Consider the following 57671-nt stretch of genomic DNA (forward strand, 5'->3'; position numbering starts at 1 on the left):
TAAAGGAAAAAGAACAAAAAGCCTAAAAGGAAATAGGCAGATTCCTGTTGAATTTTGAACAGGAATCTGCCTATTTTTGTTGGAGAAACAAGCAAGAATTTAAAAACGTAAGTTTTTCAGTGCCCTCGTTTTCTGCCGGGGATGTTTTTTACACTTCAATAATAATAGGGACAATCATCGGACGCCTTTTTGTTTGAGCGTACAAAAACTTCCCAACCGTTTCTTTTAAGTTTTGCTTCATCACTTTCCATTGGGTCACTTCAGCTTCCTGCAATCGTTGAATCGTACTTGCCGCAATCTGGTTTACTTCATTCAATAAATCTTCTGACTGGCGGGCATACACAAACCCGCGTGAAATCGTATCAGGTCCTGAGACAATTTTGTTTTCCGCTTTGCTTAAAGTAATCACAATCACAAGCATGCCGTCCTCGGAAAGCTGTTTGCGGTCGCGCAGTACAATATCGCCAACATCCCCAATCCCAAGACCATCCACAAAAATGTTTCCAGCCGGAATTCTCCGTGTCTGACGTGCTTCAGACTGGTTGATATCTACAACATCCCCGTTGTTTACCACAAAAATGTTCTCCCGCTGGACACCGACAGACTCAGCCAGCAGCCGGTGCTGCTGCAGCATTCTGAATTCGCCATGAATCGGGATAAAGTACTTCGGCTTCATCAAGGTCAGCATAAGCTTCAGTTCTTCCTGACAGCCATGGCCGGATACGTGCATCCCTGTCGCCGCTCCTGATCCATAAATAACATGAGCGCCAAGACGGAACAAGTTATCAATAATGCGTGCGACATTTCGTTCATTTCCCGGAATTGGTGATGAAGACAAGATGACTGTGTCTCCCGGGTAGATTTCCACCTGCCGGTATTTTGAATTGGATAGTCGGGACAAAGCTGCCATCGGCTCTCCCTGGCTTCCCGTACAAAGGATTGCTACGTTTTCTGGATCCAAGTCGTGGATTTCCTCTACATCAATGAGCATATCATCCGGAATATCTAAATAGCCAAGGTCAATGGCGACCGACACGACATTCACCATACTCCGCCCTAACAGTGCAAGCTTGCGGTTTGTTTTCCTTGCTGCATCCACTACCTGCTGCACACGATGAACATTAGAAGCAAATGTGGCAATAAACACTTTTCCCTGTGCTTTACTGAATGCTTCTTCAATATGCCGTCCAACATGCTTTTCAGACGGCGTAAACCCCGGCCGCTCTGCGTTCGTGCTCTCTGATAAAAGAACAAGCACCCCGTTTTGACCAAGCCCCGCCATTTTATGAATATCCGGATACTGATCATTGACCGGCGTCAAATCAAACTTAAAGTCCCCCGTATGTACGACCGTTCCTTCCGGCGTGTGAAACGCAGCGCCCAAGCAGTCCGGGATACTATGGTTTGTTTTAAAAAAGGTCAGACGGATGGTTCCAAGTTCAATGGTTGAATCAGAATGAATCGGTGTCAGCTTGGTATCGCCGAGCAGCCCGTGCTCCTTCAGCTTAATTTCGATCAAGCCGATTGTCAGGCGTGTCGCATAAATGGGCACATTCAGCTGTTTCAAAAAATACGGGATGCCCCCGATGTGATCTTCGTGTCCATGCGTTACCACGAGCCCTCGAATTTTCTCTTCATTTTCGCGTAAATACGTAATATCCGGAATAATTAAATCAATGCCTAATAAACTTTCGTCCGGGAACTTCGAGCCGCAGTCGATCAAAACAATATCATCCGCATACTGAACGGCATACATGTTTTTCCCAATTTCATTTACACCGCCCAAGGCAAAGATGGATAATGTATTTTCCTGTGCATTCATCATGTCTTCCTCCCCAATGAACTCATTATCCAAATTGTGCCCCGTTTGAACGCTTTTATGCCCTTCTTTAGGAAGAGGATTTTAACCCAAAAAAGCGGCGCTTCAAAAGAAGCGCCGCTTTTTTCTGGTTAAACGATTTTTCGGCCATGCTGCGCCAGCGCAAAATAAATGCCGTGCTGCAGTGTTTGAAAGCAATCAAATCGAGACAAGTTGATTGTTGACTGTGAAATAACCATGCCGAGTTCCGGGGAAATACCAACAAGAATTGTCTCAGTCCCAATCAAGGAAGCGGCAGAGCCAATTTTCTCAATCAAGCTGACGGTATGGCCGCTGATGTCTTTATCGAGTCCTGTTAAATCCAGGACAAGATAGTTTGCTTTATGGGCTGGAAGGTTGTTGAGCGTTTTGACAACAAGCTCTTCTGAGCGGTCTTCATCATATTTGCCAATAAGCGGTACGACCACGATTCCTTCCAGAACAGGAATAATCGGCGAGGACAGCTGTCTGACCAATTCTTTCAGCTCTTTTGTTTTTTCTTCGACAATGGTTTCCAGCCGAAGAATTTCCTCCGCTTCTTTTTTACGAGCCAGCTCGTGAATATTATTGGAGATGGTTACGTCTGATGGAAAATATTTAATAATGCTGTGCTCATGCCCATCCAGCTGGTCCTGCACGACTTCATACCAGATGTTTTCTCCAAACAACCCTGTAAAAATACCGGCATAATGAGCAGGAAGATAGTTGCCGCCCTGCCTTTTTGCCTGTGCTTTGTTGATTTTGTATTCCCAGCTGTCTTTTATAAAAGCGGTCAACGTTTTTGCTTCAAAGTCCAAATCCTGGATCGTCGTTCGTCCCCAGCCCGCCGATGCGTACGTGTTGGTAATCAACTCTGCTGCCTGTGCCGCATTCACATCTTTTATTTTTTCAAAATACTGCCCTACAACCAGTCCCTGCCGAAAGCCTGTTGTTTCAAACACAAGGTTTGATGCTTCTTCGCCGGAAATTTCTTCAATGGTATCAAAAAATGTTCTCATCGCGGAAGAAATCCAAAACAGGACAGCATCTTCTCTTTCAAATATAAACCTGCCTTTTTCCAAATCCCACTCAAATTCAAGCCCGCCAATTGTAATATGTGAATTCGCTGCCATCTATGATGCCCCTTTATAGTAAGTACGTGTTTTTTTATACAGTAATCCCATTATAGTTTTTGTCCAAGAGCGTGTCCAATTTCGAATCTTTTTCTGTTATAAAAGCGCATTCAAAGTTGTTTGTGCCTTTTTTTCCATGTTAAAATTCCGATATCCAAACAAAAGTAATGATTTTAATTTAAACGCAGAAGGGACAAAAATATGCTTGTTCAACCTAAAATAGAAACAACCAGCTTGTTCGAATCTATCCCAAATGCCCATGTATTTTATCTTTTCCAGGAAATTGATGCTTATATTGACCATGCTGCAGCTTATATTTTAACGAGTATTCAGCTTGGAAAACGCACGCTTGTTATTGAAAATGAGCGTTTTCGCCGGCTGATTGAAGCCCGCCTGCAGCCTCTTTTATCCGCCAGCCAAATGAATGACATTCTTTTTCAAAATAACTTCGAATTTTTTTCTATTATCTTCAATCCGAAAGATCCATCCCAGCATCATTTTTTTAATGAAAAGCATAAAGAACATATTTATCATTATGCCGAGAGAATCTGGTCCCATATAGAATGGAACAAACAAACCGGCTTCTCTGCTCAGCTGGAAGAATTTGAACGAAAAGCGGACGCGCTTTTAAAAGAAGCGGGCATCTCATGCGTATGTGCCTATGACCAGGAAAGCTTGACCGGCCTTCAAAAGCAGGCACTTTTTCTCTTTCACGATTTTAAGCTGACAGACCAAGGCGAACTGATTCGTTTCCCTGCTTAAAAAGAAGTCTTAAATACGGGTGTGTTCCTTCTTTATTATTTGTGCTTTCGTTGCCATCAGCACATATCTCCGGGATCGAGCAAATTGAATGACCATCCCTTTGTTTTTACCTTTTACATAAAATGGCTAAACCATTTCCCTGATTTTCAGTTCTTTCGTTCTTTTTGATTAGCCGTGCTGTGGAAAAATGAATGTGGTTTCAAACCTGCCGAAGGATTTCATATTATTGTTGTTTATCCGTCTTCACAGGCTTCAAGGAAAGTTGAGCACCGCTTTGCCCTGAAACGCATGTGCAAGATAGCAATAGTATGCTAACCTGCCAACCGCCTTATATAGATAATACCCTTCATTTTTTAACATAATTTAACAGGTGATCCCATATCTATAATAACATCTTTTGACCCGGATAATAAGGCTTATTTTATACAGCATTACAAAATCAGAAAAGCAGGGAATGCGGCCAATTGACCTCTTCCCTGCTTTTTATGTTTTGTTTTGTTATCTTAATTCTAATACTGCTACCGCCTCGACATGGACCGTCTGCGGGAACATATCCACTGGCTGCACTTCACGTGTTTTAAAGCCGCCGTCTTCAAGTACGCGAAGATCCCGTGCGAGTGTACCCGGGTTACAAGACACGTACACGACCCGATTCGGCTTCATTTTTAAAATTGTGTCAAGAAGTGCCTCGTCGCAGCCTTTACGCGGCGGGTCTACAACGATCACATCCGGCTTGATGCCCTGCTTGTACCAAGCTGGGATGACTTCCTCTGCTTTTCCCGCTTCAAAATGAGCGTTTGTAATGCCGTTAAGCTCTGCATTTTGCTTGGCGTCTTCAATGGCCTGCGGTACAATTTCAACCCCGTACACTTGCTTTGCTTTTTGCGCAAGAAACAGGGAGATCGTGCCGATACCGCAATAAGCATCGATCACGGTTTCCTCACCAGCCAATCCGGCATACTCAAGTGCTTTATTGTAAAGCACTTCTGTTTGAACCGGATTGACTTGATAAAATGACCGGGCGGAAATGGCAAATCGAATGCCGCCGATCGTATCATAGATTACATCTTCTCCAAACAGCGTCCGCGTTGTGGAACCGAAAATAACGTTTGTTTTATCCGGATTCACATTTTGTACAATCGATGTAATATCTGGAACAGCCTGGCGAATCCCCTTTATAATGGCCTCCTGGTTCGGCAGCTCACTGGTGCGTGTGATCAGCACAGCCATTTTTTCGCCGGTTTGATAGCCGATTCGCGCCATTACGTGGCGGAGCACACCTTTATGGCGGCCTTCATCATAAGGCATAACCCCGTTCGCCGCACAAACATCTTTTACTTTTTGAATGATTGCGTCACTTTCTGTATGCTGGATCAAGCATTCTGTCATATCAATAATGTCATGCGAACGCTTTTTATAGAAACCGGCGACAATCTGCCCTTCAGGCGACAGACCAACCGGCACCTGCGCTTTGTTCCGGTAGCGCCACGGATCCTCCAAGCCGAGCACCGGATGTACCGGCACGTCCGGAAGCTTAGCGATCCGGTCAATCACATTGCGTACCTGGTTGTATTTCATATCCAGCTGCCCTGCATAGGATAAGTGCTGCATCTGGCAGCCGCCGCACTCATCGTAGACCGGACAAGGCGGCTCCACCCGCTCTTTTGATGCTTGATCAAGCCGGACCAGCTTGGCAAACCCGTACCCCTTATTTAATTTGGTTACTTGAATTTCTCCTGTTTCTCCCGGCAGAACACCTTCTATAAATAATGGATAGCCGTCAATTTTGGCTACTCCTTTTCCTTCATGCGTCAAATCAGCCACCGTTACATGAACGGTATCGCCTTTTTGAACCGGAGCTTGAATCTTTGCCACAATTACTCTCCTCTTTCTATTTGAAAAATGATTTCCGCTCAGCCGAAATCCATTTTTCCATTTCTTTTTCCCTTACAGAACGATTCACTAAAATATCATGCCAAACGTAGTTTTTCAGTAAACAAAGCTTGTCTGGTGTACACACCAAGTCCATTGACTGGCTGCCCTGCTTGAAAACGATACCCTTCATCTTACAACGATGTGCCGCTTTCTTCAAGAGCGTTTCAAGCATTTCATACATTTCTCTTCACATGGACGGAATCACTTTCCGCTCTTCTTTATTCTGCTGACTGCGGCAGCAGTTTATACAGTCTTTAAAAGAGACTATGGCAGCGGATCCACCTATTGAAAATGAATGGTTCTGCCCGCGACAGCTATTTTGATAAACGTTTTTTATGATGTTTCAGCGCATTGGACGGATTAAAATGTGCGATTTAAAAAGGCACCTCGTATGAACAGCTTTTGTTTGTTATCGTGACAGTCTCCTCCATCGGTAAAAATGTTTATCACTTTGTCCGTTCACTTTTTATAATCTGCTCGTATTCGTCACTCCATATGGAAAATGATGGAATAATAGTGCGGCAAATACTTTATCAGGGGGTTTTACGTATGAAAGCTTTACGTTGGTATGAAGCAAACGATATCCGTGTTGAAACCATTGATGAACCGGTAACGGCGCCTGGAAAAGTAAAGATTCAAGTAGAATGGACAGGTATTTGTGGCAGTGATTTGCATGAATATGCAGCAGGGCCTATTTTTGTACCGGTGAAAGAGCCGCATTACGTTAGCCAGGATAGGGCACCGATTGTAACGGGGCATGAGTTTTCCGGCAGGGTGATCGAAGTAGGTACAGGCGTCACACGTGTTCAGCCGGGCGATCCGGTTGTGGTGGAGCCTATTCTTTCCTGCGGTGAATGTGCAGCGTGTAAAAAAGGAAAATACAACTTGTGTAAACACCTCGGCTTTCATGGATTGTCTGGAGGAGGAGGCGGGTTTGCTGAATATACAGTGGTAGATGAACATATGGTACATAAAATGCCGGACGGCCTTTCTTTCGAGCAGGGCGCACTCGTTGAACCGGCGGCGGTCGCTCTTCATGCGGTCCGCCTGAGCAAATTAAAAGCGGGTGATAAAGCGGCGGTTTTCGGCGCGGGTCCTATGGGTCTGCTTGTGATTGAAGCGCTCCGGGCAGCAGATGCATCCGAAATTTATGGCGTTGAGCTTTCTCCTGAACGGGCAGCAAAAGCAAGAGAGCTGGGAGCGCGCGTTGTAATTAACCCGAAAGAGGAAAATGTCGTAGAGCGCCTTCAGGAGCTGACAAACGGCGGCGTAGATGTGGCATTTGAAGTTACCGATGTGCCGGTTGTTCTCCAGCAGGCGATTGACGCTACAATATTTGAAGGAGAAACCGTCATTGTTTCTATTTGGGAATCCGAGGCGTCTGTGCAGCCAAATAATGTTGTGCTGCAGGAAAGGACTGTAAAAGGCATTATTGCCTATCGTGATATTTTCCCGGCCGTTATGGAGCTTATGCAGCAAGGCTATTTTCAGGCGGAAAAGCTTGTAACAAAACGCATTTCGCTTGATGATATGGTAACAGAAGGGTTTAAAGCACTGGTGAAGGAAAAAAATCATATAAAAATTTTAGTTAAATCCCAGTCTGTATGATTAAAAAAGAACATCCTCCCTGGATGTTCTTTTTTTGTTTAGAACCGGCGGAAAGTGGAATAGTAATCCATATAAGGAGTGATTGAAAATGAGTTCACTAAAAGATCAAATTGCCTCGATTATCGACAACAACCTTGTGGGGACGATGGCGACTATTCATGATAACAAGCCGCGTTCACGCTATATGACATTTTTTAATGACAATTTAACACTGTACACGGCCACAAGCAAAGACACTCATAAAACAGAAGATATCGAGCAGAATCCATATACGCATATTCTGCTTGGCTATAACGGCGAGGGAATCGGCGACGAATATGTCGAAATCGAAGGAAAAGTGACCGAGTTCGACGATGAAAGCTTAAAGAAAAAAGTATGGAATGAACATTTAGAGTCATGGTTTGACGGGCCGGAGGATCCGAAGTTATTGATTTTAAAGGTTACCCCTGAGCAAATTCGGCTCATGAATAAAAAAGGACAGCCGCCGCAAACGCTGGAGCTGTAACAGAAATCAAAAGCACCGCCTTAAAAGGCGGTGCTTTTTGGTTGTAGACAAAGTAAGAAGCAGGCTGATTGAAAACGTCTGACTTTCCAGGAACGCCGCCGGCTGGGAAGCGGAGTGACCTTTTGGAGGTCATGAGCACTCACAGCCGGCAAGTGACGACGAAAGCGGGCGTTTGCCAACAGCCTGAGGGGGTGCTTTTTATCGGGCAGATGCTACAACCTCTTCATATGAGCCGATTGCTTGAATACTGCCATTTTTCAACCGAATCACTTGATCGGCACGGCGGATTGTATTCAGCCGGTGGGCGATGACAAAGCTGGTCCGTCCTTTCATCAAGCGGCCGAGCGCTTCCTGAATATGCAATTCAGTGATTGTATCGATATTGCTTGTTGCTTCATCTAAAATCAGCAAAGCCGGATCAGCTAAAATCGCCCGGGCAATCGCCAGAAGCTGACGCTGCCCCTGGCTGATGCCTGATCCATCCTGCTTGAGCATGGAATCGTATCCGTTCGGCATCCGTTCAATAAACGAATGGGCATTGGCCTGCCTGGCGGCTTCTATGACTTCTTCATCTGGCGCACCCAGCCGCCCATAGCGGATATTTTCCATCACTGTTCCTTCAAAAAGTACCGTATCCTGCAGCACAAATCCCATTTGGCTGCGCAGTGCTGCTCCGGAAATATCGCGGCTGTCTATACCGTCAAACAAAATTTTGCCCCCATCCGGCTCATAAAACCGGACAAGCAAATTCATAATCGTCGTTTTGCCTGAACCAGTCGGGCCGATCAAAGCGATCATCTCTCCTGGTAAAGCGTGGAATGAAACATGAGATAATGTTTTTTTTCCTTCTTCATAAGAAAAAGAGACATCATCAAACACGACTTCCCCTGACAGAAGCGGTTCCTGGCCTTTTTTGCTGTCAACCGCTTCATCCGTATCCATAATATCAAATACCCGTTCCGCTCCGGCGACCGCTGACAGCATTGTGTTGTATTGATTGGCCAGATCATTGAGGGGGCGCGTGAACTGGCGGGCGTATTCTGTAAAGATCACAATAGTACCGACCGTTGCCTGCCCGCTCAGCGCTAGAACACCGCCGACAAGAGCAATCACAGCGAAACCAGCGTTATTCAGCACATTCATTAATTTCGGAATAAAGCCCGAATAAGCCTGTGCCAAATAACCGGCTTCACGCAGACGCTCATTTTTTTCCATAAATTCTTCAATGATGTCTTCTTCCCGCGAAAACATTTTGACGATATGCCGGCTCGAAATCGCTTCTTCAATAAACCCGTTTAAATCGCCAAGGTGGCGCTGCTGCTCCTTAAACCTCGGACCAGTGCGGCTTGTGATCCATTTCATTCCCCCAAACATCAGCGGGATAATGAGCAAAGTCACAGCGGTTAAAAGCGGGCTTAAATAAAGCATCACGACGATGGAGCCGGTAAGTGTCAACAGCCCCGATGCCACTTGAATAATGGAGCTGTTCAATGTACTGCTGATATTATCGATGTCATTGGTGACACGGCTCATCAACTCGCCGTGGCGGCGCTTATCGAAAAAAGAAATCGGCAGTGTGTGGAAATGGCGGAATAAATCGTCACGAAGCTCGTAGACGGTTCGTTGGGCAATTTCCGCCATCCAATAGTTTTGCAGAAAGCTGACGGCTGAATAATTGACATATACCAGTACCAGGCCGGCGAGCAGCAGAAGCAGTCCGCGTTCATTCCCCGATGCGATATAATCATCGATCGCCTTTCCGATTAAAAAAGGGCCGGCCAGGGCTAATGCGGAGCCCAGCGCCACCATTACCATCGTCAGCATCAGTTTTCCTTTTCTTTTCAGCAAATAGCGGCCAATCCGCTTCAGCGTCTTAGACATGTTGCTGATCTGCGGCTTGGCTTCCCTGTTATTGCCCGGATGCTTCATGAATTCCACCTCCTCTGCCCTGCGACTCCAGAAGGCGTCTGTACAAGCCATTTGCCTGTGCCAGTTCCCTGTGTGTGCCGGAAGCGGCAATTCGACCGTCTTCCATTATAAAAATACAATCCGCTTGTTCAGCAGTTGAAATTTTTTGCGTTACAATCACTACGGTGCATGGCTGGGCAGTGATTGCCTCAATAAGTGCGGCTTCCGTTTTCACATCCAACGCGCTCGTACTGTCATCCAACAGTAAAATATCCGGCTGCCGGACGAGCGCCCTTGCGATGGACAGCCGCTGCTTCTGTCCTCCTGAGAGCGTAACGCCTTTTTGCCCGATCACCGTATGGTATCCGTCCGGCAATGAAACGATCGTTTCATGAATTTGCGCTTTTTGAGCGGCTTCTATTACTTCTTCATCGGTCGCATTTTTTTTGCCCCAGCGAATATTATCGATAATCGATCCGGTAAACAAATGAGATTCCTGCGGGACAAAGCCAATATGGCGCCGAAGCAGGCCGACATCCATCCGGCTTATATCACGGCCGCCGATGGCGACATGCCCTTTCTCCGGCTTATACAAACGCGGAATCAAAGAAAGCAGTGCCGACTTGCCAGAGCCGGTTTCCCCCAAAACAGCCGCCATGCTGCCGCTCTTAATATTCATGGAGAGCGAATGAAGCACGGGCGTTTTACCGCCCGGGTATGTAAAGGTAATTTCTTCTAACGAGAGATCTCCTTCTGCTGGATAAGTCTCTGTTACAGCCGGATGCTGCTCCTCTTCCACCATTAATACTTCATTGATCCGGGCAGCAGAGGCTCTGCCGCGGGCAAACGCAAGTGTAATAAACGTAAGGATTGATAGTGAAATAATAATCCGTGCCGCGTAGTTGATCACAGCCACAATTTCACCTGTGGTCGCTGTGCCGCTTTGCAGCTCGGCAAAGCCGAACCATAGGATAAATAAAAGACCGCCATTCATCACGAGCATCAAAATCGGCACAATACTTTCAAATGTGCGGATGACGCCGATCGTATTTTCCATGAGTGCTTTGCCGGCCCGTTCAAACCGCGCCGTTTCATGTCCGCTGCGGACAAATGCCCGGATCAGCCGGATGCCCGTCAAGTTTTCACGCATTACGCTGTTTACACGGTCGAGCTTAAGCTGCACACGTTGGAACATGCCCGCTCCCTTTCGCATCATAAACAGCATAAAGACGGTCATGACCGGCACCGTTATAAGCAGCACCGACGCTAGCTTAAAATGAACGAACAGCGCCATCACTGTGCCAAAGAGAATCATCAGCGGTGCACGCAGCATAATGCGCAGACTCATAAAAACAGCGTTTTGCAGCTGGGTCACATCGTTTGTCATCCTTGTAATTAATGTGGACGTATCAAAGTGGCCGTACTGCCCGAACGAAAAAAACTGCACTTTCTCGATCAGTTTCTTTCGAATATCGAACCCGTAGTTTTGGCCAATCCGCGCAGCAATAAATGAATTGGTAATTCCAGCAGCGAATGAAAACAGCGACAGCCCGACCATGATACTGCCCCAAAATAAAATCGTGTTCATCTCTCCAGCCGCGATGCCGTCATCGATCATCTTCGCCATTAAAACCGGCAGTACGAGTTCCACCGCGAGCTCAAGCAGCATCAGTCCCCAGGCAGCAGCCATCCGCAGACGGTACGGCTTTAATAACACCCAAACATGATTCATCCCCATTCCTTCTTCCACTTCTTTGTTATCTTTAGTGTAGCAAACATAAAAAAAAATCGCTTCTTTCAAGAAGCGTCCGGTATGCTTGTCCGCTCAAAGAGCAGAAGGCATTCTCCAGCCTGTTTCATTTACCAGCTGAAGAAGTGACTTACCATTTTGGTTTGATAAACGTTCTTTTCACCATCAGCTCCATATCCAGGCATTGAATGGCGCTGATTCCTTCTATGCAGACGGTTACGCACACATTTGTCCGCTCTAAAAAAGAAAGCTCATGAAAGCAGACTGCTGTACCGCAGTACACATCTAACGGTTGAAGCAGTGATAGTGTCACTGTTTTTTCTTTTCATCGAGATGTTCGATGCGGAAGTACCTGGGCAATGGACTTCGAATATTGGACCATAACAGGGTAAGTAAAGCGGACGGGAATGACAATATCCTGGACAGGTATTCCGCTCTTTACAAGAAAAAACGCCAGGGTGTACGGCTGATGCGCAAAATGTTTACGCGTTTCTTCTTTGGTATGACCTATTTTCAATTTGGCATGGTCATTCGCCATGCATTGAACAAAAAGACACGGCTTTTCATGCGGATGATCTGGAAAATTTAAAAAAGCCTGCCGGCATCGAACGAAGCGATGCCGGCAGGCGGGCGGGCAGTTTATAGCTGAGGAAACTGTTCTGTCTCCCTTTTACTTTTTTGTACAAAATAATAAACAATCACACCAGCGAGCACGTATACCGCACACGCAGCGTAAAGCATCTTAAAGCCGAGGCCAGATGCCACAACCCCCATCACAAAGGACCCAAAGCCGATGCCGAGATCAAAAAGAGATAAAAATGTCGCTGTCGCCAGCGCTTTTTTCTCAGGCCGCGCTTTCGATATGGCAATCGTTTGAAAGCCAGGGAATAAGGTGCCCCAGCCAAGCCCGATCACCCCTGCTGCAATCAGAAAAAGACCGGCTCCGCCAGCCTGGCTCAGCAAAAGCAGGCCCACGGCGAATACAACAATCGACGGATAGACGATGGCATTGGCACCATAACGGTCAAACCAGCGGCCGGTAAACGGACGGGACAGTACAATAACAACCGCATACACAACAAAAAAGAAGCCCGATACGGCACCAATGTGCAGCTCTTCGGCGTAAACCGAAACGAAGGATAAAATAGCTGAATAAACAATAGCGAAGAAAGTACCGGTCAGCGCAATCGGCAGAGCAGACTTTTCAATTAAATTACCCGGGGACAGATCCAGCTTAAACTGTGCAGCAGGCTTGCGGCTGCCCGCTTTCTCATTTTTCAATGATAAGCCGATCACCAGCGCAATCAAGGCAACTGCTGCACACACGATAAAGCCCGCTTGAATGCTCCATTTGTTCATAATGGCAAGTCCCGCAAACGGACCGATCGCCATAGCCAGGTTCATGGACATCACATAGTAGCCCATTCCCTCACCCCGGCGTGAATTCGGGATAATATCCGCTACGACAGCTCCGGCTGCGGTAGTCGCCATCCCAAAGCCAATGCCGTGGAAGAATCGAAGCACAAGAAGCGCTGTAAGGCCATTTGTGAACGGGTATAAAACCGATGCTGCAAAAAAGATCACAAGTGACGCAATCAATACTTTTTTCTTGCCGAAATGCTCGACCCATTGTCCAGAAACGAACCGGATCAAAATCGCTGAAATTAAAAAGACAGTTGTGGCCAGGCCTGCTTCACTTTCCGTGCTGTTCAATTCGTTTAATACATAAACGGGCAGCGTGACAAGCAGAAAATAAAACGTCATAAATAAGAAAAAGTTCGTTAATGAGATGCTGATAAAATCTTTTGTCCATAGAGCTGGTTTATTCATGCAAATCCCCTTTCATTTTTCTAAGCCAATCATGAAGTGCCAGCTGCACAAGCATACGTTGTTCCCGCGGCACCTGCTCAAGCAGACGGTCATTCATCGTTAAAATGGCCTTCTCCCATTCCGGATACGCCTCGTGCGCTTTGTCCGTTAAGTGAATCACTTTTACCCGTTTGTCTTCGCCCGGCACCTGCTGTACATATCCCTGCCTGGCAAGACGCTGAATCGTCCTGGTCATCGGTGGTGCTTCAACTGCCAGGTATTCGCATAGCGCCGACTGCGGCATGGCTCCTTTTGTTTTCAGTACAAATAAAACCGCCCACTGTGCACTGTACAGACCGAACGGATGCAGCGTTTCATTCACTTGTTTAGTCAGCGTGCGAGATAGCTGATGAATCGTATGAAATAGCTCATGTGTTTCCATTCCATCCTCCAATTGATTACTTAGGTAACTAAATTATAACATGATTCTTCGTCACACGAAATACTTTCTATAAAAAAAGCTGCTTCGGTATCACCGAAGCAGCCCATATTAATAAATGCGGTCCTGTGGACGAAGCTTTTCGATTGGTGCAAAAACATCAAGATGGCGGTATAAATTTTCAAAATCAGCCGGAATCTCGCCGCCAAGCTCCCCGTCAAGATTAATCAGCAACGGTTCCGATGATTGAACACGAATCCGGCTTGCTTTTGTATAAATAACATGAGGGTCATTTAAATGATCTCCCCGAAGGGCAAGGCTTGCAATTCGGATAAATTCAGCCAGGTTGGTTTTCTTTAAGATAATCAGCGTAAATAAACCATCGTTAACAGATGAATCCGGCGCCAGCTTTTCAAAACCGCCGACTGAATTCGTCAGCCCGATTAAAAAAAGAAGCGATTCTCCTTCAAACACTTCACCATCATATTCAATTCTAATATCTGTCGGCTTGATCGAAGGCAGCATCTCGATGCCTTTTAAATAATAAGCAAGCTGGCCGAGCATCGTCTTCAACTTGCTTGGCACTTCATACGTAAGCTCTGTTAAACGGCCGCCCCCTGCAATATTAATGAAATAGCGCTCATTCATGCGCCCGACGTCCACCGGAATGGTTTCACCGGCTGTGATTACATCAATGGCTCCTTGAATATCACGTGGAATATGCAAGGCCCGGGCGAAGTCATTGGTCGTGCCCATTGGAATCACGCCGAATTTCGGACGATGCTCCTGTCCGGCCAGGCCATTCACTACTTCATTTAACGTTCCATCGCCGCCCGCTGCAATGACAACATCGAATTTCCGTTCCGTGGCGATTCGTGCTGCTTCGGTCGCATCTCCTTCTCCCGTTGTTGCATGCGCGGAAGTTTCATATCCGGCTTTTTCAAGCTTTTCGAGCGCTTCCGGCAAATGCTTGCGGAACAATTCGCGCCCAGAGGTTGGATTGTAAATAATTCGTGCTCGTTTCGTCATCTTTATCCCAGTCTTTCTGCTATTAATATAATCGTTCCGCAAGCGTTGTTTTTATGCTGCGGTATATTTCCTGCCAGATCGATTCGTCCGTGCGGTAGGTTTCTGTTAATGCCTGGATCATGTCACGGCTCTTTTTCTCGAAATCTTCATGGTCACGCGGCGGCAGTGATGAACGGTACTGTGTGACCATTTCCTGCACGGCTGGAGCACGCGGTCCCCATACGGCCTGCTCCGCTCCTTCTTCGTTTATAAAAATAAAAATAGGAATTGCCCGTGATGTTCCATTTGTTAAATACTGGTCCATCAGCTCCAGATTTTCATCGCGGTGCAGCATACGGACTTCCATCTTTGCTGCTTTTGCCATGGCAAGCAGAATCGGAACGTTCACCATAGCGTCCCCGCACCAGTCTTCTGTGAGGACAATGACACGCCAATTGGCTTCGCTTACTTTATCAATAAGAGAAGCTTCTTCGCTCGATAAGTGAAAATTTTTTAATACATAAAGAAGATTTTCTTTATGCTCCGACATATTGTTTATATAGTCCTCAGGTGTCAGTCCTTTTTCAAACCATTCCTGCAGATTCATTTTTCGTTCCTCCGTTACGGATTTTCAAAACATCCTATCCTCCATTATGCACAAAAACGGCCGATTTGACAAAATCGGTTGATTTCAAGGAGGCACAATTCTATAATGAAGAAGAATGAATTAATAAATATTAATAATTATAAATAAAAATACAAAGGAGTTTTTCCATGAAAGCATCAGTCATCGGCGCTTCCGGCTACGGAGGAATTGAACTTATACGCCTTTTATCCAATCATCCGCATTTTGAGCTGCACGCTGTTTATTCATCCAGCAAAGACGGCGTTCCTGTTACAGAAGAGTATCCTCATCTTGCCGAGATTTGCCCGCTTCCCTTAACGAAAATTGATACAGAAGCGATCAAACAGGAGTCAGACGTTGTATTTTTAGCGGTTCCTTCCGGCGCAGCCGCTGCCCTTGCCCCCCAGCTTGCCGGCGGACAGGCCAAAGTCGTCGATTTATCCGGAGACCTTCGCTTAAAAGAAACAGAAGATTATAAAAAGTGGTATAAAAAAGACCCGGCTCCAAAAGAATTTGTCGCCGATGCCGTGTACGGGCTGACAGAATGGAACCGCGAAAACATTAAGTCGGCATCCGTTCTATCCAATCCGGGCTGTTATCCGACAGCAACGCTTTTAGGGCTTGCTCCCGCTGTACAAAGCGGTGTAATTGATATGAAAAATATTATTATTGATGCCAAATCCGGTGTATCGGGTGCTGGACGCGGCTTGTCTCCGATCGTTCATTTCGCGGAGATGAATGATAACTTCCGCATTTATAAAGTAAATGAGCATCAGCACATTCCGGAAATTGAGCAGCAGCTTTCCTGGTGGAGCGAATCAGCCGCCCCCATTATGTTTTCTACACATCTTCTGCCAGTATCCCGTGGAATTATGGCAACGATGTATGCACCGCTCACACGCGATATGACAACAGAAGAAGCGCATGCTCTTTACGCTGATACCTACAAAAACGATCCATTTGTCCGTGTCCGCCCCATGAAACAGTTCCCTGGCATTAAAGAAGTAGCCGGTTCAAACTTCTGTGATATTTCGGTTGATGTGGATACACGCACGAACCGTCTTGTAATCGTGTCTGTTATCGATAACCTTGTAAAAGGTGCAGCGGGACAAGCCGTTCAAAATGCAAATATTATGTTTGGATTCGAAGAAACATCGGGGCTTAAAGGCTTTCCGATGTACCCATAAGAGGAGGAGACCGATGAAAACAGTAGTCGTAAAATGCGGCGGCAGTGTGTTAAAAGAATTGTCACAAAGCTTTTTTGACAGTATGAACGCGCTGATCGCCGATGGATACAAAATTGTGTTTGTTCACGGCGGCGGCCCGGAAATTAACGCTATGCTCGAGAAAATGAACGTAAAAAGCGAGTTTAAAAACGGCCTGCGCGTTACGTCAGAGGAAGTGCTTCAGGCAGCGGAGCTTGTTCTTTCCGGAAGCATGAACCGGAAACTGGTCCGTATGCTTGAAGCACAAGGTATTCCGGCTATCGGTGTACAGTCAAGCGACCAGGGGATTCTTCAGGCCGACTTTATTAACCAGGAAGAACTCGGGTTTGTCGGCGACGTAATAGCTGTTAACAAAGAAGTGCTCCAGCTGTTCCTTGAAGCCGGCCTCCTTCCCGTTCTGACACCGATTGCGAAAGGTCCAGACGGAACGGTGCTGAATGTGAATGCAGACCATGCAGCAGGCGCGGCTGCTTACGCTCTTGAGGCAGACCACCTTCTTATGGTGACAGACGTGCCCGGTGTTTTAAAAGATGGCGAACTGATTCCATCTCTCACTGCTTCCCAAACAAACGAACTTATTGATTCCGGTGTAATCAGCGGCGGGATGATCCCAAAAGTTCATACCGCCTTGAAAGCACTCGAAAGCTGCGGACATGTTCATATTGTCTCTGGCAAAAAACCGTTCTACGAAAATGAAACGTGGCATGGCACTTTATTTCAAAAGGAGGAAACAGTATGAGTCATTTATTTCCTACATATGCAAGATGGGATGTTACACCCGTCAAAGCAAAAGGCTCTTATTTAACAGCAAAAGACGGCAAGGAATATTTAGACTTTACATCCGGCATCAGCGTATGCAACCTTGGCCACGCACCGGACAATGTCAAAACAGCAGTTGAAGAGCAGCTGAACCAGTTTTGGCATACGTCAAATTTGTTTCAAATTGATCTGCAGGAAGAAGTAGCGAAGCAGCTGGCAGATGCGTCAGGGCTCGATCTTGTGTTTTTCGGAAACAGCGGCGCTGAAGCAAATGAAGCAGCCATTAAGCTTGCCCGCAAATCAACTGGCCGTACAAAAGTGATTACATTCGTTGATTCATTCCATGGCCGCACTTTTGCCACGATGGCAGCGACCGGCCAGGACAAAATTAAAACCGGCTTCGGTCCCATGCTCGAATCATTTGAGTATGTCACCATGAATGATCTTGATTCCTTGACAGCTGCCCTTGATGACAATACCGCAGCCATTATGTTTGAAGTGATTCAAGGTGAAGGCGGTATTAATGAAGGAAATGCAGAATTTCTAAAGAAAGCCGAAGAACTGGCTCATCAAAATGGCTCTCTTGTTATTATTGATGAAATCCAGACAGGCATCGGCCGTACCGGAAAGCCATTTGCTTTTCAGCATATCGGCTTGAATCCGGATATTATTTCGGTTGCAAAAGGAATTGCGAGCGGCTTCCCTCTCGGTGCGATTATCGGTAAAGCGTCCCTTGCCGAAGCGTTTTCTGCGGGTTCACACGGCTCGACATTCGGCGGCAACCCGGTGGCTCTTGCAGCGGCCAAAGAAACATTGAACACCATCTTTGACGAATCCTTTTTGGCCGACGTAACCCAAAAAGGTGAACTGATTCACTCGCTGCTCGAAGAAGCACTAAAAGAGCAGCCTATCTTTAAAAAGCTGAAAGGGCGCGGCTTAATGGTAGGTATTGAGCTGAATGAAGAAGCGGGGCCGTTTTTAGCCAAAGCGCGTGAACAAAACCTGCTTATTTTAACAGCCGGTACTCACGTAATCCGCCTTCTACCGCCCCTTACCGTAACAGAGGATGAAATTCAAACAGCTGTGAACGTGATCACCAATATTTTAACCAATTAAAAAAAGCAGTCTCCATTCGGAGACCGCTTTTTTTTACAATACTTTTCGAAATGCCGGCTGATTTTGCGCTGTTTCTTCAATAAATGCAGCAGCTTCTTCTACAATGCGGCCGGCATCATAATCCATGGTGGCTACATGGTAAGAATTTCGCAGAGTGACGATTTTCTTTTGTTTGGATGAAATCGCCTGGTAAATAAACGATGTGTTTTCCGGCGGCACGACGTGATCTACTGCTGATTTGATGCAAAGCGCCGGCACGCGGACACGGTGCAGTACGCTCGGCACCTCCTTCATGAGCTTTTGCAGCTCGCGCACAGAAGCAACAGGTGCTTCTTCGTACGTGATTTCATGGACGCCGTCTTTTTTAATATCAGGCGCTCCTTCTGGAATAAAACGAGGAGCCGGATCATACTGCAAGTAATCGAGTGACGGCAGTGTAAGAGCTGCATTAATCGTAATAATGCCTTCAATGTCCTGATGAGCGGCTGCAAATTTAAGTGTCAGTGTGCCGCCCATGGACTGCCCCATTAAGAAAATACGCTTGCCGCGCTTTTTCAAAAAGCGGTAGGCGTTTGAATAGCTGTTATACCAGTCGTCATGTGTGCATGTTTCCATTTCTTCCTGGTGCGTGCCGTGGCCTTTCAATCTTGGAGCAACAACCGAAAATCCTTTTTGGTTTAATGCTTTGGCTACCTCCCGGACACTTTGCGGCGTACCAATAAATCCATGGGAAAGAACAATACCAATTTCATTTCCTTCTAAATAAAATGACTCAGCACCTGGGATTACAGTATATTCTCTGCTCATTATCCGGCCCTCCGTTTTAATTCCGATTATTTTTATAAGATATATACACTTTAACGGATTTTATCCGACAAGTCAAGTTGGAATTAACATAAAAAGAAAACCGTTCGATTGAAAAGACGGTGCTATTACATATAAAAATGGCGCGATTAGAGTTCAATCGCGCCATCCTGTCTGATTATTTATTATCTTTTTTGAATTTCTTCTACAAGCAGCTTATTGATCGCCTGCGGATTCGCCTGGCCTTTGGAGGCTTTCATAATTTGTCCAACAAGGAAGCCGATCGCTTTTTTCTTGCCTTCTTTAAAGTCGGCAATAGACTGCGGGTTCGCATCTAAAGCGTCGTTTACGAATTTTAAAAGCGCTGATTCGTCAGAAATTTGCACAAGGCCTTTTTCTTTTACGATCGCTTCGGCATCGCCGCCGTTTTCAATAATTTCTTTAAATACGGTTTTAGCGATTTTAGAAGAGATGGTTCCTTCTTCAAGCAATTTAATCATACCAGCAAGGTTCTCTGGTGTCAGCTTTGTTTGAGCGAGCTCTTTGTTCTCTGCGTTCAAGTACGCCGGCACTTCACCCATCATCCAGTTAGAAGCAAGCTTTGCTGCAGCACCGGCTGCTACCGTTGCTTCAAAGAAATCGGCAATGTCTTTTGACATCGTCAAAATTTTCGCGTCATGCGCCGGCAGTCCAAGCTCTTCCATGTAACGTTTTTTGCGTGCATCTGGAAGTTCTGGAATTGATGCGCGGACACGCTCTTTCCATTCGTCATCAATGTAAACAGGAAGCAGATCTGGTTCCGGGAAATAACGGTAGTCATCTGATCCTTCTTTTACGCGCATCAAAATGGTTTTGCCTGTTGATTCATCAAAACGGCGTGTTTCCTGCTCCACTTTTCCGCCTGAAGATACAACTTCTGCCTGGCGTTTTTCTTCATACTCAAGCCCTTTACGCACAAAGTTAAAAGAGTTTAGGTTTTTCAATTCTGTTCTTGTCCCAAATTCTTCCTGTCCAAATGGGCGGATCGAAATGTTCGCGTCACAGCGAAGAGATCCCTCTTCCATTTTACAGTCGGATACTTCTGTATATTGAATAATCGCTTTTAATTTCTCTAAAAATGCATAGGCTTCTTCGGGCGTACGAATATCTGGTTCGGATACAATTTCTACAAGCGGTGTTCCCTGGCGGTTATAATCGCAAAGAGAATGCTTGCCGGCATGCGTCAGCTTGCCTGCATCTTCTTCTAAATGAAGACGAGTGATGCCGATCCGTTTTGTTTCACCGTTCACTTCGATTTCTACCCATCCGTGTTCGCCGATCGGTTTATCATTTTGTGATATTTGGTACGCTTTCGGGTTGTCTGGATAGAAATAATTTTTCCGATCCCAAATGGATTCCTCAGCGATTTCGCAATTGATGGCCATGGCTGCTTTCATTGCGAATTCAACCGCTTTGTCATTCATTACTGGCAAAACGCCCGGATATCCGAGGTCAATCACCGTTGTATTCGTATTTGGCTCCGCGCCGAAATGGGCCGGGGCTGACGAAAAGATTTTCGAGTTAGTTTTTAATTCAACGTGGACTTCAAGTCCAATCACCGTTTCAAATTGCACAGGTGGTCCCCTCCTTTACAGCTTTGGCTTTTCTTTATGGAAATCAGTTGCCTGCTCGTACGCATGCGCAACACGGTATACGTTCTTTTCATCAAAATGACGTCCAATAATCTGAAGACCAAGCGGCAAGCCGTTTTCTGCGAATCCGCATGGAACAGAAATACCCGGTACGCCGGCAAGGTTTACTGGAATCGTTAAAATATCATTTGCATACATTGTTAACGGATCATCAATAATTTCACCGATTTTAAACGCTGGTGTTGGCGTTGTCGGGCCAATAATGACATCGTAGTTTTCAAGCACATCTTCAAAATCTTTTTTAATAAGCGTGCGAACCTGCTGTGCTTTTTTATAGTACGCATCGTAGTAGCCTGAGCTTAGCGCAAATGTACCAAGCATGATACGGCGTTTTACTTCGTCGCCGAATCCTTCTGCACGTGTTTTTTTGTATAAATCGATTAAGTTTTCTGCGCCTTCTGCACGGTAGCCGTAGCGGATACCGTCAAAACGGGCCAGGTTGGATGACGCTTCAGATGACGCGAGCAGGTAGTACGTGGCCACGCCGTATTTTGAATGCGGAAGAGATACTTCTTCCCACGTAGCACCAAGCCCTTCCAATACTTTCAGCGCCGCAAGAACAGACTGTCTTACTTCTTCTGAAACACCTTCTCCAAGGTATTCTTTCGGTACAGCAATGCGCAAGCCTTTAATGTCGCCTGTTAATCCGGCAGCAAAGCTTTCGGTCGGCACATTCGCCGAAGTTGAATCGTACGGATCAACGCCAGCAAGCGCTTCTAAAAGATGTGCATTGTCTTCTACGTTGCGTGTAATAGGCCCAATCTGGTCAAGAGACGATGCAAAAGCAATCAAACCAAAGCGGGATACGCGTCCGTATGTAGGTTTCATGCCGACTACGCCGCAGAAAGAAGCCGGCTGGCGAATCGATCCGCCTGTATCTGAGCCAAGTGAAAACGGTACTTCGCCTGCTGCAACAGCCGCAGCAGAGCCGCCTGATGAACCGCCTGGCACGTGAGCTAAATTCCATGGGTTACGTGTTTTTTGGAAGCTTGAGTTTTCCGTTGATGAGCCCATCGCAAATTCGTCCATGTTTAGCTTGCCGACTGTAATTGTTCCGGCTTCACGAAGCTTATTTACCACGGTTGCATCATAAATCGGGTCAAAGTTGTGAAGGATTTGGCTGGCAGCAGTCGTGCGGAGTCCTTTTGTAACGATATTATCTTTTATGCCAATCGGAATCCCTGATAAAATACCGGTTTTTCCTGCACCTTGTGCTTCTTCCGCCTGCTTGCGGGCACGCTCTTCATCTAATGCAAGAAATGCTTTTACATCTCCGTCTACAGCGGCGATGCGTTTGAATGATTCATCCACAAGATCCGGAATCGATACTTCTTTTTTGTCGATCATCGATTGAATCTCGGTTAATTTGTGATCAAATAATGACACGGTCTCTCCTCCTTACTCGATAATAGACGGAACCCGAATTTGGCCGTCCTGCTGATCCGGTGCATTTTTCAATACTTCTTCCCGGTCTAGTCCTGGTGCCGATTCGTCTTTCCGCAATACATTCTTCATATTTAAAACGTGTGATGTCGGCTGCACGTTTGATGTATCTAGTTCATTCAGCTGCTCGGCAAATGTAATGATCGCATCGAGCTGTTCTGTAAATGTATGCACTTCTTCGTCCGTAATCGCAAGGCGCGCCAAATGGGCCACGTGCCGGACTTGTTCTTCTGAAATTCGCGTCAATGGAATCCACCTCCGTAAAAAATTTGTACGCTAATAATTGCACAAAGTCTATTTTACCATGATTTCAGCCCGCGTGAACAAAAAGAAGAACCGCCCTCCAAAATGAAGGCGGTTCTTATCTATTTTGCATCCCCCAATGCAAGACAAATCCCTTTGTTCGTGGCTGATCAGTTTGTTTGAAATTGTTCTTCTTCTGTTGACCCTTTCAATGCCGTTGTAGAAGACTGTCCTCCTGTTACCGTCATCGACACGGCATCAAAATAGCCAGTCCCTACTTCACGCTGGTGCCGGGTTGCTGTGTATCCATCTTTTTCCGCTGCAAATTCCGCCTGCTGAAGTTCCGAGTAAGCACCCATTCCCCGGTCTTTATATCCGCTCGCAAGCTGGAACATGCTGTAATTCAACGTATGGAAGCCAGCAAGTGTAACAAACTGGAATTTGTAACCCATCTTTGCAAGTTCCACTTGGTATTTCTCAATGGTTTCATCGTCAAGTTTCGCTTTCCAGTTAAAGGAAGGCGAGCAGTTGTACGCAAGCAATTTATCCGGGAATTTTTCATGAATCGCATCCGCAAAGCGCTGTGCATCCTCCAGATTCGGTTCCGATGTCTCGCACCAGATCATATCTGCATATGGCGCATAGGCAAGACCGCGTGCAATGGCTTGATCAAGGCCCGCTTTCGTCCGGAAAAAGCCTTCAGATGTGCGTTCACCTGTAATAAACGGAGCATCAGCCGGATCGATGTCACTTGTGATCAGGTCCGCTGCATCTGCATCTGTACGTGCGATTAAAACCGTTGGCGTCCCCATTACATCTGCTGCAAGGCGCGCCGCAATCAAGTTTCGTACAGCCGTTTGTGTCGGCAGGAGTACTTTCCCCCCGAGATGCCCGCATTTTTTCTCAGAAGAAAGCTGATCCTCAAAGTGAACACCTGCTGCACCCGCTTCAATCATCCCTTTCATCAATTCAAATACATTAAGCTGTCCCCCAAAGCCAGCTTCAGCATCGGCTACAATTGGAGCGAAATAATCAGTGGAATGATCACCTTCCATATGCGCGATCTGGTCAGCACGCTGAAGCGCCTGGTTGATTCGTTTTACCACATTCGGCACGCTGTTTACCGGATACAAGCTTTGATCGGGATACATATGGCCTGAAAGATTGGCATCGGCAGCGACTTGCCAGCCGCTTAAATAAATCGCTTTCAAACCTGCTTTCACCTGCTGTACAGCTTGGTTTCCTGTCAGGGCACCGAGTGCATTCACGAAGCCTTCTCCTGTTACCAGACTCCACAGTTTGTCAGCGCCGCGCTGAGCCAATGTATGCTCGATATCGATGGAGCCGCGAAGCTTGATCACTTCTTCTGCCGAATAAGGCCGTTCAATCCCTTTCCATCTAGCATCGTTTTTCCATGATTGTTGAAGCTGATTCACCCGTGCTTGATCCGTATTCCCCATTTTAAAACATCCCCTTTGTTATAAAACAGATTGTTTAATACAATTTGTATTATATAACAGAATATTTTTCTTGCCAACCCATTTTTTAAAAAATTCAAAAAATAAAGCTGGAAGAATAAATTCTTCCAGCTTTTCATTTTATAAAAGAAGCAATAAGCTGAGCGCCATAACCGCCATCCCGGAGACAATCCCATAAATGGCGAGATGTGTCTGGTCGTACTTTTGGGCAGCCGGCAGCAGTTCATCAAGTGAAATAAATACCATGATACCGGCAACACCAGCGAAAATCATGCCAAACATCGTATCCGTTAAATAAGGCATTAAAACGATCCAGGCTACAAGCGCTCCTACCGGCTCTGAGAGGCCCGACAAAAAGGACCATTTAAACGCTTTTTTGCGGCTTCCTGTGGCAAAGTAAAGAGGTACAGCCACTGCAATGCCTTCTGGAATATTATGAATGGCAACTGCCACTGCAATCGCGATACCAAGAGCTGGATCCTGAATGGCCGATGCAAAAGTTGCAATGCCCTCTGGAAAATTGTGAATGGCAATGGCGATCGCGGTGAAAATCCCCATTTTTTTGAGCTTGGCGTATTCATCCTGCTCCGGCTCTTCATGAAATTCTTCTACTGTTTTCGTCTCGTGCGGATTTCCGGTTGACGGAATAAACTTGTCGATCAAGGCGATGACCACAATGCCGGCAAAAAAGCCGATGACGGTCAGCCAATAGCCCGTTTTCTCACCGTGCTCTAAAACAAGCGCATCTTTCGCTTTTACAAAAATTTCAATCATCGAGACATAAATCATCACACCCGCTGAAAACCCAAGCGCCCAGGCGAGAAACTTTGTATTTGTACGCGATGTGAAAAAAGCCAGCGCACTGCCAATACCTGTTGCGAGACCAGCAAATAATGTTAAACCGATGGCCAGCAGTACATTCTCATCCATTTGCGCCCTCCTCCATCTTTTTTTTATTAGTGTATGCCATATGTTGCTCATGTGCAACTTTTTTTGTTGAGGCAAATAAAAAAACCTGATCTCACCCAGCTGGATGAAATCAGGTTCTTCCTTATTCGTAAATATGAACGTATGGTTCTTTCGCGTTTGCTTCCTTCACAATAAGCGCTTCCGGGCCGCCTGTTGACGTAATACTTACTTCAACCGGAATGTATGCCGGAAAATGCTCCATCACAAGGCCGGTTACATACTGCGTAAAGCCAATCGCTTCCGCTTTTCCGTAAAACTGAATTGGAATCTCAATTTTCAAGCTTGTCAGCTCTTCCCCGCTGTAAAGTCCGCGTCCAATTACACCGTTTGTGCCGTCAAAATAAGATTCAATATCCTGCTTAAAGTTAGCGAAATACGTAGAGTCTTCCCGGTGGTCTTCTTCTGCAGAGCTGGATGGGAACAATACGTATTTTTCATTGATCGCTTTCCAGTCGGATATATCCGCATCACCTGCATCAAGATGGGTATAAGCAATAAAATTCCCTGCTGTTACCGAGTTTTGCGGCGCCTGCTTAAATAAAGCAATCGTGATCGGAATGTTTTTTGTTTTGTCCATCGCACGAAGGCGCGAAGCTACTTCTGCAGCAATTTTCTTGCCTTCTCTTTCAACCGTTTCGTCATCCATTTTAAATTCGTACTGTGCGCCGTATTCTTCCTTTTGATAATAATGAACGGAATTAAGCGCAAGCCCGATCACCATGCCGTCCAGCTGCAAAGAGTTATCCTCTTTTTTCGTTAAATAGTCCTGCTCCATAATATGAGCCAAGTAAATCGGTGCTCTTTCGTTTCTTTCATCAACGGACCCTTCCCCTGTATCTATTGGATTCAGCCCAAGATTCTCTTTTGCTTTCAGCTCGTTTTCTTTCAACTGTGCATCTGTATACTTTCTGCTCAGCCAGGACCGGATCACATCTTCATCCAGCACCTGTCCCTCCTGAAAGAAAAATTGCTCTGGAGAAAAATTCTCCTGTGCAATCCGCATTAAGCCCGTTTCAAATTCAGCAATATCATAGCGTGTGTTTAAATTGGAAACGACAAGGCCACGCGCTTTACCCGGTTCAAACGGTACGATCGTGCGGTAATAACTGTCTGAGATTTGGTAGGTTGGAATAACAGATGTTTTTTCCTCTCCATCTCCCTGTGTTACTTCATCATTGTTTTGCAGCGCCGGCGCGCATCCACCCATAAGCAGCATGGCGGATACTGCCGCCAGGACCCATTTCTTTTTCAAAAAAGCCACCTCTTATTTTGTAAGTTCATCCATAAACCGTTGTTCATCCCAAACTTCAATGCTGAGCTTTTCCGCTTTTTCAAGCTTCGAACCCGCTTCCTCTCCCGCAATCACAAGATCTGTTTTTTTACTGACACTGCCGGTGACGTTCCCGCCGAGCGCTTCAATTCGTTCCTTGGCTTCATTACGCGTAAGCTGGATCAGCTTTCCTGTCAGCACAACCGTCTTGCCGGCAAAAGGAGATTCTCCTTCTGCAACTGCCGGGCGAATCGGTCCATCATAGGACATATTGACGCCTGCTGCTTTCAGCTTTTCAATCAGCTCGGCTACTTCCGGCTGCTGGAAGTACGTCACAACTGCATCCGCCATCTTGCCGCCAATTTCATGAATAGCCGTCAATTCTTCTTCTGTCACTTCTCTTAAGCGGTCCATTGTGCCAAACTCCATCGCCAGTATTCTTGCTGCTTTTGCGCCGACATGACGGATGCCAAGACCGAACAAAAGCCGTTCTAGCGAGTTGTTTTTGGACGCTTCAATAGCGGATAACAAATTGTCTACCGATTTTTCTCCCATTCGCTCAAGCTTCAGCAAATCCTCCCGTTGAAGCGTATATAAATCTGCTACATCTTTAATCAGTTCTTCACGGTACAGCTGTGCAATTACTTTTTCGCCGAGCCCTTCAATATTCATCGCATTACGCGACACAAAGTGCGTCAGACCCTCGCGGATTTGAGCCGGGCACTGCGGGTTTATACAGCGAAGCGCCACTTCTTCTTCCAGGCGGACCAGTTCACTGCCGCAATCCGGACACACTTCCGGCATGCGGAATTCTTTTTCTTCACCAGTGCGGCGGTCGGCCAGTACACTGACCACTTCCGGAATAATATCGCCGGCTTTTTTCACCACAACCATATCACCGATCCGGATGTCTTTTTCACGGATTAAATCTTCATTATGAAGTGAAGCACGGCTGACGGTTGTGCCTGCAACACGAACCGGCTGTAAAATGGCCGTTGGCGTAACCACTCCTGTGCGTCCTACACTCAGCTCAATGTCTACAAGCTTTGTGATAACCTCTTCTGCCGGAAATTTAAAAGCAGTGGCCCAGCGCGGGCTTTTCGCTGTAAATCCAAGCTCGTCCTGCTGGTCAAGCGAATTCACCTTAATGACGATTCCATCAATTTCATACGGCAGCTTCGCCCGCTTCTCAGACTGCTCCTCGACATAGGTGAGCACATCTTCAATCGTTTGGCATACGCGTCGCTCTTTATTCGTTTTAAAACCAAGCGTATCAAGCAGATCCAGCCCTTCGCTATGCGTGCTGATTCCAAGCGGTCCCGGGTTCGCAATGCCGTACAAGAAGATATCAAGGTTCCGCGAAGCGGCAATGCGAGGGTCCAGCTGGCGAAGAGACCCTGCTGCTGCATTCCGCGGATTGGCAAACGGCTCTTCCCCTTTTTCGTCGCGAATCGCATTTAAGGCGATAAATGACTGCTTTGGCATAAAAGCTTCGCCGCGCACTTCCATTGTAAGCGGCTCGGACAGCCGAAGTGGAATGGAGTGAATCGTTTTTAAGTTTGCTGTAATGTCTTCTCCTGTTGTTCCATCACCGCGTGTAGCGCCCTGCACAAACATTCCATTCTCGTATTTAAGCGCAACAGCAAGCCCGTCAATCTTCAGTTCGCATACGTAAGAGTAATCGGCGTGGCCGACAAGCTGATGGACGCGGCGGTCAAAATCCCGCAGGTCTTCTTCGTTAAAGGCATTGCCAAGACTAAGCATCGGCGTATCGTGGCGCACTTTTTGAAAAGCATCCAGAACCGCTCCGCCGACACGCTGCGTCGGTGAGTCCGGTGTTTGCAGCTGTGGAAATTGCGCTTCAATGTCATTCAGCTCTTTTAACAGCCGGTCGTATTCTGAATCTGGCACCGAAGGCTGATCCATTACATAATATTCATAGCTGTATTTATTCAGCGTGTCATGCAGTTCCTTCACACGCTGTTCGGCTGTTTTTATATCCATATACAATCTCCTTTTCCGGTGTTCACATCACTTGGGTTACAAAGGCGCTGCCGCAGGACGCGGCGTGTGCGGCCTTCGATTCTTTAAACCGGTTTTTATATCTTTTCAATCGGTGCGAATTGTGCAAGAAGCCGCTTAATGCCGGTTGGACTCGGAAACGCAATGTCCAGCTCTGTGCTGTCGCCGTTTCCTTTTACCGCCACAACGGTTCCTGTTCCCCATTTTTTATGCGCCGCTTTATCGCCAACCCTCCACTCCAGCCCTGCCGCCGCACTTGTTTGCGGGCGTGTTACAGCCGGACGTGTTTTTTGGCCAAACGGCATCGCTTTTCGCGGCTGTCGTTTCGGATTCTCTGATTCAAGCAGATCCTCTGGAATTTCGCTGATAAAGCGCGATACAGGATTCATGTTTGTTTTTCCGTATAGTGTCCGCATTTCTGCATTGGTCATATACAGCTCTTCTTCCGCACGGGTAATCCCGACATACGCAAGACGGCGTTCTTCTTCCATTTCCTCGTCATCCATAAGCGAGCGGCTGTGAGGAAAGACGCCTTCCTCCAGCCCAATCAGGAATACAACGGGGAATTCAAGCCCTTTCGCGGAATGAAGCGTCATAAGGACGACGGATTCTGCCGGCCCTTCTTCTTTGCCGAGCTGGTCGATATCCGCAACAAGCGCCAGATCTGTTAAAAAAGCAATAAGCGTTTTGTCTTCGTTTGATTCTTCAAAAGACTTTGTGACAGATAAAAACTCTTCGATATTTTCAATCCGCGTCTGCGCTTCAATTGTTTTTTCCGCTGCAAGCATGTCCACGTACCCGGTCCGGTCAATCACTTCTTCTACAAGCTCGGAGACAGATAAGTATTCCTGCTGCTGCGTATAAGCATGAATCAGATCACGAAAATCAGCTGCTGCATTCGCCGCTTTACCGCTTAAACCAATAAAATCGACTTCTGCAAGAGCTCTAAACATGGAAATGTCGTTTTCCTGCGCGTAGCGGGCAATTTTATCAAGTGACGTGGAACCGAGGCCCCTCTTCGGCACATTAATGACACGCGACAAGCTGATATCATCATCCGGGTTTGCAATCAAGCGCAAATACGCGAGCAGGTCTTTAATTTCCTTCCGATCATAGAATTTAATACCGCCGACGATCGTATAGTCAATGTTTGACTTCATCAGTGTTTCCTCAATCAAACGCGACTGGGCATTTGTGCGGTACAAAACAGCAAAATCAGACGGCTTTCTTCCCGTGGCGGAAAGCTCTTTTATTTTACCGGCCACAAATTCAGCTTCTGTCCGTTCGCTGTCAGCCCGGAAATAAGCGATTTTTTTCCCATCCACATTTTCAGTCCAAAGCTTTTTCGGCTTTCGGTTGGAATTGTTTTCAATCACTTCATTCGCTGCCTGTAGAATCCGTCCTGTTGACCGGTAGTTTTGTTCAAGAATAATCGCTTTTGCATGCGGATAATCTTTTTCGAAAGATAAAATATTCGCAATATCCGCACCGCGCCAGCGATAAATGCTCTGATCACTGTCGCCGACTACGCACAAATTTTGAAAACGGCTCGCCAGCTGCTTCACAAGGGTGTACTGCGATTTATTCGTATCCTGATACTCATCCACGTGAATATACTGAAATTTGCGCTGATAAAACTCCAATACTTCCGGCACCCGCTCAAACAGGCGGATCGTCAGCATAATCAAATCGTCAAAATCAAGCGCATTGTTTTTCTTTAAGCGCTTTTCATATTCCGTGTACACATCAGACGTGACTTTATCCATATAGCCGCCCTGCTGGCGCGCAAACGCCGCCGCATCCACTAAAATGTTTTTAGACGAGCTGATCGCGCCAAGCAGCGCCCGCGGATCAAACTTTTTCGGATCAATGTTTAAATCTTTTAAAATGCTTTTAATGACCGAAAGCTGATCTGCTGTATCTAAAATCGTAAAATTCCGGCTGTAGCCAATCCGGTCAATATCCCGGCGCAAAATGCGCACACACATGGAGTGGAATGTCGACATCCAGATTTCTTCAGCTGCACCGCCGAGCAGCGCACCAATCCGGTCTTTCATTTCGCGCGCCGCTTTATTGGTAAACGTAAGCGCCAAAATGTTATAGGGATTGATTTCTTTTTCAACAATTAAATAGGCAATCCGGTGTGTCAGCACCCGGGTTTTGCCTGAGCCCGCTCCAGCCATAATCAGGAGCGGCCCTTCTGTTGTTTTAACGGCTTCCTGCTGCTGTGGATTCAAGCCGTTTAATAATCGATCTGTTAAAAATTGCATCCTGCCACCACCATTTAGAACATTTGTTCTTTATTATACACTATTTTTGAACCGCCGCGACGGTTTTTAATGCTTCTTCCGGCTTTTCATAAACCGCATTTCCGACAACGACTACATCCGCATACTGCCCGATTTCTTTCGCCTGCTGGGCTGTTTGAATACCGCCTCCGTAGAAAAACACGGTTTCGGTTCCTTTTAATACATCGGCCGCTTGCTGCACGGCTTCAACGTCACCATACGTGCCGCTGTATTCCAAATAAAAAACAGGCAGCTTCCATAAGTGGCCGGCCAGACGTGCATACGCAATGACATCCTCGGTATCCGGCTTCTCGGAAACACCAGTCAGTTTCGCTGCCTTGCAGTCCGGGTTCGCAATACAATAGCCCTCTACAATCAATTCACCCGGGTCCATTAAATCGCCGTATTCTTTCATCGCTTCCACGTGCAGGCCGGTAATCCATTCGGCCCGGTTCGTATTTAAAACGGTTGGAATCAAATACAAATCAAAGCCCGGCGTTACGATCTCAAGTGACGATACTTCCAGCACGCACGGAAGCGGAAAGCGGCGCACCCGTACCATTAAGTCCAGTACATTATCCAGCGTAACGCCATCTGAACCGCCTACTACAATAGCATCCGTTCCAGATTCGCATACACGTTCGAGCAATTCATCATCTATCGGTTTATTCGGATCTAATTTAAACACATGCCGCCATTCGCGAACATCATACATGTGCACTGCCTCCATTCATTCAACTACAACTTCGTATTATATCATGAAACAGCGCCCGCTTCATTCGTTCAACGAAACGGTTTCGTTCCGCTTCCTTATTTATACTCTTTTAAAAAAGCCTTCTCTGTATACAGAAAAAAGCAGCTCTTAAAAGAGCTGCTTTTTTGTTTTATTCTTTATCGTACACGCGCTTCAACACGAATTCATAGCCGTCATTTCCATAGTTTAAGCATCGTTTCACACGGGAAATAGTAGCGGTTGATGCACCGGTTTCCGTTTCAATTTTATGATAGGTTTTGCCTTCTTGAAGCATCCGTGCTACTTCAAGACGCTGGGCCAGTGACTGAATTTCATTTACTGTGCACAGATCATCGAAAAATCGATAGCATTCTTCCAGATCCTTCAGCGAGAGGACAGCTTGAAACAGCTGGTCCAGCTCCCTCCCCCGCAACTTATCTATCTGCATAATCAACTTCCATTCCCTTCACCATCTATTTCTACCTTTACTGCTTTATTTAATCCTCTTGAGGCCGGCACTACGTGAATCCACGTTTTTCCTGTTACAAAAGCAGGACCGCTTTCTGTATTAGGCACGATTCGTCCATCCTGATTGCGCCATTTCACCAGGTTCATGACACCTTCTTGAAAAAGAAACGCATCTCCACCAGAGGTTAAATCAATATCCAGACGCCCTTTTGCATCGACAACACGATGGTCCGCTTCGATGACAAAAACATTATCTGCTTTGATCTCTGCCCCATCTATCGTCCGGCGGTATTGATCGCCATCATACTCATATCTTGATTCGAATAAATCATTTGATGACGGCCGAATAGAAAACGCTTCTGCCGGGTCACCGGTCAACGACGCTGCTTCCTTCTTCGATAAAAAAGCCAGCCGCGACGGCGCGTCATTTAAGCTGTAGCCTTTTTCTTCCGCAACATGGAACGCTTCCTTCATATCTACGTATGAATTATGAGGTGCTTTCCGGGACGGGTCCCGCTTAAACACATCGCCATCATGCTGGATACCATTAACCTGATCTACTTCACCGGACAGCAGCATCTCCTGCGCTTCTGGACTATAGCCGTGGGCTAAAAACAGTGCATCGTACCCCTTAGAAAGCTCGACAAGATAATCGCGTGCGCTCCGGACAGGCCCCGCTTTATCTGGATATTCGCTTTGATAGATGGCTAAAAAACGAGTGATGCCGCCTTCTGTCAAAATTTCATATACAATATCCGCTTTCTCAAGAGCCGTCTGTGGACGGGCTGACGGATGATTGCTAATCACGACCGCTACAGCCCGGTGTGCATTATCTGATGATTGAATGCCTGTTAAAGGATTGAGCTCACTTTTTTCATTCTTGCTGGCAGGCTCGGCACTTGAACATCCGCTGATTAAAACGGCTGCTGCAGCCATTGCCATCCATTTTTTTCTCATATCGACACTCCGAAAATAGTTTTACTTTACTATTTTAACGCATTATCGTTGGAAAGAGTATCGTTTTCTTCATAACGTCATATATCCCCTGCGAGGTAAGGCGGATATAAGGCAGGTGAGTGGACGTTAAAAACAGCAGTGAATAGATGGGATCTTCATATGGATAGCCGCGCGCTGACAGCAGTTCCCGCAGCCTGGCTTCTTGTTCCATTACCGTTTCAAACGGCTGATCCGACATGATGCCGGACAGTGTAAGCGGGATTTCATGAATGATTTTCCCGTTCTCTGCGAGCACAATGCCTCCGCCCAGTTCTTTCACCCGGTTAAATGCCCGCTTCATTTCCTCTTTGGATGAACCAATCAAAACAATATCCTCCGTGCTGGAAAACGAGGAGGCAAATCCCTGCACGTTTGTAGCAAATCCTTTGATAGTTGTGTTTACCCGCCACTTTCCTTCGTAATCGAGGAGAACGAGGTAATTTTGGTCATGCTCCATATAAAAATGCTCTCCAGCCACATCTTTCACGACACTGCATGGCTTGGTGATGACATTGTTGACCATTTCTATACCAAACGGCATCGAAAATTGCAAATCATCCTCCCGTAGTTCCCAGTCGAGCCGCATTTTCGTATGCCCGAACCGCTGCCAGGCAACAGGCGGGAATGGACTCGCTTCCTGGCCGCTTTTTTTCACCCACACGCCTCTTGACAGCACTGCTTCCGGTGTTGGGTCAAATTCACTTGTTAAAATGTTTACACTTGCCAGGCGTCCAGGTGCAATCATGCCATGTATATGTTCCATGCGATAATAACGAGCAGCGTTATATGACGCCATATGATATGCATCGATAGGCGGCACCCCATTTTCGATGGCGATGCGGATTAATTTATCGGTCAGCCCGTCCTTACAAAAAACAGGCGATGGACCGTCTGTTGTCAGCATCATCATGTCGTACTGATCGAGGTCAAGCTCTTTCATCTCTGTCAGCAGGTTTTCAAGATCCGGACGGATGGATGAATGACGGAGTGTGACCATCATGCCATTCATCAGGCGCTTTCTTACGTCTTCTCCAGTCATCGATTCATGATCGCCGTCCGCTCCAAACAAGGTCATCTTCGTCAATGTTTTTTCCGAGGCACCAGGGAAATGCCCTTCAATCCGCTTATTAGCTGCTTTTGTTTCCTGCATCCAATACAGCATCATATCGTCTCCATCTAAAAGCTTGGGCCAGCCGGTCAATTCACCACCTTGAATGACACATTCATTTTTCAGCCAGGCACTTACCGTGCCGTTTGCAAAAACATCATCTTCATTTTCAATTTCGGTTTGGGCATCATACCGGCACCACCAGTACATCGAAACCGGCTGCTTATTCAGCTCTTCAATTAAAGAAAACGCTTTCTTTTTTGTAAGGGCCAGCATCATCATCAAGTTGTCATTGATAAGAGTGGTCGTTCCGCGCTTTGCCGCATATTCGGAAAAGGTTTTTGGATTGTAAATTAAAAAGGGGTGAACGTGCGGTTCAATATAGCCGGGCACGATCGTTTTTCCGGTGCAGTCAACGATCTCATCCGCATGGTCCGGAAGGTCGTCTCCGATGTAGACAATACGGTTTTCATAGATCCAGATGTTTCCCTGCAGCCAGCGCTTCATAGCTGAATGAAGATAACGCGCATTCTTCAAAACAAGCGTCGGCGCTTTTTTACGGTCTACTACGGCAACCTGTTCACGTATTTTTTTGTTTCTCCATCTATGTGTTAAATCAGACATACCAATCGTTCCTTTCAAAATGAGATCGCTTTCAACTATGCGATTGACCTTCATCGTAACATAGATCACACAGTAAAGCATTAAAGAATCATCGATTTTGTGAAAAAAGTTCGAACTTTTGGCAAGAAACTTGCATTAGTCTGATTTTCGGGACAAACCAGGTAAATTGCCTTCTTTTTTTGTCCCGATTTAACGCAAAAAAGCAGGGGAAACTCCCCCTGCTTTCTTTTTATAAACTGGCTTTCGCAATAGCGCGGCTGCCGATATCCTTACGGAAAAAGAAATGTTCCGTATCGATATGCTGCATTTTTTCATACGCGTTTTGCTGGGCTTCAACCGGGTTTGCTCCACTTCCTGCAACAAGAAGCACACGGCCGCCATTCGCACGGATAACATCTCCATCTGCATACGTGCCAGCGTGGATAACAGATCCTGCATCAATAGCCTGGAGCCCTTTGAGCTCATTGCCTTTCTCGTATGCTTCTGGGTAGCCTTTTGCTGCCAGAACAATACCGAGAACGGATTCTTCTTTCCAAGCGAGTTCAGGGTCTCTGCCATCAAGCACATCAAGCATCACCTGAACAAGATCATTTTCAAGACGCGGCAGTACAACCTGCGTTTCCGGATCACCAAAACGGGCATTAAATTCAATCGTTTTCGGTCCTTCTTCTGTAAGCATTAAACCTGCAAAAATAATGCCCGTAAATGAACGGCCTTCCGCAACCATGCCTTTTGCGATCGGACGGAGAATCTCTTCTACCGACTGGTCGTGAATGGCCTGTGAAATGTGCGGAACCGGTGAATAAGCACCCATGCCGCCTGTGTTTGGACCTTCGTCGTTATCGAATGCACGCTTATGATCCTGTGCTGCTTCCATCGGATATACATTTTCGCCATGTACAAATGCCATAAGAGAATATTCTTCTCCCTGCAAAAATTGCTCTACGACAACGCGTGCAGAAGCATCACCGAATTTTTTATCGAGCATCATATCATCCAGTGCCTCAAGCGCTTCATTCATCGTCATCGCAACGGTAACGCCTTTTCCGGCAGCCAGGCCGTCCGCTTTCAATACGATCGGTGCACCCTCTTGCTGGATATATGCTTTTGCTGCTTCGTAATCCTCAAATGACTGATAGCGTGCGGTTGGAATATTGTACTTTTCCATCATCATTTTCGAGAAGGATTTACTGCCTTCTAAAATAGCTGCATTTTGTTTTGGACCGAATACTTTCAGTCCCTCACCTTCTAAATAATCCGTAATTCCGGCAGAAAGCGGGTTTTCCGGACCAACAATTACAAGGTCAACGCCCTGCTCTTTTGCAAATGCAGCCAGGTCGGCAAAGTTCATTTCATCGATATCAACAATGCTTGCATCCTGCGCGATTCCGGCGTTCCCCGGTGCGCAAAAAACGGTTTGAACAAGCGGGCTTTCCGCCACTTTTTTACAAATGGCGTGCTCGCGTCCGCCGCGCCCTACAACGAGTACGTTCATGAGAAAAGCCCCCTCTTAATGTTTGAAATGGCGAATACCTGTCATTACCATTGTAATGCCGTATTCATCCGCTTTTTTAATGGAATCTTCATCCCGGATTGATCCGCCCGGCTGAATAATAGCTGTAATGCCCGCTTTGGCAGCTGCTTCAACAGTGTCATCCATTGGAAAGAATGCATCTGAGGCAAGAGCGGCTCCTTTTGCTTTTTCACCAGCCTGCTCAAGCGCAATTTTCGCTGCACCAACACGGTTCATTTGTCCCGCGCCAACACCAAGTGTCATTTTGTCGTCGGACACAACAATTGCGTTTGACTTAACATGCTTCACAACTTTCCAGCCCAGTTTCATGGCTGTCCATTCTTCTTCTGTCGGCTGGCGTTTCGTCGCAACTTTCACGTCTGCATCCGCAAGAGACAGTTCATCCAAATCTTGCGAAAGCAAGCCGCCTTCAACAGATGTAAGTACTTTTTCGCCTTTTTTGCCGTTTGTGAAATCAAGCGTTAGGAGGCGGATGTTTTTCTTTTGAGACAGTACGTCAATCGCTTCTGCATCAAAAGACGGCGCCACAATGATCTCAAGGAAAATCTCATGCAGCTTTTGGGCAAGCTCTTTTGATACAGGACGGTTCAATGCCACAATACCGCCGAAAATAGAAGTTGGATCTGCTTCATATGCACGGGCATATGCTTCTTCAATCGTTTCTCCTGCTCCAACACCGCAAGGATTCATGTGCTTCACGGCTACCGCAGCCGGCTCGTCGAATTCTTTTACGATTTGAAGGGCGGCGTCTGTATCACGGATGTTGTTATATGAAAGCTCTTTTCCATGCAGCTGATCAGCTTGTGCCACAGAGAAAGAAGAGCCAAGCGGCTGTGAATAAAACGCTGCTTTTTGATGCGGGTTCTCGCCGTAGCGGAGCGATTGCTTTAATTCATACGTAACAGTCAGCTTTTCAGGGTTTTCTTCCCCGGCAAGATCCGTCATAAAGCCGGCAATCATCGCATCATACGCAGCTGTATGGCGGAACACTTTTGCAGCAAGCTTCCGGCGCGTTTCAAGCGTTGTTTTACCTTCGCCTTTCAGTTCAGACAGCACTTGATCGTAATCACTTGAATCCACAATTACAGTCACATATTCGTGGTTTTTCGCAGACGCACGAAGCATGGCCGGGCCGCCGATGTCGATGTTTTCAATCGCATCTTCTGTTGTGACATCCGGCTTTGCGATCGTTTGCTGGAATGGGTACAAGTTCACGCAGACGATATCGATTGGCTGAATATTGTGCTCTTCAAGCTGCTTTTGATGATCCGGCTCGCCGTGTTTCGCAAGCAGGCCGCCGTGAATGAACGGGTTCAGCGTTTTAACGCGGCCTTCTAGAATTTCCGGAAACCCGGTTACATCTGTTACGCCTTTTACCGGTACACCTGCTTCTGCAAGCATTTTTTTCGTGCCGCCTGTTGAAACAATTTCATAGCCAAGCGCCGCAATTTCTCTCGCAAATTCAGTTACGCCGCTTTTATCTGATACGCTGATTAATGCGCGTTTCGTCATTGTGTTTGTTCCTCCCTATGTTGGTTCAAAAGTTTGGTGATTACATTCGGATAAAGGCTGTGTTCAATCCGTTGAATGGCAGCCTGTACATCGCTGCGCGTCATGCCGGAATCAATTCGTACACATTCCTGGTCAATGATCGGGCCGGTGTCCATCCCTTCATCAACAAAGTGAACGGTAACGCCGGATATTTTTACCCCTGCGTCAAACGCCTGGCCGATTGCATCTTTTCCTGGAAAAGCCGGCAGAAGAGACGGGTGAATGTTTACGATCCGGTTCCGGTATGCATTCAGTAAAACAGGGCCAATCAAACGCATATAGCCGGCTAGAAAAATAAATTCAACTCCTGCCTCCTGCAAGCGGTCCACAATTTCACTCTCAAACGCTGCTTTTGATTCGTACTGTTTCGGCTGAAATGAAAACGCCGGGATGTCGAGTGCTTTTGCGCGTTCAAGTACATACGCATCCGGTTTATCGCAGACGAGCAAGGCGATTTCAGCAGGAACCTTTCCTGCTGCCACCGCCTCGGCAATTGCCTGCACGTTGCTTCCGCTGCCGGATGCAAACAAGGCAATTTTCGTCATTGAACGGTAACTCCTTCGCCGCTCACAACACGTCCGATTGTATAAGCTGTTTCACCAGCTGCTTCGAGTGCTGCTTTTACGTTTGCTTCTTCTTCTTTCGATACAATCAATACAAAGCCAATACCCATATTGAAAATATTGTACATTTCCTGGCGGTCAAGCTCTCCATACGTCTCAAGTACATTAAAAATGTCCGGTACCGGCCATGAACCAGCTTCAATTGAAGCGCCAAGGCCTTTTGGCAGAGCACGCGGAATGTTTTCCACAAATCCGCCGCCTGTAATGTGCGCCATCCCGTTTACAGCCGCTTGCTTCAGTACGGATAGAACCGGCTTCACATAAATACGTGTTGGTTCAAGAAGCGCTTCTCCAAGCGGAACTGAAAGACCTTCTACCTGCGCGTTTACATCAAGGTTATGTGTTTCAAAGAAAATTTTGCGAACGAGTGAATAACCGTTGCTGTGAATCCCGCTCGATGCGAGACCGATCAGCACGTCGCCTTCTTTTACGTTTTCACCTGTTACAACGCTGCTCTTTTCAACAGCGCCAACCGTAAATCCGGCCATATCGTATTCTTCCTCATCGTAAAGTCCCGGCATTTCTGCTGTTTCTCCGCCAATAAGGGCACAGCCCGCCTGCTCGCAGCCGTCCGCTACTCCTTTAACGATTTGTTCGATTTTTTCCGGCACTGCTTTGCCGCATGCAATATAATCAAGGAAAAACAGGGGCTCTGCTCCCTGTACCACAACATCGTTGACACACATGGCTACACAGTCGATGCCAATCGTATCATGCTTGTCCATCATAAACGCAAGCTTTAGTTTTGTGCCGACGCCATCTGTTCCGGAAACAAGAACCGGCTCCTTTAACTGCAGTGATGACAGATCAAACATGCCCCCGAAACTGCCGAGCGCTCCCATTACACCGGCGCGCTTCGTCCGCTCTACATGTTTTTTCATCCGTTCTACCGCTTCGTACCCTGCCTCGATGTTTACACCGGCTGCTTCATACGATTTTGCCATTTTTGTTCCTCCTGTTAGCACATGACTTCTTTATCATGCGGATGCTGTGTATCTGGGAAAATCTCCGTCGGGTATTCCCCTGTAAAGCAGGCCATGCACTGGCCGCATTCGCCAAGCTCGCTTTTGCGATGGCCGATTGCTTCAATCGTACCCTCTACGCTTAAATACGTAAGAGAATCTGCTCCGATCAATTCACGTAATTCTTCATTTGTATAGTGTGCAGCGATCAATTCGCCTTTTTCAGATGTATCAATTCCATAAAAGCATGGATGCTTAATGGCTGGCGAGCTGATCACCACGTGTACTTCTTTTGCGCCGGCTTCTTTAAGCATTGTAACGATCCGTCTGCTCGTTGTGCCGCGGACAATCGAGTCATCTACCATAACCACTTTTTTGCCTTCTACAACCCCGCGTACAGGAGAAAGCTTCATTTTAACCCCCTGCTCACGAAGAGACTGGGACGGCTGAATAAATGTCCGGCCAACGTAACGGTTTTTAATTAAACCAAGCTCATATGGAATACCTGTTGCTTCTGCAAAACCGATAGCAGCAGAAATACTTGAATCCGGTACTCCCGTGACAACATCAGCTTCCAGTACCGCTGGATCTACTTCTTGTGCCAGCATCTTACCGAGGCGCTTACGGGCACTGTGAACATTCACGCCATGAATATTACTGTCCGGACGCGAAAAATAAACGTATTCCATCGTGCACATTGCGTCACTGATCGCTGCGGCAAACTGTTCAGAATGAAGACCGTCTTCATTAATGGTAATCAATTCACCCGGCTCTACATCACGTAAAAACTCAGCACCAATAATATCAAAGGCGCACGTTTCAGAGGCAACCACATAAGCATCGCCAAGCTTGCCGATTGAAAGCGGGCGCAGCCCTTGTGGATCAAGTGCTACATGCATTTCGTTTTCCGTCATGACAAGAAACGCATAAGCTCCTTTTACCATGGAAAGAGCTGTCTTCAAACGGTCTTTGATCGTGCCATATGTGCTGCGGCGGATTAAGTGTGCCAGTACTTCAGTGTCAGACGTTGTCTGGAAAATGCTTCCCTGAGCTTCCAGTTCACGCTTCAGCGATGTAGCATTGACAAGGTTTCCGTTATGCGCGAGCGCCAGGCTGCCTGTTTGAAAGTGGAACAGGAGCGGCTGTACATTTTGGTAGCCGCCGCCTCCTGCTGTTTGGTAACGAACATGCCCAATGGCTGCTGTTCCTGTTAAACCGTTGATAATATCCTGGTTGAAAATTTCTGTAACAAGCCCTTCACCTTTATGGCCGCGAAGGCGTTCTCCGTCGCTCATCACGACGCCGGCGCCTTCTTGTCCGCGGTGCTGTAAGCTTTGCAGGCCATAATATGTGATTTGTGATGCATTTTCGTGTCCAAAAACCCCGAAGACGCCACACTCTTCATTTAAGCCTCTGAGTTCAGCAAGCATGGAATAGCTCCTTTCCAGGCATCCTCCAGTTCACGAACCGGTGCCTGTACCACTTCTTCTCCGTTAATTGAAATTGATGCCACTGGCTGAGCTGTTACTTCACCAATTTGTTTTGCATCCTGTACGGCTGCTTCAAACGCTTCTTTGTTTTCTGGCTTCACTGTAATGACAAAGCGTGACTGTGTTTCTGCAAATAGGGCAGCCGTTACTTCACCTTGAAGAGAAACGCGGGCACCAAAACCTGTGCCGAATAATTTTTCAACAAGTGCTACGGCAAATCCACCTTCTGAAATATCATGAGCTGATTGAACAAGACCCGACTGAATAGCCGCAAGAAGTGCATCCTGGCGTGCTTTTTCCACTGTCAAATCAATAGCCGGTGATTGACCGAAAATATCGCCATCATTCATCAATTTTTGCAGTTCGCTGCCGCCAAAGTCGTTTGCAGCGTCTCCAATTACGTATACAAGGTCACCAGCCTGCTTCGCTGCTTGTGTCGTAATATGGTTCACGTCTTCAATCAATCCGACCATGCCGATAATTGGTGTCGGGTAAATAGCTGTACCGTTTGTTTCATTATAAAGAGATACGTTTCCGCCGATAACCGGTGATTGAAGCGCAAGACATGCTTCACTAATTCCGTCTGCTGACTGCTCAAGCTGCCAGAATACTCCTGGATTCTCAGGGCTTCCGTAGTTTAAGCCGTCTGTAATCGCAAGTGGACGGGCACCAGAAGCTACGATATTACGAGCCGCTTCTGCCACGGCAATTTTACCGCCTGTTTTCGGATCAAGGTAAATGTAACGTGCATTACAGTCTGTTGTCATCGCAAGTGCTTTGTTTGTGCCGCGCAGACGGATTACCGCTGCGTCTGATCCTGGCGCTACCACTGTATTTGTACGAACTTGGTAATCATATTGGTCATACACCCATTCTTTGCTTGCAATCGTCGGCTGCTGAAGCAATTTCACAAGTGTTTCTTTGTAATCTGTAACGTCCGGTGTTACGTCTTCCATTGCCTGGAACGTACGGAAGTATTCCGGCTCTGCAGATGGCTTGTGGTACACTGGTGCATCTTCTGCCAGCGCATCAACCGGTACTTCTGCTGCTACTTCGCCTTTATGAATCAAACGAAGCATTTTGTCGTCTGTTACGACACCAACTGATGCCGCTTCAAGACCGTATTTCGCAAAAAGATCTTCGATTTCTTTTTCGTGTCCTTTTTTCACAACGATCAGCATGCGCTCCTGTGATTCAGACAGCATCATTTCATATGGTGTCATGCCTGTTTCGCGCTGCGGAATCAAATCAAGGTTCATTTCAATTCCTGATCCGGATTTTGACGCCATTTCTGCTGACGAGCTTGTTAAGCCGGCAGCCCCCATATCTTGAATGCCGACAAGAACGTCCTGATGGTTGTAAATAAGCTCAAGGCATGCTTCTAAAAGCAATTTTTCCATGAATGGGTCGCCAACCTGTACCGCTGGGCGTTTTTCATCTGAGCTTTCGCTTAATTCTTCTGAAGCGAATGTTGCACCGTGAATACCATCGCGGCCTGTTTTCGCCCCTACATACATTACGGTGTTGCCGACGCCTTTTGCCTGGCCTTTTTGAATATCTTTATGATCAATCAGTCCCACACACATTGCGTTCACAAGCGGATTGCCGTCATAAGACGGATCAAAGCCGATTTCACCGCCGACTGTTGGGATCCCGATGCAGTTTCCGTAACCAGCAATACCGGCAACAACTTCTTCAAACAAATACTTTACACGTGCTGTTTCAAGTTCACCGAAACGAAGTGAGTTTAAAATTGCAACCGGACGGGCACCCATTGAGAATACATCACGGATGATACCGCCGACACCTGTTGCTGCACCCTGGTATGGCTCAATGGCAGATGGGTGGTTATGACTTTCAATTTTAAACGCAACGGCCTGACCGTCACCGATATCAACGATACCAGCGCCTTCACCCGGTCCCTGCAAAACGTGCTCGCCTTTTGTTGGGAAGCGGCTTAAAACAGGTTTGGAATTTTTATAGCTGCAATGCTCTGACCACATAACCGAGAAAAGACCTGTTTCTGCGTAGTTTGGCAGGCGGCCAAGAATTTTTTCTACTTTCGCAAATTCTTCATCCGTTAAGCCCATTGTGCTGTATAGTTTTTCGTCTTTAATTTGCTGTGGATTTGGTTCAAGCATTAACGACATGAGAATTCCTCCAGTGCTTTACAATTGATTGGAAAAGTTTAAGGCCATCCGCGCTGCCAAGAAGTTCATCAACAGCCCGCTCCGGATGCGGCATCATGCCAAGTACGTTGCCTTTTTCGTTTGTAACACCTGCAATATCAGAAAGGCTTCCGTTTACATCGCTCGCATATGTGAAGGCAATTTGATTGTTTTCCTTCAATTTTGCAAGTGTTGCTTCGTCACAGTAGTAGTTTCCTTCACCGTGTGCAACTGGAATGCTGATTTTTTCGCCTTTTTCGTATAAAGAAGTAAACATCGTTTCATTATTTTCAACAGACAGCTCTACCGTCCGGCAAATAAACTTTAAGTTTTTGTTGCGAAGCATAGCTCCTGGAAGAAGGCCTGATTCAAGCAAAATTTGAAACCCGTTGCAGACGCCAAGAACCGGCTTGCCCGCTTCCGCAGCACGTTTAACTGCGGCCATTACGTTTGACATGTGAGCGATCGCGCCTGAACGCAGGTAGTCTCCGTATGAAAAGCCTCCTGGAAGCAAAATACCGTCATATTCATCAAGGTTGTCCGCATCATGCCAGACAAGATCAACCTGCTCGCCTAATTCGTCTTTTACTGCATGGTACATGTCCACATCACAGTTAGATCCTGGAAATACGATGACTGCAAATTTCACTGTTTCGCACTCTCCTCGATTTCATATCGGTAATCTTCAATAACCGGGTTTGACAAAAGTTTTTCACATACTTCTTTGACTGTGCCCTCTACGTCACGAACAGAATCATCGAATTGAAGCTCCATGTATTTGCCGATGCGCACTTCTTCTACTCCTTGGTAGCCAAGGTTTGATAGAGATTGCTGTACTGCTTTTCCTTGCGGGTCTAATACACTTTCACGAAGTGTTACGTAAACTTTCACTTTATACATTATAGAGTTCCTCCAAGTCGATTGTAGATTTCGGTATATGCTTCTGTCAGTCCGCCAAGATCCCGGCGGAACAAGTCTTTATCGAGTTTGCGATTTGTGCCTTTTTCCCATAGACGGCATGTATCCGGCGAAATTTCATCGGCTAGCAGAATGCTTCCATCCTTTTGACGGCCAAATTCGATTTTAAAGTCAATGAGGTCAACACCCATTTCGCTAAACAATGGAATGAGTACATCGTTTACACGAAGAGCTTCTTTTTTCAAAATTTGCACTTCTTCAGGTGCTGCCACGTCAAGCAGACGGATATGATCTTCTGTTAAGAGCGGATCACCGAGGTCATCGTTTTTGTAATAAAACTCAACGAGCGGCTCCTTAAACCGCACGCCTTCTTCAAAGCCGAGGCGCTTGGCAATGCTGCCAGCGGCAACATTGCGCACCACAACTTCAAGCGGAATAATATCAACATGCTTCACAAGCTGCTCGTTTTCAGACAGCTGCTCAACAAAGTGAGACTGAATACCCTGCTCGGCGAGCTTCTCAAACAACAGCCCTGTGATTAAATTATTTAAGCGGCCTTTACCGTCGATTTCTGCTTTTTTCTCACCGTTAAAAGCAGTCGCTGAGTTTTTATATTCGATCCAGACGATCTCTTCCTGGTCTGTTGCATAAATGCGTTTTGCTTTTCCTTCATAGAGCTGCTTGCCTTTTTGCATGATGTGATCCTCCCAGGTTCCGGTTTAATTAAAGACCAATGCGGTCAAAAATCGTGTCGACATGTTTGATATGGTAGTTATAGTCAAAGCAGTCAGCAATTTCTTCCGGTGTTAATTTCGACGTGATCGTTTCGTCCGCTTCTACAAGTGAACGGAACTGAACTTGCTTGTCCCATGCTTCCATCGCCCGCGGCTGTACAGTGTCATAAGCTGCTTCACGCGCCATGCCTTTGTCGATCAGGGCAAGAAGAATACGCTGTGAGTAAATAAGGCCAAGTGTACGGTCCATATTGCGCTTCATGTTTTCCGGGAATACCGTCAAGTTCTTCACAATGTTGCCGAAACGGTTCAGCATGTAATTCAAGGCAATCGTTGCATCCGGCAGAATCACGCGCTCTGCAGATGAATGAGAGATATCGCGCTCATGCCAAAGCGATACATTCTCGTATGCTGTAACCATGTGGCCGCGAATTACACGCGCAAGGCCAACCATGTTTTCAGATCCGATTGGATTACGTTTATGCGGCATTGCAGATGAGCCTTTTTGTCCTTTTGCAAATGCTTCTTCTACTTCGCGTGTTTCTGACTTTTGCAGGCCGCGAATTTCCGTTGCGAATTTTTCGATAGATGCAGCAACGAGTGCAAGAGTAGCCATATAATGTGCATGGCGGTCACGCTGAAGAGTCTGCGTTGAAACCGGTGCTGGTTTCGTACCTAGCTTTTCGCAAACATATTGCTCAACAAACGGATCGATATTTGCGTATGTGCCGACTGCACCAGAGATTTTTCCGTATTGAACGCCGTCAGCTGCGTCGTTAAAGCGCTCAAGGTTCCGTTTCATTTCTTCATACCAAAGGGCCATCTTCAAGCCGAATGTTGTTGGTTCTGCATGAACGCCGTGTGTGCGGCCCATCATTACCGTGTGTTTATGTTCAATCGCTTTGTCGCGAAGGATGTCGATAAAGTTCTCAATGTCTTTACGTAAAATGTCGTTCGCCTGCTTTAATAGATAAGAAAGGGCCGTGTCGACTACATCTGTTGACGTTAATCCGTAATGCACCCATTTGCGCTCTTCTCCAAGTGTTTCGGATACAGCGCGGGTAAATGCCACTACGTCATGGCGTGTTTCTAGTTCAATTTCGTTAATGCGGTCAATGTCAAAGCTTGCATTTGCACGAAGTTTTTGAACATCTTCTTTTGGGATTTCACCAAGCTCAGACCATGCCTCGCAAGCTAAGATTTCTACTTCAAGCCATGCTTTGAATTTGTTTTCTTCTGTCCAGATGCTGCCCATTTCAGGTCGTGTATAGCGTTCGATCATTAGTTGTCATCCTCCGATTAATCGTCGTTTATTTTGTCCAAATCCGGCTTTCCTGGATTTCGGTTAAGGTTTCATCAATATTATCTGTCAAAATGGTTACATGACCCATTTTCCGTTTTTCTTTTGCTTCGTCTTTTCCGTATAAGTGAATGGACCATTCAGGCTTGTCTACAATGGCGCTCACAACACCCTCTACATGTTCACCGAGCACATTGACCATGACAGCTGGCTTTAAAAGCGCTGTGCTTTTAAGCGGCCAGTTGCAAACAGCGCGGATGTGCTGGCCAAACTGGGAGATTCCGCACGCTTCGATCGTATAATGCCCGGAGTTGTGCGGCCGCGGTGCCAATTCATTAATGTAAATGCCGCCTTCTTCTGTTACAAACATCTCAACAGCCAGGGTGCCGACAAGGGACAGCGCCGATGCAATGCTCTCTGCTGCCTCATGTGCAGCCTGCTCGGTTTCTTTCGAAATACGGGCCGGTACAATTGATTCGTGCAGAATGTTATCTACGTGAATGTTTTCTGCCACCGGGAAAAATGTCGTTTCCCCTTCTGGATTTCGTGTCACAATGGCGGATATTTCTTTTTGGAATGGAATCCATTGTTCAAGTACACAGTCACCGTGCGTAAGCAGCTTGGCTGCTTCTGATGCCTGGTTCACTTCTCTTAACACAAACTGCCCTTTGCCGTCATATCCGCCGGTTGCCGTTTTCAGTACAGCCGGCAGGCCAAGCGCCTCGATTCCTTCCAGCAGATCAGACTCGGTTCGAATCACCCGATAAGGGGCAACCGGCACGCCTGCATTCGAGATCGCTTCTTTTTCGTAAATGCGGTTTTGCGTAATACGGATCAGCTCTGCTCCCTGCGGAATATGGGCCGTGTTCATCAGCTCTTTTAAGCCTTCATAATCGATATTTTCAAATTCGTAGGTGATCACGTCACTTACTTGTGCCAGGCGCTGAAGTGCGTCCTGGTCATTGTAAGGCGCTTGGATGACGATATCCGCTGTCTGCGTGCATGGGGCTCCTTCTGCCGGTTCAAGAACGGCGATGCGAAAGCCCGCTTCTTTAGCGGCCAGTGCCATCATACGTCCTAATTGTCCGCCGCCGATGATGCCAATCGTTTTTCCCGGTTCAATGATTTTTCTAGCCAAGCTGATCACTGCTTTCGAGGACCGTTTTTTCTGTTTCCTTCCGGCGCTTGTCCAACCGCGCCGCTACACCTGTGTCTGCGATCGACAAAATTTGCGCCGCCAGCAGACCGGCATTGGTTGCACCGGCTTTGCCAATCGCTGTTGTAGCAACAGGCACGCCGCCCGGCATTTGAACGATAGAAAGAAGAGAATCAAGTCCATTTAACGCTTTTGACTGAACAGGGACGCCGATAACCGGCAGAGTCGTTTTTGCTGCCGTCATGCCTGGCAGATGAGCAGCCCCTCCTGCTCCCGCAATGATTACTTTAATTCCTCGCTCCCGTGCCGTTTCGGCATATTCAAACATCAAATCAGGGGTGCGATGTGCGGACACCACTTTCTTTTCATAGGGAATGTCAAGTTCATCGAGTACGTCACATGCGTGCTTCATTGTTTCCCAATCTGATGTGCTTCCCATAATAACGCCAACTTCAATCGTCATCTTGATCCTCCATTGTGAGATTTTTTTACATAAAAAAACGGGCAGACCGCTTCTCCGGTAAAAAGGAGAAAGCGATTCGCCCGTAGTCGATCGAGAGTACGAATGCTTTCCCCATAGTCGGCTCGTTTACGGCGGCCGGTAGAAACTCGCGGGCCATATTCCCGCTATTATATGAGGTGCTTTATTTGTCCTCTACATATTAACAACCGATCGAAGGGGTTGTCAACAAAAAATCGAACGATATTTATTACTTATATTTTAATGTTCGTATTTAAGTCATTATTTTTCCTTCAAAGACGATTTCACGACCAATCGGCACATGAATTGTTTCCCCGTTTTCCTTCCGTTCTTCAAAAAGAGGCTTTTCCATCCGCCGCACCGGCATATAGCCTTCACGCTTCATTCGTTCGAGGCACTCATCAATCGTTTCGTTTTCCTGCACGTAAAAAGTCTTTTTTTTGCTCATTGCATCAATTTTCCCTTTCTCACTTGTTTTACCCAGAAGCCGCCATGAATAGTTTTCGGTTCAAAAGCAATAATAAATGCTTTTGGGTCAAGGTCTTTAATTTTCTCATACAGCTTCAGCTCATATTTACGCGGCGTCAAAATCTGCATCGCCATCCGTTCGCCTTCAAGCCCGTTCGCTGCCCAGTTGGTCACTCCATAGCCTTCCTGGCGCAATTGCTTCGGCAGGTCTTTATCATATTCCTTTGTGATCACATTTACCGTAATATATCCAAGCGCCAGCTTTTCCTCGATCTTCATGCCAACGATCACTCCCACACCGTAGCCGACCGCATAAGCAATCAAGTTTTGAATTTCGTTTAAGTTATCGAGCACCAGCCCAAGACCTACAACATAAATAACAACCTCAATCGTACTGACAAAAGCGGCTGTGTAGCGATAGCCCTTCAAGGTCAAAATCATGCGGATCGTAAAAAATGAAACGTATACAATATTGATCAGCAAAATAATGACAACCATTAGTAACGCATTATCCATCATCGTGATTCACTCCTCTTTCCCGGCAGTTTACCATATTGGCGCTCATTAAAAAAGCCTCAGCCGAATGATCGACTGAGGCAGATTGCTTCTTATTTAATAGTGATGATGTTCTCGTCGCCATTTTTCACAGTTCCCGGCTTTTCAACCGTTACGGATTGACCTTCTGCAAGGTTTGTGAAAATAATCGGCGTGATCGTCGATGTGGCATTTTTTGCAATGTAGTCCAGGTCCACTTTAAGAAGCGGCTGGCCTGCTTTCACTTCATCACCTTCTGATACAAGGGCCTCAAAACCTTCCCCGTTCAGCTTTACTGTATCGATACCGAAGTGAATCAAGATTTCGCGTCCACTGTCCGCTGTAATACCGATCGCATGCTTTGTCGGGAAGACGTTGATAATTTTACCGTTTACCGGAGATACGACTGTACCATCGTTTGGCTTGATCGCAAAGCCGTCACCCATCATTTTTCCAGCGAAAACAGGGTCCGGTACTTCCGTAATTGGCAGAAGCTCACCTGAAATAGGTGCTACAAACTTATCTTCTACATCATTACGGATTGCAGCTGGTGCCGCGTTTTCCACTTCTTTTTGCGTTTCCTGGTCCGGTTTTACGGTTGCTGTTGGACGAGGCTTGCTGCCTTTCATAATGTCCGCCATTTGGTGGCGCAGGCCGTCTGATTTCGGTCCAAAGATAGCCTGGATGTTGTTGCCCACTTCAAGGACGCCTGCTGCTCCAAGCTGTTTCAAACGTTTTTTATCAACGTTGCCGATATCATTTACAGATACGCGAAGACGTGTGATACATGCGTCAAGGTTCACAATGTTTTCTTTTCCGCCCATCGCATCCAGAATCTCGTATGGAAGTTCACCGGCTACAACTGCTGGTCCCTCTTCACTATCTGCATCTTCTGTCTCACGTCCTGGTGTTGCAAGGTTAAACTTGCGGATCGCAAAACGGAAACCGAAGTAGTAAATAACCGCAAATACAAGACCTACTGGAATAACAATCCATGCATTTGTTTGCGGATTTAAAAGACCGAATAGTGTATAGTCAATCAAACCGCCTGAGAATGTCATACCAATTTTTACATCCAGCAAGTTCATTGTCATAAATGACAGACCCGCAAAAATCGCGTGAACTCCGAACAGAACAGGTGCTACGAACAAGAATGAGAACTCAAGCGGCTCTGTAATCCCTGTTAAGAAAGATGTTAATGCAGCAGAACCCATAAGGCCGGCTACTACTTTTTTACGCTCCGGGCGCGCTTCATGATAAATTGCAAGCGCTGCTGCCGGAAGACCGAACATCATGAATGGATATTTACCAGTCATAAATGTACCAGCTGTTAAGTTTTCAACACCGTCCCGAATCTGCGCCATAAACATTGGCTGGTCACCACGAACAATTTCACCCGCCGCCGTTGTGTACTGGCCAAATTCATACCAGAATGGTGAATAGAAAATGTGATGCAGACCGAATGGAATTAAGCTTCGTTCAATTACACCGAAAATAAAAGCAGATAGGGCAAGATTACCTTCTAACAGTACGTGTGAAAAGGCATTTAAGCCACTTTGAATTGGCGGCCAGATCACAATCATAAGAAGACCCATAACAACTGCTGAAGCCGCTGTTGCAATCGGAACGAACCGTTTGCCCGCAAAGAATCCTAAGTATGATGGTAATTCAATGTTAAAGAATTTGTTGTACATGTAAGCGGCAATCGCTCCCACGATAATCCCGCCGAATACACCGGTTTGCAGGGATGGAATTCCAAGAATAAGCGCATAAGCAGGGTTGCCGCCTTCTAGAACAGCGATTCTCTCCAAGCCTAGTGCTGTCCCCATTGTGGCGTTCATAATTAAATATCCGACGATCGCCGCAAGACCAGCAACACCGTCACCGCCTGCAAGACCAATTGCTACACCGACCGCAAAGAGTATCGGCAAGTTTCCGAAAACAATGTCACCTGAGTTTTCCATAACAGACGCGACTGTAACAATCCAGTCAGCTGTTAAAAACGGTGCTAAATCAGTTAAAGCTGGGTTTTGCAGCGCATTACCAAATGCAAGCAAAAGTCCGGCAGCCGGCAAAATCGCAACAGGCAGCATAAGTGCTTTACCGATTTTCTGAAGCACACCGAAAAGCTTTTTAAACATGTGTGTTTCCTCCTCTATATTGAATAGTATGTGCATTACAAAGATGAATCAGACAGACAAGCACGAAAAAAGGCATGAGAAAAGAAGACATCAGAAAATAGAAGTCCTAATAAACCCCTATTTTCCCTGTATCTCCTTTACTCATGCCTGATCGTATCAGTAACACGTAAAGAACAATGTAATTATTTCATTTTTGTCTGTATCCGCTGCAGATGCATCGTTAAATAAACGGCTTCCGCATCATACACGGGATGTTTTAATGTCTGCTGCATCACTTTGATCAGCTTCCACGACAAATTATAACACACCGGATATTCCGCTTTCAATAGATTCGCGATTTTTTCTGGTTCCTCGACTTTTTCCCCGCGGACCACCCGTTCAATCGTATATCGTATATGGCGTACAAGGCGCATATAATCAATGCTTTCTTTGTCCAGCTCCACCTCAAGCTGAGATTCAATCATTCCAACTAATGTCGCAATCAGCTCAGAGTGCCGGCTTAAATCCTTCACATCTTTATTGGCAATTGCACTATGAATATGAAGAGCAATAAAGCCGGTTTCCCCTTCCGGCAGTTTAATCGTCAGCTTGCTGTTAATCAGCTTCGTAACCTCTTCTGCTATTTCATACTCAAACGGATAGAGCGCTTTCGTTTCCAGCAAAAACGGGTTGCTAATGCCCATACCGCGCATCATACGATTTACCGCAAACAACAGGTGATCTGTCAGGCCGACGTGAATGTGCTCGTTCAGCGTTTCCCCTACCCGCTCACGAATAAGTTCCACTGCCGCAATAATGACTTTCAACGTTTGATCATCTAAGTGAGGCAGCAGCTTTTTATACTGCTCCTGCTCGCTCCGGTCCTTTAATACAAACAGCTTTTCCACCGAACTCCGCACAATGCTGTCTCCCTGCTGCCGGCCATAGCCGATCCCTCTTCCAATCAGCACAACTTCTGTTTTATCATCTGACGCTGCAATGAGCACATTGTTATTTAATACTTTTTTCACAAAAAATTTCTCCATGGCACATCCCCGTTGTTTTGTTTTTTACAGTATAGCATGAGGGCGAAGCAAAAAAACACCTCTCTGTTTGGGAGAGAGGTGTTTTGGAACTATTTTAAAAATACAAAATAAAGCACAAATACAACAAATAAGAAATACATAATTGGATGGATTTCTTTTCCACGTCCTTTCACGAGCATCGTGATCGGATAGAACACAAAGCCCATTGCAATCCCGGTTGCAATACTGTAAGAAAGCGGCATAGCGATAATCGTTAAAAACGCCGGAACAGCAATTTCAAACTTCTTCCAGTCAATTAGTCCTAAAGACGATACCATTAATACGCCGACAATAATGATCGCCGGTGCTGTTACGTGCGACGTGATAACGGACAATAGCGGGAAGAAGAAAATTGATAAAAGGAACAATACACCCGTTACTACAGCTGCAAGACCTGTCCGCGCTCCGGCAGCTACACCAGCAGATGATTCGATATATGACGTTGTAGTCGAAGTTCCAAGAAGTGCTCCTGCTACAGTTGCGCAAGAATCAGCTAACAGCGCTTTTCCTGCCCGCGGCAGCTTATTGTCTTTCATTAGGCCTGCTTGAGTAGCAACTGCGACAAGTGTTCCTGCTGTATCAAAAAAATCAACAAACAAAAACGTTAAGACAATAACAAGCATTTGCAGTGTGAAAATGTCGCCCGGCGTTTGAAAGATGTTTTCAAGTGCTACGCCGAATGTCGGTGCTACACTTGGCGCCGCTGAAACAATTTTAGTCGGCAGCTCCACAAGGCCAAAAATCATGCCGACTACTGCTGTGATCAGCATTCCGTAAAAAATGCCCCCGTTGACTCCTTTAGTCATCATAATAACCGTAATAATCAAACCAAAAATCGTCAGAAGTGTCGGGCCAGAACTCAAATCACCAAGTCCAACAAGCACAGCGTCGTCATTGACGATAATGCCGGCATTTTGAAAGCCGACAAATGTAATAAATAAACCAATCCCTGCTCCAACCGCATATTTAAGCTCGAGCGGAATCGAGTTAATAATCGTTTCCCGCAAGCCTGTCATCGTTAAAATAATGAAAATAATACCTGAGAACAAAACACCAGTTAGCGCTGTCTGCCAAGGAATACCATATGTTAAGATAACCGTATATGCAAAAAATGCATTTAACCCCATGCCTGGAGCAAGACCAATCGGATACTTGGCAAGCAGTCCCATAATAATCGATCCAATTGCAGCAGCCAATGCCGTAGCTGTAAAGACCGCCCCATGATCCATCCGCATTGCATCCGGAAGGTCCGGTATAGACTGCAGTGATAATGTCAGCGGATTGACCACCAAAATGTACGCCATAGATAAAAACGTTGTCAAGCCGCCAATGAGCTCGCGGCGGTACGTAGTGCCAAGTTCATCCATATGGAAAAACTTTCTCATTCTTTTTTCTCCCTTCGATCTTATATACGAACGAAAAATACCCGGAGCAGTGGATGCTCCGGGTACGACTAACAAAAGAATATAGAAAGAGGCATTCTCTTTCCATTCATTCGTAGTCGGACCATTTACGGCAGTCCGGTAGAAACTGTCAAGCCTTATTCTCGACGATATACGATGCATGTAAAAGTAATAATGTACTCTTTCATTTTACTGATATACCATTCGTTCGTCAATACAAAACACGAACGAAAAGTATTTTTTTGTGTTTTTTGTTCGTTTATTCCCACTCGATTGTTGCAGGCGGCTTGCTCGTAATGTCATACACAACGCGGTTTACGTGTGCGACCTCGTTGACAATACGTGTAGAAATCACTTCAAGCACATCCCATGGAATACGCGCCCAATCTGATGTCATACCGTCAATGGATGTTACGGCACGGATACCGACTGTGTAATCATATGTGCGTGCATCTCCCATAACCCCTACGCTGCGGATGTCCGGAAGTACAGTGAAGTACTGCCAAATTTCACGCTCAAGACCATGATTGGCGATTTCTTCGCGCAAAATCATATCAGATTCACGAACAATTTCCAATTTTTCTTCTGAAATCGCTCCAAGCACACGGATGCCCAGTCCAGGACCTGGGAACGGCTGGCGCCAAACGATGTGTTCTGGAATACCAAGCTCTGTTCCAAGCGCACGCACTTCATCTTTAAACAGCGTGCTAAGCGGCTCAATTAGCTTAAACTGCATATCTTCCGGCAGTCCGCCTACGTTGTGGTGCGATTTAATCGTCTGCGCCGTAGCTGTACCGCTTTCGATGATATCTGTGTAAAGTGTTCCCTGCGCCAGGAATTCAATACCTTGAAGTTTTGATGCTTCATCATCAAAAACGTAAATAAACTCGTTACCGATAATTTTCCGTTTTTGTTCTGGATCTGATACGCCTGCCAGCTTGTTCATAAAGCGCTCTTTCGCATCAACTTTAATAATATTAATGTTAAAGCCGTTAGCAAATGTATCCATAACCTGCTCAGCTTCTCCTTTACGAAGAAGGCCGTGGTCAACAAAAATACATGTTAACTGATCGCCGATTGCTTTATGGATCAAAACTGCTACAACAGATGAATCTACACCGCCGGACATCGCGCAAAGCACTTTTTTATCGCCGACGATTTGGCGGATTTTTTCCACTTCGATTTCAACGTAGTTTTCCATAGACCAGTCGCCTGTGCAGCCACATACACCAAACACAAAGTTCTTTAAAAGATCGTTTCCGTATACGGAATGCTTTACTTCCGGATGGAATTGAACTGCGTACAGATTTTCAGCTTTATTGCTCATTGCAGCAATTGGGCATGATGGACTTACCGCATCAACTGTAAAACCAGCTGGTGCTTCTGTTACAAGGTCACTATGGCTCATCCAGACAACCTGTTCGTTCGGAAGATCTGTAAATAGAGCAGACTCATTTTGAACGGTAATAGCGGCTTTTCCGTATTCACGGTGCGACGCTTTTGAAACTGTACCGCCAAAGTGTTTTGTCATCAGCTGCATACCGTAGCAAATACCGAAAATCGGCACATTCAAGTCAAAAATGCGCTCATCGCAGTGAAAGGCGTCATCTGCGTATACGCTGTTTGGGCCGCCTGAGAAAATAATCCCTTTCGGATTGATCTCTTTGATTTCTTCAACTGTAATAGTGTGCGGATGAAGCTCGCTGTATACGCCAAATTCACGAATACGACGTGTGATCAGCTGGTTGTACTGGCTTCCAAAGTCAAGTACAAGAATCATTTCCTGGTGCTGCAATTCTGATTTCCCTGTCATGATTTTACTCTCTTCCCTTCAATTCCGTATTATCGGAAACATTTATCTATTTTTTGTTCGTGTTCACACATTTTGACCTCATTTTATATGGTTCAATGGAGCCGGTCAAGGCATTGTTTTGTTTATTGAAAATTCAAAAAGTAAAACACGCCCCGTTCTGCGGCGGATACCGTTTACATCATTTTTTGTTCACATAAAAAAACTTTCCGGCGTCAGCCGGAAAGTATTAGTTTTTCCAGAAATCATCAAATACCGTAATCGGAAGATGGCGTTTATGCCGCGTTTTTGTAAAATGCGCCTCGATTTTTTCAGCTGCCTCAGCTGGAATTTCTTTTCCTTCAAGATAGTCATCAATTTGTTCATATGTTACACCGAGCGCCACTTCATCTGGGATCAGCGGTTTATTGTCTTCAAGGTCAGCAGTCGGTACTTTCATATACAAATGCTCCGGTGCACCGAGCTCCTTCAGCATAGAACGGCCCTGGCGCTTATTTAAACGGAACAACGGCACAACGTCGGCTGCCCCGTCACCAAACTTTGTATAAAAGCCGGTAACAGCTTCCGCCGAATGGTCCGTTCCGATCACTACCGCTCCTTTTGCTGCAGCGATCGCATACTGCACTTTCATTCGCTCACGCGCTTTATCATTTCCTTTTATGAAATCGGAAATCTCAATGCCGGCGGCTTCAACGGCCGCTTCGCTGGCGTCCACCGCTCCTTTAATATTAACCGTCAGGCGCTCATCCGCTCCAATAAAGTCCATAGCAGCCTGTGCATCCGGCTCGTCTTTTTGAACTCCATATGGAAGGCGGACGGCATAAAAGGTATAATCCTTGCCAGTTTCTTCACGAAGCTCTTCCACTGCGAGCTGCGCAAGACGCCCGGCAAGCGTGGAATCTTGCCCCCCAGAAATTCCGAGCACGTATCCTTTCAGGAAAGGATACTGGCGGAGATAGTCTTTAAGAAAATCAATGCTTCGGCGAATCTCTTTTTGCGGATCGATTTGCGGCTGTACTTGCAGCTCTTCAATGATTTCTTTTTGTAATTCACGCATGATACAAGAAGTCCCCTTTCATTTCTAGTTCTTTCTAGTATCATACCACTTCCGCATGTGAATCAACCAACAAAAGCAAAAGTTTATCCCTCTCCTCCAAATCGGCATGTAAAAAAATAATGTGCATCCGTGTATGAAAAGGAAGCAATTATCAATACTAAAAAAGAGGACAGCCAGATGGCTGCCCCTCATTTTTACACTTCTGGTACGAATGTTTTACAGTCAGTTTCTTCCTGGTTGGAGGCCTGCTTGCCTTTATGACTCACCACGTAAATGGCATCTGCACTACATTTGTTTCCAGAACTCCAGTATTTGCAGTTGTTTACTTCACAAAGAACATCTTTCGCCATTTGCTTACACCTCCTGGTCCTTAGTATGACCAAAGCGGATGGTATCATACTTCATTTTAACGTTTGATCCCGCGTTATTCAGGGAACAGGCGAAACGATAATACGACATTAAACGGAGGCCAAAATAATGGACAATGAACAAGTAGACGTTGTCATTGCAGGCGGCGGACCGGGCGGTTTAAATGCGGCACTCGTTTTGGGCAGGTCTTTGAAAAAAGTGCTTGTGATTGATGAAGACAGGCCAAGAAACAGTGCCACACTAAGATCACACGGTTTTTTAACAAGGGACGGAGCCAGCCCGGATGAAATTCGCGAAATTGCCAGAGAACAACTAAAAACGTATCCAAATGTTACTTTTATAAAGGATGTCGTGGAAGATGTTGAACGAAAAAATGGCCTCTTTATGGTAAAAACCAAAAATGGAAAAATGGCTTCCGGCAGAAAAATGATTTTCGCAACCGGTATGAAGGACCACCTGCCCGATATTCCGGGGCTTGATAAGGTATATGGAAAAACGGTTTTTCATTGTCCATACTGTGACGGCTGGGAACGGCAGCACGACCCGATTGCTCTTTTTGCAGACGGAAAAGCTCTTCTACCGTTCGTTAAACTCATTTTCAACTGGAGTAAAGACCTAATCGTTTTTTCCAACGGGCCGGCTGGAATCACAGCAGAAGAAAAGAAACAGCTTATGCATTACAATATTCCGCTGATTGAAACACCCATCGCCAACCTGCAGTCGACAGATGGACAATTGGAAAATGTGGTGTTGCAAAATGGGGACAGTATCCGCCGCACCGGCGGCTTTATGGCTTCTACCGGGGAAAGACAAGGCTCTTCTCTTCCCGCCCGGCTTGGCATTCGGCTCAATGATCAACATGAATATGTGACCGGCCAGCACGGACAAACAGAGATCAAGGATTTGTTTATTATTGGCGATGCCAAAAACACCTTTACGAGCCTGGTCGGTGCAGCAAGCCAGGGCTATGAGGCAGCTGTAAAAATAAATGGGGACTTTGCGGCAGAAAACTGGGCCGCCGGCTTAAAAACAACTTCTCATTAAGCTCATTCGATACGCTTGGCCAGCGGATTTTGGGTTTAAATTTTCCGAACTGCGGCAAGCTATACAGGCATGCCATACAACAGGAGGATCGATACATGGATTTAAAAGATAAAATGACTTTTCATGTAACCGGTACGACGGAAAAATTAAAAACGACAATTCAATCAAAGCAGCATACGATCATACTGGATGAGCCGCCGGCAGTCGGCGGGGGCGATGAAGGCCCCGATCCCCTTTCTTATCTTCTCGCTTCTTTAGCCGGATGCGAAAACATTATCGCGTATATGGTGGCACAGGAAATGAATTT

The 57671-nt window shown here is 46.3% G+C and carries 52 protein-coding genes, 1 pseudogene and 2 riboswitches (1 of these 55 running past the window's edge); of the genes and pseudogenes, 9 read left to right on the top strand and 44 right to left on the bottom strand.

Annotated features, from left to right (window positions below; all coding sequences use genetic code 11):
- Positions 1-148: 148 nt before the first annotated feature.
- Together M3221_RS15400 and M3221_RS15405 are read right to left on the bottom strand one after the other, a co-directional pair.
- Complete coding sequence (locus M3221_RS15400; RefSeq protein WP_251272712.1) at positions 149-1822, bottom strand: ribonuclease J; 1674 nt, start codon at positions 1820-1822, stop codon at positions 149-151.
- A 128-nt stretch (positions 1823-1950) separates the two neighbouring features.
- Positions 1951-2970 (bottom strand): STAS domain-containing protein, encoded by a 1020-nt coding sequence (locus tag M3221_RS15405; RefSeq protein WP_251272628.1) that lies wholly within the window; start codon positions 2968-2970, stop codon positions 1951-1953.
- A 201-nt stretch (positions 2971-3171) separates the two neighbouring features.
- Here M3221_RS15405 and M3221_RS15410 point away from each other — a divergent pair, with 201 nt between their 5' ends.
- Complete coding sequence (locus tag M3221_RS15410; RefSeq protein WP_251272629.1) at positions 3172-3732, top strand: MEDS domain-containing protein; 561 nt, start codon at positions 3172-3174, stop codon at positions 3730-3732.
- Positions 3733-4230: 498 nt separating this feature from the next.
- On the opposite strand, the gene rlmD is transcribed toward M3221_RS15410, so the two are convergent.
- Positions 4231-5607, bottom strand: coding sequence for a 23S rRNA (uracil(1939)-C(5))-methyltransferase RlmD (gene rlmD, locus M3221_RS15415; RefSeq protein ID WP_251272630.1), 1377 nt, complete (start codon positions 5605-5607; stop codon positions 4231-4233).
- Between the two features lie 16 nt (positions 5608-5623).
- Positions 5624-5743, bottom strand: a pseudogene (locus M3221_RS15420) (TrmB family transcriptional regulator); the annotation flags it as partial.
- Between the two features lie 473 nt (positions 5744-6216).
- On the opposite strand from M3221_RS15420, the gene M3221_RS15425 reads away from it, so the two are divergent.
- Both M3221_RS15425 and M3221_RS15430 read left to right on the top strand, forming a co-directional pair.
- The gene (locus tag M3221_RS15425) at positions 6217-7275 is read left to right on the top strand and encodes a 2,3-butanediol dehydrogenase (RefSeq protein ID WP_251272631.1); all 1059 of its coding nucleotides are present in this window, start codon (positions 6217-6219) and stop codon (positions 7273-7275) included.
- Positions 7276-7363: 88 nt separating this feature from the next.
- The gene (locus M3221_RS15430) at positions 7364-7780 is read left to right on the top strand and encodes a pyridoxamine 5'-phosphate oxidase family protein (RefSeq protein ID WP_251272632.1); all 417 of its coding nucleotides are present in this window, start codon (positions 7364-7366) and stop codon (positions 7778-7780) included.
- A 198-nt stretch (positions 7781-7978) separates the two neighbouring features.
- Here M3221_RS15430 and M3221_RS15435 read toward each other — a convergent pair whose 3' ends face one another.
- From M3221_RS15435 to M3221_RS15445, 3 genes are all read right to left on the bottom strand, one after another.
- On the bottom strand, positions 7979-9709 hold the full coding sequence (locus M3221_RS15435; RefSeq protein WP_251272633.1) for an ABC transporter ATP-binding protein: 1731 nt from the start codon (positions 9707-9709) through the stop codon (positions 7979-7981).
- On the bottom strand, positions 9690-11420 hold the full coding sequence (locus M3221_RS15440) for an ABC transporter ATP-binding protein (protein WP_251272634.1): 1731 nt from the start codon (positions 11418-11420) through the stop codon (positions 9690-9692). Before M3221_RS15440 ends, M3221_RS15435 begins: the two co-directional genes overlap by 20 nt.
- A gap of 148 nt (positions 11421-11568) precedes the next feature.
- Entirely contained in the window at positions 11569-11751 is a 183-nt protein-coding gene (locus M3221_RS15445) for a hypothetical protein (protein ID WP_251272635.1), read from the bottom strand.
- Between the two features lie 27 nt (positions 11752-11778).
- On the opposite strand from M3221_RS15445, the gene M3221_RS15450 reads away from it, so the two are divergent.
- Positions 11779-12027 carry a hypothetical protein gene (locus M3221_RS15450; RefSeq protein ID WP_251272636.1) on the top strand — a complete coding sequence of 83 codons (249 nt, stop codon included), beginning with the start codon at positions 11779-11781 and terminating at the stop codon, positions 12025-12027.
- A gap of 50 nt (positions 12028-12077) precedes the next feature.
- Here the strand turns inward: M3221_RS15450 and M3221_RS15455 are convergent, their stop codons facing one another.
- From M3221_RS15455 to M3221_RS15470, 4 genes are all read right to left on the bottom strand, one after another.
- The gene (locus tag M3221_RS15455; protein WP_251272637.1) at positions 12078-13268 is read right to left on the bottom strand and encodes an MFS transporter; all 1191 of its coding nucleotides are present in this window, start codon (positions 13266-13268) and stop codon (positions 12078-12080) included.
- The gene (locus tag M3221_RS15460; protein WP_251272638.1) at positions 13261-13689 is read right to left on the bottom strand and encodes a MarR family winged helix-turn-helix transcriptional regulator; all 429 of its coding nucleotides are present in this window, start codon (positions 13687-13689) and stop codon (positions 13261-13263) included. Before M3221_RS15460 ends, M3221_RS15455 begins: the two co-directional genes overlap by 8 nt.
- Positions 13690-13797: 108 nt before the next feature.
- The gene (locus M3221_RS15465) at positions 13798-14715 is read right to left on the bottom strand and encodes a diacylglycerol kinase (protein ID WP_251272639.1); all 918 of its coding nucleotides are present in this window, start codon (positions 14713-14715) and stop codon (positions 13798-13800) included.
- A 22-nt stretch (positions 14716-14737) separates the two neighbouring features.
- On the bottom strand, positions 14738-15301 hold the full coding sequence (locus M3221_RS15470; protein ID WP_242233922.1) for a thioredoxin family protein: 564 nt from the start codon (positions 15299-15301) through the stop codon (positions 14738-14740).
- Positions 15302-15468: 167 nt separating this feature from the next.
- Between M3221_RS15470 and argC the strand changes: the two genes are divergently transcribed.
- From argC to M3221_RS15485, 3 genes are read left to right on the top strand one after another with little or no spacing between them, the layout of a single operon-like run.
- Positions 15469-16506 carry an N-acetyl-gamma-glutamyl-phosphate reductase gene (gene argC, locus M3221_RS15475; protein WP_251272640.1) on the top strand — a complete coding sequence of 346 codons (1038 nt, stop codon included), beginning with the start codon at positions 15469-15471 and terminating at the stop codon, positions 16504-16506.
- A 13-nt stretch (positions 16507-16519) separates the two neighbouring features.
- On the top strand, positions 16520-17284 hold the full coding sequence (gene argB, locus M3221_RS15480; protein ID WP_251272641.1) for an acetylglutamate kinase: 765 nt from the start codon (positions 16520-16522) through the stop codon (positions 17282-17284).
- Positions 17281-18420: an acetylornithine transaminase gene (locus tag M3221_RS15485; protein ID WP_251272642.1), complete on the top strand. Its 1140-nt coding sequence runs from the start codon at positions 17281-17283 to the stop codon at positions 18418-18420. Before argB ends, M3221_RS15485 begins: the two co-directional genes overlap by 4 nt.
- Positions 18421-18453: 33 nt before the next feature.
- On the opposite strand, the gene M3221_RS15490 is transcribed toward M3221_RS15485, so the two are convergent.
- The 33 genes from M3221_RS15490 to M3221_RS15650 all read right to left on the bottom strand — a co-directional run bounded on the left by M3221_RS15490 (position 18454) and on the right by M3221_RS15650 (position 56301).
- Entirely contained in the window at positions 18454-19227 is a 774-nt protein-coding gene (locus M3221_RS15490; RefSeq protein ID WP_251272643.1) for an alpha/beta hydrolase, read from the bottom strand.
- Positions 19228-19409: 182 nt separating this feature from the next.
- Entirely contained in the window at positions 19410-20837 is a 1428-nt protein-coding gene (gene gatB, locus M3221_RS15495; RefSeq protein WP_251272644.1) for an Asp-tRNA(Asn)/Glu-tRNA(Gln) amidotransferase subunit GatB, read from the bottom strand.
- 15 nt (positions 20838-20852) lie between these two features.
- Positions 20853-22301 (bottom strand): Asp-tRNA(Asn)/Glu-tRNA(Gln) amidotransferase subunit GatA, encoded by a 1449-nt coding sequence (gene gatA / locus M3221_RS15500; RefSeq protein WP_251272645.1) that lies wholly within the window; start codon positions 22299-22301, stop codon positions 20853-20855.
- Between the two features lie 12 nt (positions 22302-22313).
- Positions 22314-22604, bottom strand: coding sequence for an Asp-tRNA(Asn)/Glu-tRNA(Gln) amidotransferase subunit GatC (gene gatC / locus M3221_RS15505; RefSeq protein WP_242233929.1), 291 nt, complete (start codon positions 22602-22604; stop codon positions 22314-22316).
- A 167-nt stretch (positions 22605-22771) separates the two neighbouring features.
- Positions 22772-24061, bottom strand: a complete 1290-nt coding sequence (gene aceA / locus M3221_RS15510; RefSeq protein WP_251272646.1) for an isocitrate lyase — start codon at positions 24059-24061, stop codon at positions 22772-22774.
- Between the two features lie 138 nt (positions 24062-24199).
- The gene (zupT, locus tag M3221_RS15515; protein ID WP_251272647.1) at positions 24200-25009 is read right to left on the bottom strand and encodes a zinc transporter ZupT; all 810 of its coding nucleotides are present in this window, start codon (positions 25007-25009) and stop codon (positions 24200-24202) included.
- Positions 25010-25130: 121 nt separating this feature from the next.
- Positions 25131-26300 carry a CamS family sex pheromone protein gene (locus M3221_RS15520; protein WP_251272648.1) on the bottom strand — a complete coding sequence of 390 codons (1170 nt, stop codon included), beginning with the start codon at positions 26298-26300 and terminating at the stop codon, positions 25131-25133.
- 12 nt (positions 26301-26312) lie between these two features.
- The gene (ligA, locus tag M3221_RS15525; RefSeq protein ID WP_251272649.1) at positions 26313-28322 is read right to left on the bottom strand and encodes an NAD-dependent DNA ligase LigA; all 2010 of its coding nucleotides are present in this window, start codon (positions 28320-28322) and stop codon (positions 26313-26315) included.
- A gap of 95 nt (positions 28323-28417) precedes the next feature.
- The gene (pcrA, locus tag M3221_RS15530) at positions 28418-30610 is read right to left on the bottom strand and encodes a DNA helicase PcrA (protein WP_251272650.1); all 2193 of its coding nucleotides are present in this window, start codon (positions 30608-30610) and stop codon (positions 28418-28420) included.
- A 40-nt stretch (positions 30611-30650) separates the two neighbouring features.
- Entirely contained in the window at positions 30651-31343 is a 693-nt protein-coding gene (pcrB, locus tag M3221_RS15535) for a heptaprenylglyceryl phosphate synthase (RefSeq protein WP_251272651.1), read from the bottom strand.
- A 169-nt stretch (positions 31344-31512) separates the two neighbouring features.
- Entirely contained in the window at positions 31513-31809 is a 297-nt protein-coding gene (locus tag M3221_RS15540; protein ID WP_242233935.1) for a YerC/YecD family TrpR-related protein, read from the bottom strand.
- A 2-nt stretch (positions 31810-31811) separates the two neighbouring features.
- Positions 31812-32786 carry a DUF3048 domain-containing protein gene (locus tag M3221_RS15545; protein ID WP_251272652.1) on the bottom strand — a complete coding sequence of 325 codons (975 nt, stop codon included), beginning with the start codon at positions 32784-32786 and terminating at the stop codon, positions 31812-31814.
- Positions 32787-32820: 34 nt separating this feature from the next.
- A complete protein-coding gene (locus M3221_RS15550) occupies positions 32821-34557 on the bottom strand; it encodes an adenine deaminase C-terminal domain-containing protein (protein WP_251272653.1) in 1737 nt (578 codons plus the stop codon).
- 229 nt (positions 34558-34786) lie between these two features.
- Complete coding sequence (gene purD / locus M3221_RS15555; protein WP_251272654.1) at positions 34787-36052, bottom strand: phosphoribosylamine--glycine ligase; 1266 nt, start codon at positions 36050-36052, stop codon at positions 34787-34789.
- A 15-nt stretch (positions 36053-36067) separates the two neighbouring features.
- Positions 36068-37603: a bifunctional phosphoribosylaminoimidazolecarboxamide formyltransferase/IMP cyclohydrolase gene (gene purH, locus M3221_RS15560; protein WP_251272655.1), complete on the bottom strand. Its 1536-nt coding sequence runs from the start codon at positions 37601-37603 to the stop codon at positions 36068-36070.
- Positions 37600-38187, bottom strand: a complete 588-nt coding sequence (gene purN / locus M3221_RS15565; protein WP_251272656.1) for a phosphoribosylglycinamide formyltransferase — start codon at positions 38185-38187, stop codon at positions 37600-37602. Before purN ends, purH begins: the two co-directional genes overlap by 4 nt.
- Positions 38184-39209, bottom strand: coding sequence for a phosphoribosylformylglycinamidine cyclo-ligase (purM, locus tag M3221_RS15570; RefSeq protein WP_251272657.1), 1026 nt, complete (start codon positions 39207-39209; stop codon positions 38184-38186). Before purM ends, purN begins: the two co-directional genes overlap by 4 nt.
- 14 nt (positions 39210-39223) lie before the next feature.
- Complete coding sequence (purF, locus tag M3221_RS15575) at positions 39224-40657, bottom strand: amidophosphoribosyltransferase (RefSeq protein ID WP_251272658.1); 1434 nt, start codon at positions 40655-40657, stop codon at positions 39224-39226.
- Positions 40633-42867, bottom strand: coding sequence for a phosphoribosylformylglycinamidine synthase subunit PurL (gene purL, locus M3221_RS15580; protein WP_251272659.1), 2235 nt, complete (start codon positions 42865-42867; stop codon positions 40633-40635). Before purL ends, purF begins: the two co-directional genes overlap by 25 nt.
- Entirely contained in the window at positions 42851-43534 is a 684-nt protein-coding gene (gene purQ, locus M3221_RS15585) for a phosphoribosylformylglycinamidine synthase subunit PurQ (RefSeq protein ID WP_251272660.1), read from the bottom strand. The genes purL and purQ overlap by 17 nt, the downstream gene beginning before the upstream one ends.
- A complete protein-coding gene (gene purS / locus M3221_RS15590) occupies positions 43531-43785 on the bottom strand; it encodes a phosphoribosylformylglycinamidine synthase subunit PurS (protein WP_050181945.1) in 255 nt (84 codons plus the stop codon). The genes purQ and purS overlap by 4 nt, the downstream gene beginning before the upstream one ends.
- A complete protein-coding gene (gene purC, locus M3221_RS15595; RefSeq protein WP_251272661.1) occupies positions 43785-44498 on the bottom strand; it encodes a phosphoribosylaminoimidazolesuccinocarboxamide synthase in 714 nt (237 codons plus the stop codon). Before purC ends, purS begins: the two co-directional genes overlap by 1 nt.
- A gap of 28 nt (positions 44499-44526) precedes the next feature.
- A complete protein-coding gene (gene purB, locus M3221_RS15600) occupies positions 44527-45819 on the bottom strand; it encodes an adenylosuccinate lyase (protein ID WP_251272662.1) in 1293 nt (430 codons plus the stop codon).
- Between the two features lie 28 nt (positions 45820-45847).
- Positions 45848-46975, bottom strand: coding sequence for a 5-(carboxyamino)imidazole ribonucleotide synthase (gene purK / locus M3221_RS15605; protein WP_251272663.1), 1128 nt, complete (start codon positions 46973-46975; stop codon positions 45848-45850).
- Positions 46968-47456 carry a 5-(carboxyamino)imidazole ribonucleotide mutase gene (gene purE / locus M3221_RS15610; RefSeq protein ID WP_251272664.1) on the bottom strand — a complete coding sequence of 163 codons (489 nt, stop codon included), beginning with the start codon at positions 47454-47456 and terminating at the stop codon, positions 46968-46970. Before purE ends, purK begins: the two co-directional genes overlap by 8 nt.
- 94 nt (positions 47457-47550) lie before the next feature.
- Positions 47551-47651, bottom strand: a riboswitch (purine riboswitch).
- Positions 47652-47727: 76 nt separating this feature from the next.
- A complete protein-coding gene (locus M3221_RS15615) occupies positions 47728-47922 on the bottom strand; it encodes an NETI motif-containing protein (RefSeq protein ID WP_251272665.1) in 195 nt (64 codons plus the stop codon).
- On the bottom strand, positions 47919-48461 hold the full coding sequence (locus M3221_RS15620; RefSeq protein WP_242233950.1) for a DUF2179 domain-containing protein: 543 nt from the start codon (positions 48459-48461) through the stop codon (positions 47919-47921). The genes M3221_RS15615 and M3221_RS15620 overlap by 4 nt, the downstream gene beginning before the upstream one ends.
- A gap of 89 nt (positions 48462-48550) precedes the next feature.
- Positions 48551-50617 carry a glucose-specific PTS transporter subunit IIBC gene (gene ptsG / locus M3221_RS15625; protein WP_251272666.1) on the bottom strand — a complete coding sequence of 689 codons (2067 nt, stop codon included), beginning with the start codon at positions 50615-50617 and terminating at the stop codon, positions 48551-48553.
- Between the two features lie 182 nt (positions 50618-50799).
- Positions 50800-51642 carry a glucose PTS transporter transcription antiterminator GlcT gene (glcT, locus tag M3221_RS15630; protein WP_251272667.1) on the bottom strand — a complete coding sequence of 281 codons (843 nt, stop codon included), beginning with the start codon at positions 51640-51642 and terminating at the stop codon, positions 50800-50802.
- A gap of 89 nt (positions 51643-51731) precedes the next feature.
- Positions 51732-53066 (bottom strand): NCS2 family permease, encoded by a 1335-nt coding sequence (locus M3221_RS15635; RefSeq protein ID WP_251272668.1) that lies wholly within the window; start codon positions 53064-53066, stop codon positions 51732-51734.
- Positions 53067-53159: 93 nt separating this feature from the next.
- Positions 53160-53260: riboswitch (purine riboswitch) on the bottom strand.
- 83 nt (positions 53261-53343) lie between these two features.
- Positions 53344-54897, bottom strand: a complete 1554-nt coding sequence (gene guaA, locus M3221_RS15640) for a glutamine-hydrolyzing GMP synthase (protein ID WP_242233954.1) — start codon at positions 54895-54897, stop codon at positions 53344-53346.
- Positions 54898-55123: 226 nt separating this feature from the next.
- The gene (nadE, locus tag M3221_RS15645) at positions 55124-55951 is read right to left on the bottom strand and encodes an ammonia-dependent NAD(+) synthetase (protein WP_251272669.1); all 828 of its coding nucleotides are present in this window, start codon (positions 55949-55951) and stop codon (positions 55124-55126) included.
- A 194-nt stretch (positions 55952-56145) separates the two neighbouring features.
- The gene (locus tag M3221_RS15650; RefSeq protein ID WP_242233956.1) at positions 56146-56301 is read right to left on the bottom strand and encodes a DUF1540 domain-containing protein; all 156 of its coding nucleotides are present in this window, start codon (positions 56299-56301) and stop codon (positions 56146-56148) included.
- A gap of 127 nt (positions 56302-56428) precedes the next feature.
- On the opposite strand from M3221_RS15650, the gene M3221_RS15655 reads away from it, so the two are divergent.
- Both M3221_RS15655 and M3221_RS15660 read left to right on the top strand, forming a co-directional pair.
- The gene (locus M3221_RS15655; protein ID WP_251272670.1) at positions 56429-57364 is read left to right on the top strand and encodes an NAD(P)/FAD-dependent oxidoreductase; all 936 of its coding nucleotides are present in this window, start codon (positions 56429-56431) and stop codon (positions 57362-57364) included.
- Between the two features lie 95 nt (positions 57365-57459).
- A protein-coding gene (locus tag M3221_RS15660) for an OsmC family protein (protein WP_251272671.1) crosses the window boundary here: on the top strand, positions 57460-57671 show its 5' end (the start). It continues 235 nt past the right edge of the window; 212 of the gene's 447 nt are visible here — the first part of the coding sequence; the start codon lies at positions 57460-57462; its stop codon lies beyond the right edge, outside the window.

Origin of the sequence: Domibacillus indicus, assembly GCF_023715895.1 — a bacterium.
Lineage (GTDB): Bacteria > Bacillota > Bacilli > Bacillales > Domibacillaceae > Domibacillus > Domibacillus indicus_A.

Bases quoted from the DNA above. Each gene is read 5' to 3' on its own strand.
- argC (WP_251272640.1), top strand. From the start codon at position 15,469: ATGAAAGCATCAGTCATCGGCGCTTCCGGCTACGGAGGAATTGAACTT.
- ptsG (WP_251272666.1), bottom strand. From the start codon at position 50,617: ATGTTTAAAAAGCTTTTCGGTGTGCTTCAGAAAATCGGTAAAGCACTT.
- pcrA (WP_251272650.1), bottom strand. From the start codon at position 30,610: ATGCAATTTTTAACAGATCGATTATTAAACGGCTTGAATCCACAGCAG.
- guaA (WP_242233954.1), bottom strand. From the start codon at position 54,897: ATGACAGGGAAATCAGAATTGCAGCACCAGGAAATGATTCTTGTACTT.
- nadE (WP_251272669.1), bottom strand. From the start codon at position 55,951: ATGCGTGAATTACAAAAAGAAATCATTGAAGAGCTGCAAGTACAGCCG.
- M3221_RS15450 (WP_251272636.1), top strand. From the start codon at position 11,779: ATGCGGAAGTACCTGGGCAATGGACTTCGAATATTGGACCATAACAGG.
- M3221_RS15655 (WP_251272670.1), top strand. From the start codon at position 56,429: ATGGACAATGAACAAGTAGACGTTGTCATTGCAGGCGGCGGACCGGGC.
- M3221_RS15540 (WP_242233935.1), bottom strand. From the start codon at position 31,809: ATGCAGATAGATAAGTTGCGGGGGAGGGAGCTGGACCAGCTGTTTCAA.
- pcrB (WP_251272651.1), bottom strand. From the start codon at position 31,343: ATGTATGATGTTCGCGAATGGCGGCATGTGTTTAAATTAGATCCGAAT.
- purN (WP_251272656.1), bottom strand. From the start codon at position 38,187: ATGACGAAAATTGCCTTGTTTGCATCCGGCAGCGGAAGCAACGTGCAG.
- M3221_RS15425 (WP_251272631.1), top strand. From the start codon at position 6,217: ATGAAAGCTTTACGTTGGTATGAAGCAAACGATATCCGTGTTGAAACC.
- M3221_RS15615 (WP_251272665.1), bottom strand. From the start codon at position 47,922: ATGAGCAAAAAAAAGACTTTTTACGTGCAGGAAAACGAAACGATTGAT.
- zupT (WP_251272647.1), bottom strand. From the start codon at position 25,009: ATGGATGAGAATGTACTGCTGGCCATCGGTTTAACATTATTTGCTGGT.
- M3221_RS15455 (WP_251272637.1), bottom strand. From the start codon at position 13,268: ATGAATAAACCAGCTCTATGGACAAAAGATTTTATCAGCATCTCATTA.
- M3221_RS15550 (WP_251272653.1), bottom strand. From the start codon at position 34,557: ATGTCTGATTTAACACATAGATGGAGAAACAAAAAAATACGTGAACAG.
- M3221_RS15620 (WP_242233950.1), bottom strand. From the start codon at position 48,461: ATGATGGATAATGCGTTACTAATGGTTGTCATTATTTTGCTGATCAAT.
- M3221_RS15410 (WP_251272629.1), top strand. From the start codon at position 3,172: ATGCTTGTTCAACCTAAAATAGAAACAACCAGCTTGTTCGAATCTATC.
- M3221_RS15485 (WP_251272642.1), top strand. From the start codon at position 17,281: ATGAGTCATTTATTTCCTACATATGCAAGATGGGATGTTACACCCGTC.
- M3221_RS15460 (WP_251272638.1), bottom strand. From the start codon at position 13,689: ATGGAAACACATGAGCTATTTCATACGATTCATCAGCTATCTCGCACG.
- M3221_RS15435 (WP_251272633.1), bottom strand. From the start codon at position 9,709: ATGAAGCATCCGGGCAATAACAGGGAAGCCAAGCCGCAGATCAGCAAC.
- M3221_RS15405 (WP_251272628.1), bottom strand. From the start codon at position 2,970: ATGGCAGCGAATTCACATATTACAATTGGCGGGCTTGAATTTGAGTGG.
- purS (WP_050181945.1), bottom strand. From the start codon at position 43,785: ATGTATAAAGTGAAAGTTTACGTAACACTTCGTGAAAGTGTATTAGAC.
- M3221_RS15430 (WP_251272632.1), top strand. From the start codon at position 7,364: ATGAGTTCACTAAAAGATCAAATTGCCTCGATTATCGACAACAACCTT.
- purF (WP_251272658.1), bottom strand. From the start codon at position 40,657: ATGCTTGCTGAACTCAGAGGCTTAAATGAAGAGTGTGGCGTCTTCGGG.
- M3221_RS15465 (WP_251272639.1), bottom strand. From the start codon at position 14,715: ATGACGAAACGAGCACGAATTATTTACAATCCAACCTCTGGGCGCGAA.
- purH (WP_251272655.1), bottom strand. From the start codon at position 37,603: ATGACGAAACGCGCATTAATCAGCGTATCAGATAAAAGCGGCGTAACT.
- ligA (WP_251272649.1), bottom strand. From the start codon at position 28,322: ATGGATATAAAAACAGCCGAACAGCGTGTGAAGGAACTGCATGACACG.
- M3221_RS15650 (WP_242233956.1), bottom strand. From the start codon at position 56,301: ATGGCGAAAGATGTTCTTTGTGAAGTAAACAACTGCAAATACTGGAGT.
- glcT (WP_251272667.1), bottom strand. From the start codon at position 51,642: ATGGAGAAATTTTTTGTGAAAAAAGTATTAAATAACAATGTGCTCATT.
- argB (WP_251272641.1), top strand. From the start codon at position 16,520: ATGAAAACAGTAGTCGTAAAATGCGGCGGCAGTGTGTTAAAAGAATTG.
- M3221_RS15470 (WP_242233922.1), bottom strand. From the start codon at position 15,301: ATGAATCTGCAGGAATGGTTTGAAAAAGGACTGACACCTGAGGACTAT.
- purL (WP_251272659.1), bottom strand. From the start codon at position 42,867: ATGTCGTTAATGCTTGAACCAAATCCACAGCAAATTAAAGACGAAAAA.
- M3221_RS15400 (WP_251272712.1), bottom strand. From the start codon at position 1,822: ATGAATGCACAGGAAAATACATTATCCATCTTTGCCTTGGGCGGTGTA.
- purB (WP_251272662.1), bottom strand. From the start codon at position 45,819: ATGATCGAACGCTATACACGACCTGAAATGGGCAGCATCTGGACAGAA.
- M3221_RS15545 (WP_251272652.1), bottom strand. From the start codon at position 32,786: ATGAGAAAAAAATGGATGGCAATGGCTGCAGCAGCCGTTTTAATCAGC.
- purM (WP_251272657.1), bottom strand. From the start codon at position 39,209: ATGGCAAAATCGTATGAAGCAGCCGGTGTAAACATCGAGGCAGGGTAC.
- M3221_RS15490 (WP_251272643.1), bottom strand. From the start codon at position 19,227: ATGAGCAGAGAATATACTGTAATCCCAGGTGCTGAGTCATTTTATTTA.
- purE (WP_251272664.1), bottom strand. From the start codon at position 47,456: ATGACGATTGAAGTTGGCGTTATTATGGGAAGCACATCAGATTGGGAA.
- aceA (WP_251272646.1), bottom strand. From the start codon at position 24,061: ATGGGGAATACGGATCAAGCACGGGTGAATCAGCTTCAACAATCATGG.
- M3221_RS15635 (WP_251272668.1), bottom strand. From the start codon at position 53,066: ATGAGAAAGTTTTTCCATATGGATGAACTTGGCACTACGTACCGCCGC.
- M3221_RS15440 (WP_251272634.1), bottom strand. From the start codon at position 11,420: ATGAATCATGTTTGGGTGTTATTAAAGCCGTACCGTCTGCGGATGGCT.
- purD (WP_251272654.1), bottom strand. From the start codon at position 36,052: ATGAACGTACTCGTTGTAGGGCGCGGCGGACGCGAGCACGCCATTTGT.
- purC (WP_251272661.1), bottom strand. From the start codon at position 44,498: ATGCAAAAAGGCAAGCAGCTCTATGAAGGAAAAGCAAAACGCATTTAT.